We start from the raw sequence: 57671 nt of genomic DNA, 5'->3' as shown, positions 1-57671 counted from the left end.
GATTTCAGTAGTCGAAAAAAACAACCGTCTGATTATATTTTTTTACGTTCCGACAGTCGTATTTTTGACTTTGAAAAAAACACAAACAGTAACATTGTAAATCAATCTTCTTTTGCAGTAGCAATAGAAAAAAACGCCTTCAATAAAGAAGCATCTTTTTGGGACAGCTACCGAAAAGACAACTTTGATATTCGCAATCAAAGAACCTATAGCGAACTAGACAGTATTGCCATCAGAAAAAAAATTGCGCACAGAGTTCAATTTGGAAAAAAAGTAATCAATGGCTATCTACCAATTGGATTTTTCGACATGGATTTGCGAAAATTATTTAGCTACAACAATTACGAAGGATTCCGTTTAGGATTAGGTGGTGTTACTAATGAACGTCTTTCTAAATACTTCAGAATAGAAGGCTATTATGCTTATGGAACAAAAGACGGCATCTTTAAAGGCAGTATTGGTGCAGCCGCAAAAATAGACAGTGAATCCAATTCATGGTTTGGATTTTCATACACTGATGACGTAAGAGAAATAGCCAGCACTTCTTTTTCAATTGAGAAAAAGCCTTTTAAGATATACGACCCAAGACCTATCAACATCAGCACTTTTTACAATTATGTGAGTTGGAAAAGCTATTTTGAAACCAAAAAAATCCCAAAAACAGAAAGCATTTGGGAACTAAACCACAGTGAAATCCAACCCAAGTTTGATTACACATTCGACAATAACAATAAATTATACACTAACTACACTATGACTACGGCCATGGTTTCCTTGCAATGGAGTCCTTTTAGCGATTTTATGCAAACGCCAACCGGACCTGTAGAAATAGAAAAACGTTTCCCTAAATTCACTTTTCAATACACGCAATCCTTAGGAAGGATATGGAATAATGATTTTGATTTCAGCAAATTTGACTTCAAAACCGAATATGAAAAAAAATACCTCAACGGACAAAAAACTTCTTTGCTTTTTCAGGCGGGTTATGCCTTTGGCGACATTCCATTGACACATCTATACAATACTTCGCCAAACAACATTACTAAAGAAACCGTAATTCAAAGAATCACTTTTGGCGGCAAAAACAGTTTTGAAACCATGTTTTTCAATGAATTTTTCTCTAACAAATATGCGCTGTTTCAATTCAAACATGCTTTTAATCGCGTTACTTTATTAAAAAAAATTAAACCTTCGTTGGTTTTAGTTTCCCGCATGGCCTGGGGAAATTTAAACAATCCGGACCAACACTTAGGGCTTGATTTTAAAACATTAGACCGCGGTTTTTTCGAATCTGGGATTGAGTTGAATCAAATATTTAACGGCTTGGGATTAACAGCTTTTTACCGTTACGGACCAAATCAATTACCTAAGTTTGAAGACAACATCGCCATTAAGTTGAGCTATGTTTTGAATCTGGGATTTTAAATTAGATAACCGTAAATTCGCAAATGATTAAAAAACATAAATCATTTGCGAATTTACGGTTATATTCAACCTTTATAATCTTTCGGTTCCCCCTTTATTATTTAAGGCTTGATTATCAAAACCGAAGAAACATCCACAAGCCAATCGGCGTCTTCAGCGATAATATTCTTCCAACTTTCTAAACTGATAATCATCAAATCCTGACTTTGCAAAAACTCTTTTCTGATGGTTTTGTCAAGCATGATCATGATATGATTAGGAGCAATTTGCTCAATAGAACGAATTCGCTCTTGAATATCCGAATGGTTTTTTATCTCACCTTCAGCATCTAAAACAGATATTTGAGAACCGTTATTATTGATTAACTTTTTGGCATACTCAATTAAAAAAGCATCTTCTTTACTAAAAATCGGCATAAAGACCTGATTAATTTCTTCTAAATCCTTATCGATAAATATCCCAACAGGCATTTTACTCTTAACAATAATATGACGCGTTCGCTCATCAAAAGGGGAATTCTCAAACAAACCTTCTCTTCCGGTAAATTTATCTATCAATCGATCCGGATTTACAATTTGAGTGGTAAAACCAAGAATTCTTCCTAAGAATGTTTCGTCAAAAATGGAACGTCCCATTCCTACTAATAACAAATCATATTCTCCCTGATTAGCTGTTTCGATAATATCAGCATCAATATCATTGGTCACTTTAAAAACACTTAACACTTCCTGCTCCAGCACTTGAGATTCTTTCATAATTGGGGCCAACATTTTTCGCTCGTGATCTTTAACATCAAAAGAGTGAATTTCGCTACTCAAAGAACAATGCATCGCAGCAACAATCGAACTATCGGCTTGTTTTTTCACTAAACTATTAGCAATCTTTAGCATCTTTTTACCTTTCTCAGGACTGGAAAACGAGAATAAAATCTTGTATTTACTCTTGTTTCCAATTTCCAACGGAACCACTCTTGCCTTTTCTTTAAAAATAAAATTTATAAAATCCAAAGCTGGCCCTGTCATAAAAGTAGTTACCAATGCCATAATTACCATCATTGTAAAAATCTCAGTTGACAAAACTCCTAAATCGTAACCAATATTTAAAACCACCAATTCCATCAATCCGCGGGTGTTCATCAAAGCACCAATAGCCAGACTGTCTTTCCAACTTTGTCCCACAAATTTCGCTGCCAAAGCACTTCCGAAGAATTTACCAACAACGGCAACTGCGATAATCAATCCCGTAACCTTCCATAAATAAGAATCATTCAACAAACCAATTTGTGTACGCAAACCGGTAAAAACAAAAAATAATGGCAACAAAACAATGATAGAAACATCTTCTACTTTTTCGATAAAAATATTTCTAAACTTATTATTTTCAGGCATAATGGCTCCGGCTAAAAAGGCTCCAAACAAAGCATGAATACCTATCAACTCAGAAGCATAAGCAGAAAACAACAATGTCAAAAAGAAAATCGCCACCACAGGTTTATTCAAACTTTCACGGGTTGCATTCAAATCGCCCACACGTTTCAAAAACGGACGTACAATTTTAAGCATAATAATTACATACAAAACCGCCATCCCAATTACGTATAACGAACTGGCAAGCGAACCCGCTTTTACAATAGCGATTACTACTGCAAGAAGACACCAGGCCGTAATATCATCGGCAGCGGCACAAGTAATAGCAATAGTTCCTAGTTTTGTTTTTTGCATTTCTCGCTCCTGAACAATTCGGGCTAAAACCGGAAAAGCCGTAATACTCATTGCGATTCCCATGAACAAACCAAATGAAGAAAAAGCCACTCCCATAGGCGCAAAAGTGTGGTAAATAAAAAAGGCCAATGTTAAACCTAATGCAAACGGAATAACAATACTGGCATGACTGATTACAACCGCATCGTGAGCTTTGTTTTTAAGCACTTTCAGATCTAATTCCATCCCAATAACAAACATGAAAAATATCAACCCAATCTGACTCAAAAACTGTAAATTCCCTAAAGATGCCGAAGGAAATAAAGCCGCTGAAAACTCCGGAAAATACATTCCTACCAGTGAGGGTCCTAAAACAATTCCGGCAATCATTTCTCCAATTACTGATGGTTGTCCAATTTTTCTAAAAAGCCACCCAAACAAACGCGCTGCCAAAATGATAGTCACAATCTGCGCTAATAAAATAGCCAAGGGATGTTGCAAATTTTCAACCATTGAATGCAAAAAATCATTCCAATGATTACTCTCTACACGTTTATGTACAATTTGGCGACCAATTTCAAGCGAAGCTCCCTGAGAAATTACCCAATAAATTAAAGCGGTAAAACCACCAATAACAGAAACATAAAACAAAGAATTTTTAACACTAGTCATACGTTATTTTTTAAATTTATTGGCAAATATCAGAAGTGCTTTTTAAGCAAAAAAAGAATTTTAAAGCTAATTTTCAATCTATGTAACAAGAAGGAAAAACTTTGTAATAAGTTATCTTTTTCAAAATTCAGTTCAAATGATTACTATTAATCGGTATCGTAGACTTTTGTTTAAATGATTACTCATTTTTCTTTTTTGCTTGATCAAAAAAGAAACAAAAAAAATCAAGTCTTACGCTTCCTCGTCGGTCAAATTAGTTTTCGAATGCTAAAAGAAAAGAACTCGCTACGCTCAAACAGCTTTTCTTTTTACGCATTCTTCAAACATTTGACACTCGACTGCGAAAGCTAAGGACGTTTGAAACCTCATAAACAACAACCTTATCCAATAATTATATTTTTACCTTTTTCAAAAAGTCAGAACGATAAGTTTCACTCAGGCTAAGGCTGGTATTTTTGTTATTTTCATCCAAATGATGCAACACAATTTCGTTATGATTAAAAAACTTGATTGCTTTGACCGAAACAATTTCTTTCTTGTTGATACGACAAAAATCGGTTTCCGGTAATTTACTTAAAAGTGTATCAAACTTTACATTTTTTAAATGCAAAAAACGATTATCTGTTAACAAAACCGTTTTATCGCGGCTGTCGCCCAAAGCTGTTTTGATGTACACTATTTGATTAAAATACAACAAACTCTTTCCTTTATCGGTATTGAGCTGCATGAATTTTTTAGCATGAGCTGAATTCTCAAAACGTTCGGCAGCCTTAGCAATTGCCTTTTGCAATCGCTCAATTTTTACCGGTTTAGTAATGTAATCTACCGCATCAATAGTAAAAGCATCGGCAGCATAATCTTTATATGCCGTACAAAAAATGACCAGTTTATCGCTTAATAAACCAGCCAGATGCAAACCATCGGTTCCGGGCATTTCGATATCTGAGATTAATAAATCGAAATCGAGATTCGGAATTTCAGCGAGTAATTTTTCAGGATTATTAAATGTCTTTACGATTTCCAGTTCAGGAATTTGTTCGCAAAGCATTTTCAGATAGGTTAATCCCGGCAACTCATCATCCAGCAGTAAACATTTCAGTTTTGTATTCAAGCAAATTAATCTTTAAATGAGCAATATAAATGTCGTTTTCAATGAATTTTTCGAGTTTAAAATTATTCTTGTAAATAATTCGTAAGCGTTGTTCTAAAGTCGTATTTCCTATTCCACTACGCTCTTTTTTTAGCATTTTTTTATCCGAAATTTTATTAGAAACCGTCATCGAAAACGCATTGTCTTTAAACTCAAAAATAACCGATATAAAAGCATCAGGACTTTGCAAATCGGCGTGTTTAAAAGCATTTTCGATCAAATCAATAGAAATCAATGGCGCCAGCAAAGGTTCTTCGAATAATTTATCTTCCTTATCAATATTGGTCTTTATCTTTAATTCAAAAAGCGGACTGATTTTAATTTTATTGATTTCGATTAAATTCAGTGCAAAATCAATTTCTTCCTTAGCCGTGACAAACTTCTTTTTGCTTTCGTACAAAATATAATCGAGCAGATTGGCCAGTTTATCCAAAGCAAAATAAGTTTGATAGGCATGAGACTGAATCGAATTGAGGATATTTTTAAAAAGATGCGGATTTAATTTGGCTTCCAAAGTTTCCAGCTGCAAATCGTTGACTTTCCTTTCGAGCGCATAAAAACTTTTCTTCGCTTCATTTTTCTCTTTTCTGGCCAGCAATAATTGATATACCATAAAACCAATAATTACTACCAAAAGTAAAATGATAATTAAAAATATATAGCTAATGTTATTGCTTTGCTGCATGATACTAAGCCTGAAAATGTATTAATGACTCGAAACAAATTTTAACCCAATAATCGAAGCAATCAGTGTCACAATAAAAAACAATCTCCAAAAACTGGCTGGTTCTTTAAATACAAAAATCCCAACTAAAACAGTTCCTACCGCTCCAATTCCGGTCCAAACGGCATAAGCTGTCCCAATAGGTAATTCCTGAGTCGCTTTGTACAACAAAAACATACTTGCAATCAAACTCAATAAAAAACCAATCATCCAATAGGCTGATTCCATTCCGGTTGTCTCTTTGGCTTTGCCTAAACAAGATGCAAAAGCAACTTCAAACAAACCACCAATGATTAATAAAATCCAACTCATTTAATGCTATTTATTCTCTTATAATTAATACCGAAGAATTTCCTAGAGGCCAATTCACATCGGCATCAACAATGGATTTCCAACTTTCTAAACTAATCAATATTAAATCTTGTTGTTTAAAAAAAGCAGCATTCAATTCTTTATCTGAAATGATATTGATGTTATTAGGATACTTTTGTAACAAAACAGAAACGGCACTTTGCATCACAAAATTGTTTTTCAAAACGCCATTCATATCTAAAATATTGATACTTGAATTGTTGTTGAAAATCATTTTTTGCACATAATCAATCAAAATAGCATCGTCTGATTTTAATATAGGCACAAAAACCTGATTCAAAGTTTCGAAATCATTGTCTATTAAAATCCCCAGAGGTGTTTTGGTTTTAGCTACAATTTGTCTAGTACGTTCATCAAAAGGCGAATTTTCAAACAAACCTTCTTTTCCTTTGAACTTATCAATTAATCGGTCGGGATTAATAATTCGGGTGGTAAAACCAATAACTTTCCCTAACAAACTGCCTTCAAAAATAGACTTCCCTACTCCTACCAAAAGAAAATCGTAATCGCCATTATTAGCTACTTCGGCAATTTCAGTTTCGATATCATTGGTAACTCTAAAGACCGAAAGTAACTTCACTCCCAGATGATCTGATTCATCAAAAATAGGCTCAAAAGTTTCTCTTTCTATTTCTTCCATATTGAAAGAATGCAGTTCGTCACTTTGAGACAAATGCATTGCCGTAATTACCGTAGTCTTTTTTTGTTTTTTGGTTAAACTATTTGCCAATCGCAACAAAGCCTTTCCTTTTTCATTATTTCCAAAAGAAATCAGAATTCGATACTTATTTTCATCCACAACCTCAACCGATTCTGTTTCTCTTTTATTTTTAAAAATAAGATCTAGTAAATCTAAAGCCGGCCCAGTCATTAAAGTAGTAACCAAAGCCATGATAACCATCATCGTAAAAACTTCAGGAGTTAATACCTTAAGTTCTAAACCAATGTTCAGCACAATCAATTCCATTAAACCACGAGTATTCATTAAAGCGCCAATGGTCAAACTATCATGCCAGTTTTGGCCAACAAATCGCGCTGCCAAAGCACTTCCTAAAAACTTACCTACTACTGCTACAGCAATAATTCCCGCAGTTACTTTCCATAAATAGGCATCATTTATCAAGCCTACCTGCGTGTTCAAACCGGTAAAAACAAAAAACAGGGGCAATAATAATATCACCGAAACATCTTCTATTTTTTCGATAAAAATCATTCTGAATTTAGCAATATCCGGCATAATCGCTCCCATCATAAATCCACCAAAAAGAGCATGAATTCCAATAACCTCAGTAGCATAAGACGAAATAATTAGTAATAAAAAGAAGATAGCCATAACCGGTTTTCCAATATTCTCTTTTTCAGCATACAAATCACCAATGCGTTTTAGAAATGGTTTTACAATAAAAAGCATGGCCAAAACATACAGAAAAGCCAACGAAATGACGTAAAGTGAACCTACAAAATCCCCGGCTTTTACAATGGCAATTACCACTGCCAATAAACACCAGGCGGTAATATCATCGGCAGCAGCACAGGTAATTACGATGGCTCCTAATCGGGTTTTGTGAATTCCTCTTTCCTGTACGATTCGTGCCAAAACAGGAAAAGCCGTTATACTCATAGCAATTCCCATGAACAAACTGAAAGAAAGAAATTCAACCCCCTGAGGAGCAAACTGATTATAGACAAAATAAGAAAGTCCAATTCCCATTGCAAACGGGATAATGATACTGGCGTGACTAATTACAATGGCTTCACTAGCTTTGTTTTTCAAAACTTTTACATCCAGTTCCATCCCAATGACAAACATGAAAAGGATCAAACCTATCTGACTTAAAAATTTTAAATTCCCCAATGAGGCTGCCGGAAATAAAGCTGCCGAAAAATCAGGAAAATACATCCCTACTAATGAAGGTCCTAAAACAATTCCGGCGATGATTTCACCAATAACGGTAGGCTGACCAATTTTTTTAAAAAACCATCCAAAAACTCGAGCCGTTAAAATAATCATCACAATTTGTGCTAACAAGATAGCTAGAGGATCATTAAAATTATGCAACATCGAATGAACAAAATCAGTCCAGGAATCATTAGGTGAACTGACCACATTAGCTTTCTTTAATTGTAACAATTTTCCCTGACCAATAATCCAATAAATTAATACGGAGAAAAAACCTGTTACTCCAAAATAAAAAAATGTATTTCTGTATTTCTTTAAAACCATATAACAAAAATGTTAGTTCAAAAAACCCACACAAAGATGCTAAATTCTTTGCTAGTTTTTACATCTTCCAATTTTAACTTTTATGCAAATAAAATCAACACATTAAAAAAACTTAAAATTGATTTAAAATTTACAAATAAGCCTACCTCTTGGATAGGTTTTCACTAAATTTGCGGCCATTAAAAAGGAATTATGATCAAGTGGTTTAGTTTAGGATTCTGGGAATTAATTGCCCGTGTGGTCCTTCGAAATAAAATTTTAATGTTATCGATTATTGTTGCGATAACTGTTTTTCTAAGTATGCAATGGAAATATATCCATTTCACATTCACAGAAGCCAACATGTTACCAGAAGATAACATTGCTAACGTTGAATACAATGCGTTCTTAAACAAATTTGGCGAAGAAGGAAACCTAATTATCATAGGAGTAAAAGACAACAACTTTTTTACACCAAAAGCATTTAAAGCCTGGAACACTTTGATGAACAGCATCAAAGAAGACAAAGCAATTGATTTAGTTGTTTCAATAAATGACTTAAAAAAACTGCAAAAAAACGATTCTCTTCAAAAGTTTGAATTGATCCCTTTTGTTGAACAAAACAAAACAGCTAACAAAGCTTATCTTGAAAAAATCAAGAAAGAACTGTTTAATGACATGCCTTTTTATGAAGGTTTACTCTTTAACAAAAAATCGGGAAGTATTCGTTCGGCCATTTACATGGACAAGAAGATTGTAAATACCAAAGCCCGTAAAGATTATATTCTGGAAAAATTAGTTCCGGCAATTGAAAAGTTCGAAAAAGAAACCAACATCGATTTGCGTGTTTCGGGTATGCCATACATTCGAACTTTAAATGCCAAAACCATTACTGACGAAATCAGTCTTTTCATTGGCGCTTCATTATTAGTCACTTCATTATTGTTTTTCTTCTTTTTCAGAAGTTTCAGAGCTACTTTAATTTCGATGATTATTGTGATTATCGGTGTAATGTGGTCCTTTGGAGTTCTGGGATTAATGAACTACGAAATCACCGTTTTAACCGCTTTAGTACCATCATTAATTATTGTTATTGGGATTCCAAACTGTATTTTCCTGACTAACAAATACCATCAGGAATACAAAGTACACCGCAATAAAGTAAAAGCTTTGCAAAGGGTAACTACCAAAATTGGTATGGCAACCTTGATGACTAATGTGACTACAGCTATTGGATTTTTCACCTTTATTACTTCGAATAATAAATTGCTGATTGAATTTGGAAATGTAACCTCGATTAACATTTTGCTATTATTCCTTTTATGCATTATTGTTATTCCAATTTTCCACAGTTATATTCCTGCACCAAAAGACCGTCATATTGAACACCTAGACCGTGGATCAGTAAAAAATTTCATGGATTGGATTCTGCATAACGTAAAACACAACCGTTTTTCGATTTATGTAGTTGCGATTTCATTATTGGTTATCAGCATCATCGGAATTTACGAAATGCGTATTTCAGGAAGTTTGATTGAAGATATGCCTAAAAAAGAAGCATTCTTTCAGGATATTACTTTCTTCGAAAATGAATTTGACGGCGTTATGCCTTTGGAAATCATGATTGATACCAAACGTAAAAAAGGAGTAATGAAGCTCTCTACACTTCGAAGAATGGACGAATTAGAACAAGCTATTGATGAAATTCCGGAATTATCAAAACCAATTTCTATTGTCAATTTAGTCAAATATTCGAAGCAAGCCTATTACAACGGAAATCCCGAATATTACGATTTGCCTACTTCTCAGGAACAGGGATTCATTTTGTCTTACGCAAAAAATGCGACGAAAAATTCTAAAGAAAACCTGATGAAAAGTTATGTAGATTCGACTGGCCAATTTGCTCGAATTACCACTTTTATGCGTGATGATAATGGAGGAGCGATTCCTAAAATCGAAGCCGAAATTCGCAAAGAAGCGAATAAGATTTTCCCTCCGGACCGCTATAATGTGACCATTACCGGAAAAGCACTTGTTTTCCAAAAAGGAACGGGTTATTTATTAGACAATTTGCTATCATCACTGGTTTTTGCCTTTTTCTTAACAGCACTTTTAATCGGATTCATGTTCCGTTCGTTTAAGATGATTTTGGTTTCTATCATCCCCAATTTACTACCGTTGTTGTTAACTGCAGGATTAATGGGCTTTTTAGACATTCCGTTAAAACCCTCTACAATATTAGTATTCGGAATTGCGTTTGGACTTTCAGTTGACGACACCGTTCGCTTCCTGGCTCAATACCGAGAAGAGTTAAAGAAAAACAATTGGAAAATCCGTAAATCAGTTTATGCTACTTTTAACGATGCCGGATTGAGTATGTTTTATACTTCTATCGTATTGTTCTTTGGGTTTTCGGTATTTATGCTGTCGAGTTTTGGAGGAACCATCGCATTGGGAGGATTAATTTCGTTAACACTTTTATTCGGAATGTTATCTAACCTGATGTTACTACCTGCTTTGGTATTGACTTTAAACAAAACTTTGGCAAACGAACAAGAATTCATCGAACCAAAAATTGACATCATCGAACATAGCGATGAAGAAATTGATGCTTTGAAAAAAGAGAAAATTTTCTAAACTTTTCTAAAAAAGAAACAAAATGTTAATAGAACAACAAGTTACATTAGCCAATAAATACATCGATAAGACAATAGATTTTGGATTTGAATACGCTCCAAAACTAGCCGGCGGAATCATCGTTTTAGTAATTGGATTATGGTTTACTAAAATCGCTACGAAAGCCGTTGGTAAATCTTTAGAAAAATCTAAAATTGACCAATCACTGATTCCATTTTTAAAAAGTCTTACTAATATAGCTTTAAAAGCCTTAGTTTTCGTAACTGTCATGGGGATGATTGGTATCCAAATGACTTCTTTTGTAGCGATTTTGGGAGCTGCTGGTTTAGCTGTGGGTATGGCTTTATCGGGAACGTTACAAAATTTTGCCGGAGGCGTTATCATCTTAATTTTGAAGCCATTTAAAATAGGAGATACCATTGAAGCTCAGGGATTCGTAGGAACTGTAAAAGAGATTACCATTTTCTCCACCTTGCTTAATACTGCCGATAAAAAATTAGTAATTATACCTAACGGCCCCCTTTCAACAGGTGCATTAACCAATTTTTCTACTGAGCCCACTCGTAGAGTTGACTGGATTTTTGGAATTTCTCACGGTGATAATGTTGAAAATTTCAAAAAAGCCATTAATGACTTCATTGCTGAAGACAACCGAATCCTAAAAGAACCAGCTCCATTTATTGGATTAGCCTCTCTGGGGACTTCGGTTAATTTTACCGTAAGAGTATGGGTTAACGGAGCTGATTACTGGGGTGTTTTCTTTGACATGAATGAAAAAGTATATACCCGATTCCCTAATTACAACCTGAATATCCCTATCCCAACTACAGATAATCCCACTATTCCAAAAAAATAGAAAACTATTTCTAATCGATATAAAACTTCCTGCCTTTAAAAAGTGGGAAGTTTTTTGTTTTTAAAAAAGCTTTTTCTTACAAGTTGTTTTGAAAAATCAATATATTTGAAATAGCTTAAATTATAAACCAATTCTAAAATGACCAAAACTTTATCCTCTCTTCTCTTAGTAGTTTGCTTTATTTGTCACGCACAAAACACAACTAGTCAAGAAAAAACAAATAAAACGACCGAAAATGACTCTATATACATCTGTCCTTTTCCCAACAACTGTGGTTATTACAAAGGCGAATTTATATACGATGGAGTGACCAAAATAGCAAGCGGAAAAGGCAAAGCCAATTTTAAAGGCAATGTAGCCGAAGGAAACTGGAAAAACAATAGACTGGATGGAAACGGATCTTATGAAGTTAGAAATGGATTTAAATATAATGGCAATTTTAAAGAAGGCCATTTTTTCGGGAAAGGCGCAATAATTTATACTATAGGCAACAAATATATTGGCGAATGGAAAGACAGCAAATTCTTTGGACAAGGTGTTTTTTACACACCAGATGGCACTAGATATGTTGGCAAATGGAATTCTGGCATAGGTGATGACTTAGGATTTGTTATTTTTATTAAAAACGCAATGTATACTGGCACCAAATATAATGGTAAAGGAACCCGAATAAACCAAAATGGAGATGTTTATACAGGTGATTTTAAAGAGGGAAAACCAAATGGTCAAGGGACTAGAAAATACCCAAACGGAACCGTTTATACAGGCGATTTTAAAGAGGGAAAACCAAATGGTCAAGGGATAGAAACGTATAAAGATGGCCGGAAATACACTGGTCAATGGAAAGAAGGCAAATTAGATGGAAATGGTACACTTACAAATACTACAATAGGCTTTAGTTATAGCGGTGAATGGAAGAATGGAAAGCTTAACGGCAAAGGAACGTACATTGATCCAAAACAAAAATACATTGGGGAATTTAAAGATGACCAAATGTACGGACAAGGAACAATTTCATACGAAAACAAAGAAAAATATACCGGTGAATGGAAAGAAGGCTTTCGAGCAGGACTAGGAACCTACAACTGGCCTAATGGAGATACGTATACCGGTCATTTTGAAAAAAACAAACAACACGGTCAGGGAACGATGTTTTATGCCAATGGGGAAAAATTTACAGGCGAGTGGAAAGGCAGTAAAAAACACAACGGAATTCTTTATAAACAAGACGGAACGCAAAAATACAGTTATCGAGAGGGGAATTTAGTAGAATAACAACTACCACTTCATCAAAAAAACAGCATCTTTTTTTTAGAAACAAGAAAAGATTCCTAACAATAACAACAAATAGTTAATAGTTATCCTTCATACAATCATTTGTGGAAAAAAATCTTATTTTTACTAAAGACCATTGAGAAAATCAAATCAAATAATGACTTTCAAAACAAAGGTTTTTAAATTTAAAATACCACAAAGAATAAGATTATATGACTCATACCACTTCAGAAACAGAAAGATTGGCCGTTGCTAATAATTACAGAAATTGGAAAAAATGGGGTCCTTATCTTGCCGAAAGACAATGGGGAACTGTACGTGAAGATTACAGTGAACACGGTGAAGCTTGGGAATTTATTGACCATGACAAGGCGCGCAGTAATGCTTTTCGCTGGGGCGAGGAAGGCATTGGTGGATTTTGTGATTCCCGCGAAATATTGTGTCTGGCTCCGGCTTTTTGGAACGGCAAAGATCCTATCTTAAAAGAACGCCTATTTGGTTTAACCAATAATCAAGGAAATCACGGTGAAGATGTCAAAGAATTGTATTTTCATCAAGTTTCTACCCCTACTCACACTTATAATAAATACCTCTATAAATACCCGCAAAACGAATTTCCGTATAGCGACTTGGTCAATAACAACAGACGCAGCCGCGACGAAAACGAATTTGAAATTCTGGACAGCAACGCTTTTAAAGACAATGCCTATTTTGATTGTTATATCGAATACGCCAAAGCCGATATTGATGATATTTTGATGAAAGTAACTGTGGTAAACCGTGGAAATGAAAAAGCAAAAATCCATGTATTGCCACATTTTTGGTTTCGTAATTTCTGGAAACACAACAATCGCCATCCCCGACCAAATATGGAATCGGTAGCACATAATGCCATTCTTTCCAAAAGCAGCCGCATTGGTGATTTTTATTTTTACCATGAAAATGGCGAGCAGTTATTTTGTGAAAACGAAACCAATAACGAACGTATTTATGGATTTGCTAATGAATATGGATATGTCAAAGACGGTATCAACAACCACATTATCAACGGACAGCCTACCGTAAATCCTGAAAAAAAAGGCACAAAAACAGCTATTTGGCACCAATTAGAATTAAACCCGGGTGAAGAAAAAAGCATCCGTGTTCGTTTAACTAATAACTGGCTTGATAATCCCTGGCATGATTTTGACGCCATTTTTGACCAACGAAAAACAGAATGCGAAAATTTCTATAACGAGACCATCAACGAAAGAATACCTGAAGCCCATCGTGCCATTGCAAAAAGTGCATTTTCAGGTTTGTTGTGGACCAAGCAATTTTATTATTTCAACATCCACAAATGGCTCTTTGGCGGCAACGAAGAATCTCCGGCACACAGAACTAATCTGCGCAATTACAGCTGGCAACACCTTAATAATCGCCACGTAATTTCGATGCCCGACAAATGGGAATATCCTTGGTATGCCGCATGGGATTTGGCTTTTCACATGGCTTCTTTTGTCGAAATCGATCCTTTCTTTGCTAAACAACAACTACTTTTAGTATTGCAGGAAAGCTACATGCACCCTAACGGACAAATTCCAGCTTATGAATGGAATTTTAGCGATGTGAATCCTCCGGTGCATTCCTGGGCGGTGTGGACGGTTTACGAAAAAGATAAAAACCGAACTGGTGTAGCAGACACTGCTTTTCTGGAAAAAGCATTCTTAAAACTCACCATCAATTTTACTTGGTGGGTAAATCAAAAAGATACCAGCGGAACTGACTTGTTTGAAGGTGGATTTTTAGGACTGGACAACATTGGGGTTTTTGACCGCAATCATATGCCGGAAGGAATTAAGAAAATGCAACAGGCCGATGCAACAAGTTGGATGGCCATGTTTTCATTGAATATGTTGCGTATGTCGCTAGAACTGGCGAAAACCAACAAAATCTACGAAGAGGTTTCGGCTAAGTATTTCCGACACTTTTTAAATATTGCCTGGGCCATGCACCACATAGGTAAAAAAGACATTTCACTTTGGGACGACGAGGACAATTTTTATTATGATGTGGTTAAAATGTCTAACGGTAAATCAGAACGTTTAAGAGTACGCTCTTTAGTGGGTGTCATTCCTTTATTTGCAGTCGAAATCATGCATAAAGATTTATTCGATCAATTACAGGATTTTAGAAGAAGAGCGAATGAAATTATAAGAACCAGACCGGATCTTGCCTCCTTAATTTCTAATTTAGAAAAAGCCAATCAAGACGGAAACTTCTTGTTTTCTATCATGCGCGGTTTTAGATTAGAACATCTTTTAATTCGCTTATTAGACGAAAATGAGTTTTTATCTGAATTCGGAATTCGTTCGCTTTCTAAATTCCATAAAGACCATCCGTTTGTATTTAACGGTTCGCATCAAATTCAGTACGAACCAGGAGAAAGCCGTTCGAATATGTTTGGAGGAAACTCTAACTGGCGCGGCCCAATCTGGATGCCGTTGAATTATATGATTATTCAGTCGTTGCGTAAATATTATACTTTTTATGGGCCAACATACATCTACGAATTCCCAACGGGTTCCGGCAACAAACTAAACCTGAATGAAATTGCCAACGAACTAACGAAACGTTTAATCAAACTTTTTGAAAGAAATGGAGAAGGTAAATTCCAATACCATTCGGATGATTGCGAAATGCATTTTGCCAAAAATGAACATTTTAAAAACGAACACCTATTCTATGAATTTTTTGATGGCGATACCGGAAAAGGTCTTGGTGCTTCCCATCAAACCGGATGGACGGCACTAATTGCTAATTTGATTTTGGAATTAGAGAAGAATAGTTAAAATTTCATTTCCATAATACTTAAAATCCCGTCTCGTTTTTAGGAATGAGACAGGATTTTTTTGTTTTTTCACAGGACTATTTTTATATATTTGAAAAAAAACTTCGCATGTAAATCTAAATAAAAACGGACAGCAAAAGATTTATTTCGTTTACATATGAATTAGCGGCAACACAAAATGACGACGATACAAAAAATAATTACAATGGGAATAATAACCGGACTGCTTGGGCTGTTTGGATGTAACAGTAAAACCAATGCAGATAAAAAAAACTCTAAACCAACATTTGAAGAACAATTTGAAACCTTTAAACAACTTGGATTTACTTTAAATCAAGGTATAGACACATCTGATATCAATCGTTGGAAAAACAAACACAAAGAATTTGAAGACCAACCATATCATTTAATGTATCAAACTCTCGGTTCGACAATTGAAAGAGAACCTTGGACACCATTAACAAATAAATGTTGGGACTTTGACCTTGAAGCAATTGAAGACCATGGAGCATATGTTGACATTATGAAAAATATTTCAAGAATAACTAATGGAGAATTATTATTTGAGAATATTGAAGACTATGTTAACATCGAAGAAGGTAAAGCTTGGGTTTCTTTCACTTGCAAAGGCGACAGCTATAAATGGGAATTAAAAGTTGACAACGACTGGGCAGACGGTGGAATATTTGATAAAGTACAAACCTTGGCAGATAAATATAAAACAAAGGGGCGATTTACATTTTTCAATACTGGAGGACAAGACTTTGTGCTTGGCTATTACACTTCAGAAGAACTTGAAAAAATTAGACAAGCAACAGGACTTGAAATAGTATGGCTAAAAGCGAAAGGACAAATTCATTAACGAAACAGAGATGTGTAGCCGCTAACAAAAGTCAGCCGACAATTGGCGGTATTGTCTAGTCTTTTAGGTTCACCAACTGCTGCTTGACTACATCGAGTACCTAATTAAATTAAAAAGAAAAATCGTAGCGTTTGCAACTCAAATATTCAGTCTGTACTCATAAATAGGAGTTTATAAAAATACTTGATGAGATTCCTCCTTCTTCGGAATGACAAGTTTGTGGACAAACTGTTGGGGATAACTACAAAACGCTAATACTTGTATTTTCCTTCACTGAAATGGTAAGTTTGTGGATTAGTAATCATTGTGATATTTCGCATAACACGCATTTTGTCATTCCGACGTAGGAGGAATCTCCGCAAAGAAATTAACCTAAAACTAATTAGCCAATGCAATTTCAAGAAGGTTATCATACGTATTATATTTACATCATTACAAACAAAGCCAAAACAGTTTTATACACTGGTGTAACAAATCATCTAAAAATTAGATTACAACAGCATACCGAAAACATAGAATCGGATAATAAAACTTTTGCATCAAAATACCATGTTCATTATTTATTGTATTTCGAAAAATTCACTTGGATTCAGGAAGCTATTGCCAGAGAAAAAGAAATTAAAGGTTGGCGTAGAGAAAAGAAAATCAATTTAATAAAAACAATAAACCCAAATTTAGAATTTCTTAATTCCTTATTTGAATAGATTTTGATTGTGAAGATTCCTTCTTCGCCGGAAAGACAACTTTGGGGTTACCATACTTTAAAACATTTCTTTTTCAAATTAAATATTCCGTACCTACGGTACTCCAAAAAATTACCGTCAATTGTGGATGGATTAAAATCCATTTTTTGATGATAAACGATAATTCCACTATTCCCTAGCCCCGATAATAGTGAAAATCCTTTTATGCCGGGGTTCGGCACAAAAGATTGTAACGGATAGCGAGAAATACCTCCTAAAAAATAACTTCAAAAGATTTATATTTGCATGTAGAACGTGAGACTATTTTAAATCAACGCTACCCAAAATGAGACACACAAAAGTTAAAGACTTACTAAACAGTACCACAACCCTTGCTGAAGTGAATACAAAAGGCTGGGTGCGCACTTTTAGAAACAATCAATTTATTGCTTTGAATGATGGTTCGACCATCAACAACATACAATGTGTGGTTGATTTTGAAAATACTCCGGACGAAACGCTAAAAAAGATTACTACCGGAGCGGCAATTTCGGTAACCGGAAGTTTGGTAGAAAGCAAAGGAGCCGGTCAGAAATATGAAATCAAGGTTTCTGAATTAGAAATCCTTGGAGATTCTGATGCTGAGAAATTCCCAATGCAACCTAAAAAACATTCCTTAGAATTTTTACGTGAAAATGCACACCTTAGAGTAAGAACTAATGCTTTTGGAGCAATTATGAGAGTACGTTCAGTATTATCATTTGCAGTGCACAGCTATTTTCAACAAAAAGGATTTGTGTATGTCAACACACCTATTATCACAGGTGCCGATGCTGAAGGTGCCGGCGAAATGTTTCAGGTGACTTCGCTGCCGTTAGACAATTTGCCAAAAAACGAAGACGGAAACATTGATTACAAAAAAGATTTCTTTGGAAAACATACTAACTTAACGGTTTCAGGACAGCTGGAAGGAGAAACTTTTGCCATGGCTTTGGGACAGATTTATACTTTTGGACCAACGTTTAGAGCAGAAAACTCAAATACTTCGCGCCATTTGGCTGAATTCTGGATGATTGAACCTGAGGTGGCTTTCAATGATTTGAATGACAATATGGATTTGGCCGAAGATTTTATTCGCTATGTAATCAAATATGCTTTAGACCATTGCGCTGATGATTTGAAATTTCTAGAAAGCCGACTCCTAGAAGAAGAAAAATCAAAACCACAAGCCGAAAGAAGCGAAATGACTTTGCTTGAAAAATTGAATTTTGTTTTAGAAAACAATTTCAAACGCATTTCTTATACCGAAGCCATCGATATTTTGAGAAATTCGACTCCAAACAAAAAGAAAAAATTTCAATACAGCATTGACGAATGGGGCGCCGATTTACAAAGTGAACACGAGCGTTATCTGGTAGAAAAGCATTTCAAATGTCCCGTAATCCTGTTTGATTATCCGGCTAAAATAAAAGCGTTCTATATGCGTTTAAACGAAGACGGAAAAACCGTTCGCGCCATGGACATCCTTTTCCCTGGAATTGGTGAAATTGTAGGAGGCTCACAAAGAGAGGAACGCTTTGAAGTTTTAGTCGAAAAAATGAAAGCCTTAGGAATTAGTGAAGAAGAATTATGGTGGTACCTTGATACCCGAAGATTTGGTAGTGCGGTTCACTCCGGTTTCGGACTAGGGTTTGAAAGACTGGTATTATTTGTAACGGGGATGACTAATATTCGTGATGTAATTCCGTTCCCTAGAACACCAATGAATGCTGAATTCTAGGAAGAAGTTATACGTTATTTGTTAAAAGTTAAGCGGGAAAATTTCGCTATTAAAAATAAAAAAAGTTAGATGTTAGAAGTTATGAATGAAGCAAGTCTAAACTCATAACCCATAACTCATAACCCATAACCAGAAATATGCTTAAGCAATTTTTAAATTTAAAATTATCCCAAAAATTATCTCCACAGCAAATCCAGCTGATGAAGTTAATTCAATTGCCTACGCAGGCTTTTGAACAACGTCTTTTAGAAGAAATGAATGAAAATCCGGCGCTGGAATCCGGAAAAGAAGAAGAGGAATACGAAAAAGACGAGTTTGAAAACGATGATTATGATGATTACGATGACTCCGAAAGTATTGATGCCGATGATATTAATATTGACGAATATCTAAGCGACGACGACACTCCGGATTATAAAACACAAGCGAATAATTACAGCGACGACGATGAATCGCGCGAATCGCCATTGGCAGCTCCAATTAGTTTTCATCAGGATTTAATCAATCAATTGAATACTTTTATCTTAGACGATCACGAAAGAGAAATTGCTGAATTCCTAGTGGGCAGCATTGACGATATGGGCTATATACGCCGAAGTATTCCTGACATGGTAGATGATATGGCGTTTACTCAGGGAATTTATACCGATGAATACATGGTAGAACGTATGCTACATGTTATTCATGAATTAGAACCTTCTGGTGTGGGCGCACGTGATTTACAAGAATGTTTGTTATTGCAACTAAAACATAAAACCCCTACAGAATCGGTTGATTTAGCCGCTGATATTATCGAAAACCAATTTGATGCTTTTACCAAAAAACATTACGACAAACTGATTCAGAAATACAGTATTTCGAATGAACAGCTTAAAAAAGCGATTTACGAAATAGAAAAACTAAATCCTAAACCAGGTGGAGGTTTTACCGGAAATAATAAAATTACCGAAAATGTAGTTCCTGATTTTGCCATCCGAATTATAGACAACGAACTGGAACTTACCTTAAATGGGAGAAATGCTCCTTCGTTGCATGTTTCTAAGGATTATCAGGAAATGTTGCAAACCTATAAAGATTCTCGTGATAAATCAGGCGCTCAAAAAGAAGCAGTGCAATTCATCAAACAAAAATTGGATTCGGCCAAATGGTTTATTGATGCTATTAGACAACGTCAGGAAACACTGTTTATAACCATGAATGCTATCATGCATTATCAGGAAGAATATTTCTTAGATGGCGATGAAACCAAATTAAAACCCATGATTCTGAAAGACATTGCAGATATTGTTGGGCTTGATATTTCAACGGTTTCCCGTGTGGCCAACAGTAAATATGTAGAAACGCCTTATGGCACTAAACTGATAAAGGAATTTTTCTCGGAAGCGATGAAAAACGATCAGGGAGAAGATGTTTCGACTTTGGAAATCAAAAAAATATTGCAAAATGTTATTGAGGAAGAAGACAAGAAAAAACCGCTTCCGGATGATCAACTTGCCGAAATTCTCAAAGAAAAAGGTTATCCTATTGCCCGAAGAACCATAGCTAAATACCGTGAGCAATTGGATATTCCTGTGGCGAGGATGAGAAAGAAAATCTAACAAAATTATAGCAAAGAAAAAGGACGATTCAAATTTGAATCAGCCTTTTTCTTTATACAAAAAAATGCTTTTTATTCTTGTTTACCATCAATGATGGCTCCGGTTCCGGCACCTACACCAGCACCCGCCAAACCACCAATAATAGCTCCTTCACCTTTCTTCTTGCTGATAATAGCTCCAGTAGCCGCACCTACACCCGCACCAATTACAGCACCTTTAGCAGTATTACTCCATTTCTTTTTTGCAGGAGCTGGCGCCTGATTATTTACAACAACCACTTCTTTCTCTTTAGCAGCTTGTTGTTTTTCCATTTCTATTTTCATAGAATCGATAGCTTTTTGCTTCACCATTTCCATTTTCATAGAATCTATGCTAGCTTGTTTCATTGAATCAATACTCGCCTTACTTTCATCCATTACTCCCGCTTTATCTGCTTTCTTGCAGGAAATAATCATTAAAGAAACTAACAATACATAAAAATATTTCATGACTTTATAATTTAATAAGTTACTACTATACAAAGATACTAACAAGACTCACTACCATTAATTATATCATTTTCTTAATTTCTTATAAAATTTTAGTTTCAACAAAATTTATTCCTGCTGATTTTTTTGCATTGCATCAAAATAAGCCGCACGGCTCAAAGGTTCGTATTCTTCTGTTTCGCCTAATAAAACCAATTTATCATTTGCCGCTTTTCTAAAACTATAATGCGCCAGATTTCCGGTTCTCGTACAAACAGCATGTACTTTGGTCACATATTCGGCGGTAGCCATTAATGCCGGCATTGGGCCAAAAGGATTTCCTTTAAAATCCATATCTAATCCTGCCACAATAACACGAATACCCTGATTAGCTAAATCATTACAAACTGTTACAATTTCGTCATCAAAAAACTGTGCTTCATCAATCCCAACTACGTCACAGCCCTGAGCCAAAATTGCAATATTAGCCGCAGCAGGAACCGGTGTAGAACGAATTTCGTTAGCATCATGTGAAACCACCATATCCTGATGGTATCGGGTATCTACTTCAGGTTTAAAAATTTCTACTTTTTGTTTGGCAAATTGTGCTCTTTTTAATCTACGTATCAATTCTTCTGTTTTGCCCGAAAACATGGAACCGCAAATTACTTCAATCCAACCAAATTGCTCTTTATGATTTACTGTATTTTCGAGAAACATTTTGTATTTTTCTAACTTAAAAAATGAATAGTTTTTATTACTTTGTGTACACAAAATCGGCTTAAGATTTCATACTTTTACACTTTCTCAAAAGTAGAAAATTTTTAGCAATTCAAAGATTCATAACTGCTTTATTAAAAAGCAATCGTACAAATCTTTACTTGTTTTGTAAACTAAATGACATTCGCCAAAATACATACTATAATTTAACTATTATGAAAAAAAGATTAGAAGCCGATTTAATTAGCATTGCGCACCGAATTTTACAACTAAAAGATAAATCCGACATCAATCAATTGTATTTGGAAACCCAAAAACTATATGAAAAACTAGCTGTTTTAAGATTCATAGAAGAGAACTATGCTGATGTAAAACCTACAATTGGAAGTTATAGTGAAATTGAAAAAGATATCGAAAACATCTACAATAAAGAAGAAGCCTCTTTGCCAATTGAAACCCAAACAACTCAAGATACAACTGTAATCGAAGAAACTCCGGAAGAAATTCAGGAACCAATTGCAACTGAAACTCCTGAAGCTCCAATCGAAACAGAAAGTCCTGACGATGAAATTCCTTCGGAAGAAATAATTGCTCTCGAAGAAGCTGAATTAGAATCAGAAAATAACGATATTGAATTTGAGGAACAAGAACCTGAAATAGAAGCCGAAGAAGAAATTCAAGAAGAAATCGAAGAAAAAGCTACCGAGGAAGTGGTAGAAATCCCTGCTTTCAAAGCTGCTTTTGAACTTACTCAGGAACCAGAAGAAACTAAGAAACCTGAACCATTACAAATTTCATTTGAGGAATTATTAGGTTTAGATTATAGCGAACCTGATTTTGTTAAAGTAGATGAAATTCCGGTTGCTTCAACAAAGGAAATTGTTTTTGAAGCACCAAAAACCGAAGAAACTCCAATTGAAAAAGCAGTTGAAACTGCCGAAAAAACAGCTCCAAAAGCAACTACTTTAAATGATAAATTTTCGAAAGGAATCGAAATTGACTTAAACGACCGAATTGCTTTTGTAAAACATCTTTTTGGTAACAGCAATGAAGATTACAATCGTGTGATGAGCCAGTTAATCACATTTGATAATTTTTACGAAACCAAAAGTTTCATTGACGATATGGTAAAACCGGATTACAATAACTGGCAAGGAAAGGAAGAATACGAAGATCGTTTTATGGAAATAATTGAAAAAAAATTCCTTTAAAAACAGTCTAGAACATCTAGTTTATGCCAAAATTATATATCGTTCCAACGCCCATAGGTAATCTCGAAGACATGACATTCAGAGCCATTAGGATTCTGAAAGAAGTCGATTTGATTCTTGCCGAAGATACCCGTACCAGCGGAAAACTCTTGAAGCATTTTGAGATTAGCACGCACATGCACAGTCATCACATGCACAATGAGCACAAAACAATTGAAAATCTGATTTCGAGGCTAAAAGCGGGTGAAAACATTGCATTGATTTCAGATGCCGGAACACCAGCCATATCTGATCCCGGTTTTTTACTAACCCGTGCTTGTGTTGAAAACGGAATTGCTGTGGAATGTCTTCCTGGCGCAACAGCTTTTGTTCCAGCATTAGTCAACAGCGGTTTGCCTAACGATAAATTTGTTTTTGAAGGTTTTTTACCTGAAAAAAAAGGACGTCAAACCCGTTATTTAGAATTAGCCGAAGAAACCAGAACAATGATTTTATACGTTTCTCCGCATAAATTAGTTAAAACACTGGCTGAATTTGTGACTTATTTTGGTGAAGACCGCCAGATATGTGTTTCCCGAGAACTCTCTAAACTTCACGAAGAAAATCGAAGAGGAACCGTCAAAGAAGTTTTGGCACATTTTGAAAAAACAGCTCCACGTGGTGAAATTGTAGTGGTAGTTGCCGGAAAACCAATTGTAAAAGAAGCCAAGAAAAATAAATTTCAAAAAGACGAAGAATAGAAACAAAGCCACAGATTTAAAGGATTAACACAGATAAAATTTTTTTCAATTTCTGACAATAAATAAAATTTCAAAAACTAAAATTAAGTCACCTATTACAAAGATTAACAAAGTACAAAATCCTTAAAATCTTTCTAATCTGTGGCAAAAACATTAAATACAACCCATGAATATCCAAACTTTCTTAGAAAAACTAAAACAAACACCAGAATCAATAACATTTCCCGAAACTATTGAAGTAATCGAAGCCAACTACGATTTTACCCCAACAGCTTTCCAAAACGGGAATACACATAACGCTGCCGGAACCAATTCAGGTTCTTGTAAATTATTTGCTTTTGCACAATTACAAAACTTATCTCAGGATGAAACATTGGCTTGTTTTGGTGCTTTTTACCGCGACGAAGTTTTAGGCGACCCTGAAGGAACCAACCACCAAAATATCAGAAATTTTATGGTTCACGGCTGGAACGGGATACAGTTTGAAGGAACAGCTTTAGAATTAAAATAAAAATATATTAGATTTCAGAATGTAGCTTTTAAATTGCTACATTTTAAAATCTATCCCGATAGCTATCGGAACCAAAATCTAAAATCAAATGCGTTGGACTCTTAAACCCAAACCGTCAGAAGACAAAATCAAACATTTAGCACAAGCCTTAAATGTTGACAATTTTGTGGCACAGTTATTAGTACAACGCGGAATTGAAACTTTTGAAGAGGCTAAACATTTTTTTCGCCCTTCTCTAGAGCATTTACATGATCCATATTTGATGAAAGATATGGATAAAGCTGTTGCCCGCATTGAAAAAGCCATCGAAAATCAGGAGCGTATCCTTGTTTTTGGCGATTATGATGTAGATGGAACGACGGCTGTTTCCTTAGTTTCTTCATATCTAAAAAGTTTTTATCCTGATATAGCCACCTATATTCCGGATCGTTATGACGAAGGTTATGGTGTTTCCTATAAAGGAATTGACTTTGCCGATGATAACGAATTTACATTAATTATTGCGCTGGATTGCGGTATTAAATCGATTGATCATGTGGCCTACGCCAAAGAACGAAATATCGATTTCATCATCTGCGACCACCACCGTCCGGGAGATACTTTACCTGAAGCCGTTGCGGTTCTTGACCCTAAAAGAAACGATTGTTCTTATCCTTATGATGAATTATGCGGTTGCGGAGTAGGTTTCAAATTAATCCAGGCCTTAGGTACTAATCGAGGAGAAAGCATTGAAGATTTAGTTCCGTATCTCGATTTAGTAGCTACTGCGATCGCAGCTGATATTGTACCTATTACTGGAGAAAACCGAGTATTGGCTTATTTTGGTTTACAAGTCATCAACAACAATCCAAGACCGGGAATCAAAGCATTGGTTCACCAAATCAAAAAACAAAAATTAGACATTACTGATGTTGTTTTTATCATAGCTCCCAGAATCAATGCCGCAGGACGTATTAAACATGGAAATCATGCAGTAAAATTACTTAGCGAATTTGATTTTGAACAGGCACAACAATTTGCTTCAGAAATCGAGCAATACAATGCTGACCGAAAAGATTTAGACAAACAAATTACCAAAGAGGCATTTCAACAAATCGAAAAAAATCAGGAGCAAGAGCGTTTTACAACCGTAGTTTATCAAGAAGACTGGCACAAAGGTGTCATAGGAATTGTGGCTTCCCGATTAATCGAAACCTACTATCGTCCTACTTTGGTTTTCACCAAAAGCGGAGATAAATATGCCGCTTCGGCCCGTTCAGTAAAAGGATTTGATGTTTATAATGCCTTAGAAGCCTGCTCGGAACATTTGGAACAATTTGGCGGACATATGTATGCAGCTGGAATGACGTTGAAAGCTGAAAATTATGACGCTTTCAAAGAAGCTTTCGAGGCACAGGTTCAAAAAACCATCCACCCCGAACAACTTATTCCTGAAATTGAGATTGATGCCGAAATTAATTTTTCGGATATCACACCTAAACTTTGCAGAATCTTAAAACAGTTCGAACCCTTTGGTCCTATGAATATGACACCTGTTTTTTTAAGCAAAAATGTTATTGACACTGGCTATGCTAAAAGATTAGGTCAGGGAGAAGAACATTTGAAACTGTTTGTAAAACAGCCCCATAGTCCTGAAATAGCTGGTGTAGCTGCGATAGGTTTTGGCTTAGGCAATAAAATAAACTTAACCACCGATCAAAAACCATTTCAGATTGCTTACTGCATTGATGAAAACGAATGGAATGGTACTGTTTCTATACAATTACGACTTAAAAGTATTCAGTAATGACTTCAAAAAAAACAGATAAAAAAGATCCTTACGCAGCCTTGCGATACAAAGAATTCAACACCTTTTTATTTCTTCGCTTTGCCATGGTTTTTGCCTGGTCCATGCAATTTATAGTCATCGAATGGGAAGTTTACAGCATTACTAAAGATGCGCTATCATTAGGAATTATTGGTTTAATGGAAGTGATTCCGGCCGTATCACTAGCCTTATTTGCCGGACATATTGTAGATCAAAAAGAGAAAAAAGCTTTGTTGATGAAATGTATTTTTGGATTCTCAGTGATTAGTTTTGGACTATTCCTTTTGACATGGCCAGCAGTAGTGGAGGGATTTTCAAAACAAATCATTTTATACAGCATTTATTTTCTAGTATTTTTAGGGGGATTAGTGAGAGCATTCCTTGGACCAACTATCTTTTCACTGATGTCATTAATAGTTCCTAAAAAAGTTTATCCTAATGCAGCCACCTGGAGCAGTACTGTATGGCAAATTGGTTCAGTAGTAGGTCCAGCTGTTGCAGGATTTTCCATCACACTGATGGGAGTGCATTGGTCTTTGTGCTTGGTTTTTGCCTGTTCCGTAATGGCACTGTTAGCTTTATCACAAATTAGCAAAAAACCAATTCTCAATACTAAAATTGGAGAACCGGTAATGCAAAGCTTAGGAGAAGGAATCAAATTTGTATTTAACAATAAAACCGTTTTAGGAGCAATAACACTGGATATGGTTGCGGTGCTTTTTGGTGGTGCTGTGGCTTTATTACCTGTTTTTGCACAAGATATCTTAAAAGTAGGACCGGAAGGTTTTGGTTTTCTAAGAGCCGCTCCAGCTGTTGGTGCTTTCCTGACTATGCTGATTACAGCCTATGTTCCTTTAAGTAAAAATGCAGGAATAAAATTGCTTGGAGCTATTTTTGGATTTGGAGTTTGCATCATCATTTTCGGTTTATCTACATTTTTCTGGGTTTCACTTTTAGCACTATTTTTCAGTGGAGTTTTCGACGGTATTTCGGTGGTAATTCGTCAAACTATCTTACACATTAAAACACCCGACAACATGCGAGGAAGAGTTTCGGCTGTAAACTCAATGTTTGTAGGTTCTTCAAATGAATTAGGTGCATTCGAAAGTGGATTAACAGCCCGATTGATGGGAACTGTTACTGCAGTAGTTTTTGGCGGAAGCATGACACTATTAGTTGTGATAACAACTGGACTTATCTCACCAACTTTTAGAAAACTTGATTTGACAAAAGACATTGAAGAACACGAGAAAGACGAAAATAATTAAAATAAATTTTAACCCTATAGTAAACCAACCGATTTACTCTTGAGTACTTTCGAATCATTATAAAAAATATGAGCTTTAAAACATCAATTAATCAAGTAAGAAGAAACATCACCCATAGTCTAACGAAAAATATTGGCGCTACTAAATTAAATAGTAATGTCAAAGCAGATTTTAAAAATGTATTAATCAATCGTCCCAATCATAGACTTGGAAATTTACTTCTTATCACTCCATTAGTTCAGGAAATCAACAATACTTTTCCGAATTGCAAAATTGATATTTTTATAAAAGGAGGTTTAGGACCTATCGTATTTAAAAACTACCCATCTGTAGAAAATTTCATTGTTTTACCTCGAAAACCATTTAATGAATTAATCAATTATATTAAAGTTTGGTTTAAAATAAAACAAAAGAAATACGACTTAGTAATTAATATCGACAAGGGTTCCTCATCAGGACGTTTGTCTACACAATTTGCTAATGCTGATTTTAAATTCTTTGGAGAGTTAAATGAGGAAATTGTTCAAAATCATTCCGACTACAAACACATGGCAAAATATCCTATTTATGAGTTTCGTCATTATTTGAATCAACTTGGATTTCAAAATCTGCAAAAAGAAATTCCAACAATTAATATCAAACTAAGCGATCAGGAACTTCAGGATGCTAAAGAAATATTAGACCAAATTGTTCCAAATAACAAAAAAACCATTTCCATTTTTACTTTTGCAACTGGCGCAAAATGCTACAGCCCTAAATGGTGGAATCCGGTTTATGAAAAATTAACTACTACTTTCCCTGATTATAATATCGTGGAAGTTTTACCTGTAGAAAATGTTTCTCAAATAAACTTTAAAGCACCATCTTTTTACAGTAAAGACGTTCGTGAAATAGCGGCATTTATAGCTAATACTGAAGTTTTCATTGGTGCCGACAGTGGAATTATGCACCTGGCTTGTGCTTCACAAACTCCGGTTTTAGGATTATTTTCGGTAACAATACCTGAAAAATACGAACCTTATGGTAACAATAGTATCGCTATTGACACTAACAAAACCGACCTTGACTCGATGATAGCAATGGTCAAAAATCAGCTAAGAGGATAGTTTTTTAACGCAATTTTCTAATTTAATTATTTAGAATTATTATAAATAATGATTATATTTGTTTCAAACATCAAAATGTTATGGAACAAATACATCAAATCTACCTCAATAGTATAGGAATTGCTTTTTATTGGGAAAAAAAAGAAGGAATCATTCCGGAGAGAGTTCAACTTATCATTAAGGAAATCGGATTGTTTTTTAACCTCAATGAATTGAAAGATTTTAATTTTCTAATTATTGAAAGTATAAACAAAAACAGCTGTTGTGAAGATTGCACGTTAAAAAATTGGAATTGCAAATTTCTTTTAAAAACACCGTTATATCCACTTGATTTATCTGTTTCAATAAGTGAATTAAAACAAATACAGGATTTAATAAACGGAACAATTTTTAAAATCGAAATGGAAAAATACCTTTGGGGAGAGGGGCAAAATTAATTTTCGAAAGTTTTAATTTCAAAATTTTCACCGTCAAAAACACCATAAGTAAAATAAGAAATCCAATCTCCTAAATTTACATAATCAGAATTTGGTCCCACAGGATGAATCATAGGCAAATGGCGGTGGCCAAAAACCAAATAATTATAATGTTTAGTTTCTAATTTTCGTTTGGCATACAAAATTAGCCATTCGTTGTCTTCGCCTAAAAATTTCACATCAGATTCTCCTGAAATCAGTTTATTTTTAACCGAAAGATATTGTGCTAAGCGAACTCCTACATCAGGATGCAACCATCTAAAAAGCCATTTGGAAAAAGGATTCGTAAACACTTTTTTCATGCGTTTATAACCCAAATCACCGGGACCTTTTCCATCGCCATGACCAATTAAAAAAGTTTTTCCGTTAAAGGTAAACTCTTGATTATCGTGATAAACGGGAATATTTAATTCTTTCTCAAAATAATCCTCCATCCACAAATCGTGATTTCCAACAAAGAAATAAATTGGAATTCCGCTGTCGCGAATTTCAGCCAATTTGCCTAAAACACGAACAAAACCCTTAGGTATAACAGTTTTATATTCAAACCAGAAATCAAATAAATCCCCTAAAAGAAAAATTGCTTCTGCATCTTTTTTAACCTCATCAAGCCAGGCGACGAATTTTTGTTCGCGAGGAAAACTCAATTCGGCTGTAGGAGCACCAAAATGTTGGTCGGATGCAAAATAGATTTTTTTCATCAAGGTGTTGTCGTTTGGTTTTTGGAACTTAAAACTTGGAGTTTTTACAAATTATCACTAGCAAACCATTCTGCAAAAGAGGAATCTGTTTCTTGTAATTTTAATGAAAAAAGGTCTATTCCTTGTGGCAATCTGCTTTTAATTCTTTGTGCAAAATCAATAACCATATTCTCAGAAGTAGGTTGATAATCAACCAGAATTACGTGATGACCGCGATTTTGCAATTCTTTTGCCAACTCAATATGCGGTGTAGTTTCGTTGAAAACCGTAGCGTGATCAAACTGATCAACAACCTCTTCTTTGACGATTTTTTTTAAATCACCAAAATCGATAACCATCCCAAATTTGACATCATTACGATTCGTAATAGGAGAACCAATAACGGTTACAGACAATTTATAACTATGACCATGTACATTTTTACATTTTCCGTCATAGCCGTAAAGCGCATGACCGGTTTCGAAACTAAATTGTTTTGTAATTCTGATTTTACTCATCGTAGTTTTATTTTGACCGCAAATTTACAAATTAATAACTGTTTAAATAATAAATTCCAAATAAAGAAAAATTCCAAATCCCAATAATTTTGAATTTCATCTTGGAATTTGGAATTTAAAATATTGAAGTTTAATTTTTTATTTCTTAAACTGTTCCAAGGCTTTTCTGGTAAAATCAGACAACACTAATTGACCCGATATTGCAGCACGCTCTAACAATAAAGTATCCCAATGACCAGTACCTTCCCAGATAACTTTTTTCATCTCATTCAAAGCCTGCGGATTATAGGAGGCTAATTTAGTGGAGAAATCAACAATAGCGTTATCCAACAATACAGCATTTTCGAAAACCTCAGCATACAAACCTTTTTGTTTTGCCCATGAAGCCGACTTCCATTCTTGCGGATTTAAGGTCATTTCAATCATTGCCGTTTTACCAATTTTTCTAGAAACTGCAGGTTCAATTACAAATGGCCCTATTCCGATGGCTAATTCCGATAATTTAACAGCGGCATTTTCGGTTGCAAAAACATAATCACAGGCAGCTGCAATTCCCACTCCTCCTCCTACTGCTTTACCGTGAATACGTCCTATAACCAACTTAGAACAAGAACGCATGGCATTAATTAAATGAGCAAAACCGGAAAAAAAAGCCAATCCTTCTTCCTCATTTGAAACTGCTAACAACTCATCAAAAGATGCTCCTGCACAAAAAGCGGCAGTTCCATGACTCTTTAAAACGATTAGATTAACCTCATCATTAAAACTTAATTGACTAATTTCATTAGTTAATAAATCCAATAAAGAACGGGGGAAAGAGTTACTTGCCGGATGCCCAAATTCGACCGTAGCAATTTTATTTTTGATAAATATATTTACTGAACCTTTAGCGTCTTGCATATTCATTTTAGCGTAGATTATCAGGTAAAGTTAAAAATATTCGTTTGAATCAATACTTTTTTCAAAAGTTGTTTTTTGAATACTATAAAATATTATATTTGCCCCAGCTACGGGGGATTAGCTCATTTGGCTAGAGCGCTACGCTGGCAGCGTAGAGGCGACCGGTTCGAATCCGGTATTCTCCACAAAAAAAGCCTGTAAATAAATTTTACAGGCTTTTTCTTTTTTATACATTCGTTGTATTATTTCGCAACACAATCAACAGTTGAAAATTTATACTTTACATTTTCAAAATCTATTGGTTCACCTTTAACAAAATAAGTGGCTCCCATCGAAGTTTCCATTTTACCATTACCTAAAACCAATAAACTATCTTTTTTCAAAAATGCCATTGGATTTTTATAGGTCACTTTTTCATTTCCTTCATCAATAAAAGTGTAACTAACTAACAAGGTATCACCATGATATTCTCCATAAATTTCTCCTATTTTTTTAGGATTAGCAAACATTTTCATCACCAAATCCCCTGATACTTTTCCGCTTTTTAGTGTATTCACTTTTAAATCGATAGTATCATTCTCATACATAGCTTTGTAGCAGGTCGAACTTACTACTATTTCTTCTTTTTCTTTAGCAGCCTTAGCGTTTTTTTCGCTTTGATCGTTTTTACAACTTTCTAAACAAATACAGGCCAACAATAAACAAAACAAGCCGGAAATTCTCATAATATGATTTTTTGATTAATAACTTTTGTATAGCTAATTTACAGATAAACTTGGCTTATTATTCCATTTTCAAGAGTTAATTTTCAAAAATTGATTTAGGCCTTCATTTTCACTCTAATTCCATTACTAAAACGGATTGACCTTCCACTACAATATTATTCTCTAGATTCATCTGTTTCCCGGAGAAAACATCTTTTCCTGTTTTAAAATCTTTTATATTATCCTGAAAACGTATTGGATTTATTTCACTCGAAATCAAGTTATTATTAACCACAACCATCACCGTTTTACTATCGGTAAATCTAAAATACACATAGACATTATTTTCGGGCACATAATGTGTCATTTTTCCAAAATGTACTGCTTCACTAGTCTTACGCCATTGAAATAATTTGGAAGTAAAATCAAAAAACTGCTGTTGTTGCGCAGTTCTTCCGGCTTTAGTAAATGCATTGTTTACATCTCCATCCCATCCTCCTGGAAAATCCTGTCGGATATTGCCGTCACCATCCTTTTTATTTCCAGCCATACCAATTTCAGAACCATAATACAATTGAGGAATCCCCCTTACTGTAGCCAAAATAGACATTGCCATTTGGTATTTTTTAAAATCATTCTCATACAATTCGTTAAAACGGTTAGTATCATGATTTTCAAAAAAGGTCAACAAATTATTAGTGTTTGGATACAAAAAATCATTTGTGAAATTATTGTAAATTCTAAAAAGCCCCTTGTCCCAATCAGATTGATTTTCATTGAATGCCACAGTTAAAGCATCCATAAGTGTAAAATCCATTACGCTGGGTAAATTGGAATTATAGTTTTGAATGGCGCCTATTTTGCTGTCTTTTTGCCAATAGGCCATTTGCGCCTGATCTTGCATCCACACTTCGCCCACAATATTAAAATTTGGATATTCATCGGTGATGGCTTTGGTCCATTTGGCAATTCCTTCCTTATCATTATAGGAATACGTATCTACGCGAAATCCATCCAAATTGGCATATTCAATCCACCAAATCGCATTTTGAATTAAATAATTCAATACTAATGGATTCGATTGATTCAAATCGGGCATCGATTTTACAAACCAGCCGTCCGCACACAATTTTGCATCCTTTTTGGAAGCATTGGGATCAAATTGGGTGGTCATTCGATAATTCGTTTGCGCATAACCCGGAAACTGATGAATCCAGTCATAAGTGGGCAAATCCTTCATCATCCAATGTTCCATGCCCCAATGATTGGTTACATAATCCATGATGAGTTTCATCTTTCTTTTGTGCAATTCTGATGATAATTTCAGATATTCCTCGTTTGTCCCATATCTTGGATCAATACGATACACATCTGATTGTGCATAACCATGATAAGAACCCTGAGAATCGTTATCTTCACATAGTGGTGTAGCCCAGAGCGCCGTTGCTCCCAACTCCTGAATGTAATCCAAATTTCGAATAACCCCTTCGATATCGCCACCATGTCTGCTAGACGGATTATCCCTGTTAGCCTTTTCAAGCATCGCTTTATGATTGTCATTTTTTGAATTCCCATTCGCAAAACGATCTGGCATGAGCAAATAAATCAGGTCTGAAGAATCGTAACTTTGACGTGAAGCCGAGTTTTCTCTTCGCTGTTTTAACGCATATTTCTTGGTAAAAGTGACTTTTTTATTTTTAGAAAAAGAAAATAGCATTTCCTGTGGAGCAACATCTTTTGTATCAATAGTTACAAAAATATAATTGGGATTCTCCGTTTTTTGGACGGATTTAATTGAAATTCCATTGGAAACCGAAACTTCATTTTCAGCTATATTTTCTCCATAAAATAAAATCTGAAGTTCGGGATTGTTCATCCCTGCATACCAAAATGGTGGTTCTACTCTTTGAATTTGGCTCCAACTATTTATCGAAATAAAAACTAATAACCAAAAGCTCCAATTTGATAACTTATTTATTTTTTTCATCGATTCTCTCATTTAATTGGTTTTAAAATTCCAAATTTGACCTATGGTTTCTCCTCCTTTGTTATCCTTAACCACCACTTTCCAATAATAATTAGTCGCTGGCTGTAATGCATTAACTGTGACCGAAGGAGTTGTCAAATTTGCACCAACCTTTGTCGTTGGAGAGGCAGCAGTCCCACAATACACATCATATACCAGCACATCATTGACATCAACATCGGAAGCAGACCATTTAAGTGTTGCAGTTGAAGCATTAAGAATCGAATTCATTTCTGGTTGCACTATTTCTGGCAAAAAGGGAGCATGATTACTTACTGCATCGCCCTCTGTATAAAAACTATATGTATTGGAATAATTACTGGAAACATTTTTACTATCGGTTGCTTTCACTCTCCAATAATAAGCTGTCCCTTTATTCAAAGTAAAGCTTTTATTAAGCGCTGTACCTTCAGCTGTTTGCACAATTTGGGTAAACTGATTATCAGTTGCAACTTGAATTTGGTAGGTTATCGGATTATTTTCGGCATCGGTTGCAGCATTCCACTCAAAACTTACCGCATTATTAATACACAGTTGATTGTTTGTGGGCGCGGTCAATGTTGGAATGCTTGGCGCTGTATTCGTCGAAGTTGTATCTGATGATGAATCACCTCCACCGCAGGAAAACAACATAGAGACTGTCGCTACTAAATAGATATATTTTTTCATGTCTATTGTTTTATTATGGTAATTGTAGATGAGGCTTCAGCATTAACTTTAGCTATATAAACTGACGCCGCTAGTTTTCCTAGATACAAGACTACTTTTTGATTCACAACGGGATAATTTTCGCTAGAAATCAATTGGCCATTCATAGCATACAGACTGATATTGATTTCATTTTTTGAAGTTGGAGCAAAAAGTGTCAATTCATCCTGAACCGGATTTGGATATGCAATTACATTAGCCGAAACCGTTTGGGAAAATGTTCCTTCGCATGGTACGGAGGTTTTCACTTCTAGCACATCTCCTCCCAGAACCGCAACAGAAAAGGAATTTGAATTGGTCTCGAATTGAGTAATTCCATTTACAATCACCTGATAAGGCGCAGTCCCTTCAGTAATTTCAACCGCTATTTTATTTGCTGAAACTGTTGATTTACCAGTTAAAGTTCCTCCAGGATTTATAATAATAGTAAAACATTGTTCGAAAGTTTTACCGGGAATACTAATACAAACAGCATAAGTTCCCGGAGCTAAATCAGCAACCGTAAGGCTATTATTGACAAAATTATAATTGACATTATTAATGGTGGCTACATAGTTGTATGATTGCAATGCCGTGATATTGAATTGTCCATTTTTCTTATTGGCGCAGGTTTCTGATTTGGATTCAATGGTAAAATTATCCGCAGGCAATGCAAAAGGAACTGTGGCTGCAAAAGCAGGCTTATTCCCGTAAATTCTATAATGACCGGCCGGAATACTAATAGGATCATTCACATTGGTGACATTCCACACAGAATTATCCATCAAATTATACCATTCGCCCGTATAAGGAAATCCGGTAGCAACATTTTGAGCAGTTACATCAAAATTAGCCAGAACCACAACATCTTTTAGACTATTTGCTGGCAATGAAGCATCGGTAATTTTTATGTTTTTTGTTAACGAACTGCTATTTGGCATTGTAACTGTACCGGAAAAAACTGCCTCTTCGGTTTTAAGTTTAATCATTCGAGCCCAATCGGAATAGATCTTATAACGATTGTCATTGGTCACCCAATTATTAACCCATTGCGGTTGCTGTTTGGTAGCCAATTTACAATCACCAGCTGTTGCATCCGATGAAGTATTTACGGTTCCATCTGTACAACTAAAAATAGAATTTTCATAACCCAATTCACCAAAATGCCAAATCATCTTAGGCCCCGGAACCAATAATGAAACTGCCCCAATTGCTGACATTCTGGATAAAGCTGTGTTCAAAGTTTTCACATTATGAGTCGCATTAGCTGAATTTCCGTATTGCAGGTTTTTATACATCAATCGTTCTTCGTCATGACTTTCGGCAAAACCCATCAATCGGTTTTTAGTGAAGCCTCTGCTGCTGCTGTTTATTCTGGCAATGTTAGCGGTATAGCCCATCGAAAGTTCATTGTATTCATTGGTCATTTTTCCCCATAACATAATGCCTTTACTTGGCGACTCAGCTATTCGATAATTTGCCCATTGTTGTTCTTCAGCATCCGTTCCTAAATGTTCAAAAATGGTATAATGTGTTGGATCCAGACTCCAGGAATAATCGGCATAGGACTTTAAAACATCCACCCGATCCTGTTGATAAGCATTAGTACAACTTTCATCGGCAGCCGTACAATTTTGAGTAAAGCCTTTGGTCAAATCCCAACGAAAACCATCAATATGATATTCCTGAATCCAATGCTTAATCACTCTTTTTACATAATTCTGAGTTCGGATTTGCTGATGGTTAAAATCTTCCCCTACGTTATAACTGTGTTTGGCCACAGTATTAAAATACGGATTCTCGCTTGTTGGCGAACCAAAACCATCACCATCCGGATCGTTCATCCACATGCGCACCATAGGATTTCTGCCAAAGGCATGGTTCAATGCCACATCCAAAATCACAGCAATTCCATTTTGGTGACACAAATCGATTAGCTCTTTTAACTTATCTGAAGTTCCATAAAACTTATCCAAAGCCATATGAAAAGATGTATTGTACCCCCAACTTTCATTACCTTCAAACTCCATCACCGGCATCAATTCGATCGCATTAATTTTCAATTTTTTGAAATAATCCATTCGATTTATCAAATCCTGAAAATTGCGATGGGCGTCAAAATCACGCACTAAAACCTCATATACTACTAATTTTTCTTTTTCTGGTTTAGTAAAATTAGTCAGCTGCCAATTATAGGCAGCTTGTCCCGTTTTTAATACAGTTACCTCATAGTTTTGTCCCGAAGGATAGGCTGGTAAATTAGGATAAGTGGTTGCAGAAATCCCTAAATCATCAAAAGGTGAAAGTATCAGGGTCGAATAGGGATCAGCTGTTTTAACCATAGTAGGCGAATTTGCCAATGGTGTTTGATCTACCACCCAATATTGATAGGTATAATTGGCTCCAGTAGTTAAACCCGTTACTTCCAACCAAAACTTACCACTGCTCGGGTCTTTTTTCATGGCATAAGCCGAAGTTGGCTGCCAGTTATTAAAGCTTCCGGCCACATAAACAAAATCCTTTCCGGGAGCATCCAAAACCAAAGTTGCTTTTGTAGCATCGGATAAATTATAATTAATTCCGTCTTCCAAACCAGCAGCCATAGCCTCCGAAATGGTATTTGGATTGATTACAACCGAAAATTTCTTGGTTAAAACCGTTGCTCCTTGCGTAACTTGTAATTCATAATTTTGGTTTGTTGTTATGGCGGAATGTGTAAAGGAAAAAGCAGCCGTACTCGCATTGGAATTAATCGTAGTCCCGTTGGCTTTCAAAACATAGGCGGCATTGCCACCTGAATTTGTCGCTGAAATGGTAAAATTAGCAGCTGAAGCAATAATTGTGGTACTATTTTCCTGAGGAGCAGTCAAAGTCAACTGATAACCGCCCACCTCAACCAAAATGTCTTGTGACTTTTTGTCTCCGTTTCCATTTTTAGCTTTAATCAACAAACCTATTTTCCCTAATCCCGTTGTATTATAATAGTTAGATGGAGTTATGGTTTTGGTATAGGTATCTGTTGCAGCATTATAGGTAAATTTACTTGCTTCGGAAGAGGCTTCCCATGTCCCATTGTTTGGAGTTCCTTTGGAAGTAGAATCATCAAGAGCAAATCCCCAGGCCCACATATACAAAGAATTGTCGGTTATTCCCCAGGTCGATTCATTAATACTATTTCCGATAATGGTAATAGTAATTGCTGTTGTTTCTTCAAAAATAGCCGGACTTACAGTATAGCTAACTGTTTGTTGTTGGGCAAAAGCTATGATTGAAAAAAAACAACTAAGTAGTAGTATTTTTTTTCTCATGATAAATTGATTAGGAAAAAAAAGGCTATCAGAAGATAGCCTTTTACATTATTTTAAATCCATTATTGCTGATTAGGAATCATCAGATAACTTCCGTCTAAATCATTAAAGAATACTTTGTATTTTGATTTGGCCACAGGAATATTTCCTCCACTTGTACCATTTGCAGGGAATCCACTAAATGCAGTGTCTCCTCCCCAATTTACATCCCAGCCGTTATTGGCTCTGAACTTAGTTTCCCCATCAAACAAACTAACTGTCAGCGTCCAATAATGAGGATTAAAAGAAGATGGAGTCATATCGGTATCTTCGTCCCATCCTGCTCCTGTACCCGTTCTTGATGAACCAATTAAACCTACAGTTGGATAAACAGTAGCAGCTGAAGCATCATAAGCCACTAATGTATAAGTCAGCGTTTGTACATTCATGGTGAAAGTATAATAACCCGCCGTAGCAATATTTATACTTGCCGGGTCACCATCAGAATCTGTTGCTCTATACACTAAACTACCTCCTGAACCTCCGTACATTGGAGCCCAACTTCCTAATTTGGAAATCACTTTAAAATAACCGGCATTAAAATACCCCGTAAACTTGTATAAATTTGAATTCGACCCACTTCTAAAAAGTGGTTGATTTCCTTTATTGGTATCCCAACCTGCAGCAGTAGCATCACCTACCAAATACCAATCAGTATGTGGATAAGGCACCAATCCTGAATAGGCTGTTATAGTTACAGTCAAAGTATTTTGAGAAACCATAGTTTCTGTTCCCATTACATTATACTTTACTTTAATATCATATTGCGAAGCAGTACCAGGAACCGCCCCTAAAGCAATCCCAGCCTGATTTAAAGTTTTCACTGAAACAGAGGCTTCAGTAACATCACTGGTGGTGGCTAAAATTTGTGGTTCAGAAAAATCCCCTCCTTTAACATCCATCATCAAAGTGTAATTTACCACTACATCATGTGAATATTCTGCCGGAGACCAAACAAACTTGTCAACCTCTGTAGTTGCATTTGCCTCAGCAAGCACAAAAGTTTTTCCTGTAGTAGGAGCTGTTATATTAGGAACTGTAAGGCCTTCCAATATTGGACGATTATCAACTGCATCAGCGTTACATGATACAAACAAGACACTTAGTAATGCAATTACTATTTTAAATATATTTTTCATCTTTTGTCGTGATTAGTTTGAATACCCTGGATTTTGTTTCAAAGTTGGATTTGCCTGAATGGTTTTAGCAGGAATTGGCATTAAATCTCTGAAAGAAGCTGTAGCAACACCATCTTTTACGCCACCTTTCCATTGCCATATTTTATCACCACCAGTAAATTTGCCAAAACGAATTAAGTCAGTTCGTCTGTGACATTCCCAAAATAATTCTCGAGCGCGTTCATCCAAAATGAAATCCAAATCCACCTCTTCAGATGTAACAGTAGATGCCTGAGCTCTGTTTCTTAACTGATTAATATAGCCAACTGCAGTAGTCATATTAGTACCTGAAGCCCCTCTAACTGCACATTCGGCATACATTAACATTGCATCAGATAAACGGAACATTGGGAAATCAGTATCCGGAATATCATTACGTTGCGCTGCTGATCCATCTGAATTTACATTGGTAAACTTGGTTACTGCATAACCATCGGTAAATGTTCCAATATTATTAATATCTAAAGTTTGACCATCAGTATAGAAAGTACCTCTTTTATCAGCAGTTGCAGTTGCATCCGGGAATAAGTTTACAAATTCTTTTCTTGTTCTGATTCCATACCAACCCCCATTCATACCATATTGGGAAGCATCCATACTTCCTCCAATAGAAGCATGTAAAATAAAACTCATACCACCTCCGGTAGCTCTGATAGCATTTCCATCGCTTACAACAGGAAATATGAATTCCGACTGTGCACCGTTACGATCATTATTGGCACTAAACAAATAACGGTAAGGCACATTAGCGAAAGTATAGGCCGAATTATTGATGATATCAGCACACAAAGCAGCTGCCTCATTATATTTTTCAGTTCCAGTATAAACTTTGGCATTCAGATAAATTTTTGCCAATAAAAACTTAGCAGCGGTTTTATCAATTCGTCCGTATTCATTGGTTTTAGAAGCCATTAAACTGGCATCCAAATCTTTCAATTCACTTTCTACATAAGCAAAAACTTCGGCTCTGGTTTTTTGTTCCGGATAAAAGAAGCCTACAGGGTCATTTTCAGTAGTAATAGGCACATTACCAAAAATATCCATCAGATTAGCATAAGAAAACGCTCTTAAAAAACGGGCTTCTGCTCTAAAATAAGCGATATCTGTTTTCAAACTGGAATCTACTCCGCGAGCAGTCAGTTTTTCATCAGTAGTTTGTCTTAAAAATTCATTGGCCAAACTAATTTCATAGAAAGCTCTGGAAAAAGTTCCGTATAAAAATTCGTTATTTGGAGACCAGGTTTGCGTATTTAAAGTTGGTAAAGTACCATCTGCCCAGGCAATAACCGCTTCGTCTGTGGTGAACTCCTGATTTACAAAAAGCAGACGTAAATAGCTACTAAAATCCCCTCCAATTCCTGCAATATCTGCCTTGCTATCTCCATCATTACCACCTACATACAAACCTGCGTATAATTTAGCTAAAACCTGTTTGTAAGAATCCTGATCTTGAAAAAAAGCTTCAGAAAGGAACTCATCATCATCTTTCGGGGTAACATCTAAATCGCTTGTACACGATACTAATGTCATATTCATTCCTAAAATACACAGGAATAAAATGGTTATATATTTGAATGAAATTTTCATTTTATTTAATTTTTTTGATTTTTAATTCGCTCTTAGAAACTTGCATTGACACCAAACAAATACGTTCTGGCACGAGGATAAATATTACCATCAATTCCGTTGAATTTTTCAGGATCTAAGCCATCGTATTTGGTTATAGTAAATACATTCTGAACCCCTGCTGAAAATCTTAGATTCACTACTTTCAACACTGCTTTATCCATGGTATAACCAAGCGTAACGTTATCCAATTTGATAAAAGAAGCATCTTTCACAAAATAATTAGACAAATAACGTTGTGTACCGTTGTCTTCAAAATCAAAACCTGTATTCAAATAATCTGAACTGATATTAGCTAAATCAGTGTCTCTTCGCAATCCCGCTTTTAAATACCCTTTGTCTGAGCTTACATTATCAAAAATGTAATTTCCTGTGCTCGCTCTCCAGTTCATTACAAAATCAAATTTTTTGTAGTTTACACTTGAAAACAATCCAAAAGTATAATCAGGTGCCGCCTTATGGAATCTGTAACGGTCGCTTGCGTCAATAATTCCATCATCGTTTCGGTCTACATAAGCCCCTGGAATAGGTTTTTTATTAGCATCGTATAATTGTTCATAAACTAAGAAGGAATTAGGAGCAAATCCTACCGAATTAATTTGAATTTGATTTCCGCTACCTCCCTTAATATCACCTACAGCATATCCAGTGAAACCTTCCACGGTTTGACCCAAATTGGAAATTTTTTGATCAATGTATGTAGTATTGAAGGCCAAATTCCAGGTTAAATTGTCATTTTTAACAATGTCTGACTGAATACTGAATTCAAGTCCTTTTGTTCGTACACTACCAATATTAAAAAATCCCTGGTTTCTTAAATTAGCGCCATCAGGCACCAATACATCCGCTAATAAATCACTTGATTTTTTATCAAAGTAGTTAATCGATCCTGAAATTCTGTTATCCAGGAATCCATAATCCAAACCTATATTCTTTTCAGACAATTCCTCCCATTTGATATTTTGATTGTATCCTTCAGGTCGTGCTGTTGAATAAACCGTATTTCCGAAAATGTATTGGGTATTAATAGATCCTAAAGTAACTCTGGTCAAATAGTCATAAGAAGCTGAAATATCCTGTTGCCCCGTTGTTCCGTATCCTAAACGCAATTTTAAAGTTGAAATCGTTTTATTATCTTTTAAGAAAGCCTCTTCAGCAAGATTCCAGGCAAAAGCTCCACCGGCAAAATTACCCCAACGATTTGCCTTAGAAAAACGGGAAGTTCCGTCTCTTCTATAGTTTACTGTTAGTAAATAACGACTGTCATAACCTAAATTCAAACGACCAAAATAAGACTGCAAATTAATATCCGGATCTGTAGTCACATCCTCATTTGGATTAGGTTGCGTGGTTTCGCCTGATTCATATTTCACTTTTTGGAATAATTGATAGTTGTAACCTGCTGTTGCATCTACTTTCCATTTCCCAAAATCTTTAGTATAATTAAAATAACTGTTCAGGTTTTTATTTTGAAGGGCATCAGTATAAGTAGAATAATTCCCTAAATTCACCCAGTTACCGTTAGAAAAAGAATTAGGCTGATATCCTAAAGCACTTTCCGTACTAACTCTTGTATATCCATCACTGTCAAAACGGTCTATTCCTGCCTCAGTGATAAAGTGTAAATCTTCAAAGAAATGGAATTTATAATCCAATCGGATATTTCCCCATTTTCTGGTAGAAGTAGCTCTTCTTTCATCCTGATTCAATCGGGCAACAGGGTTTCTGGCAGGTAATAAAGGTAAATTCCCATTAGGTTCTAACCATTCAAAATAACCACCGTAACGCGAACCTGCAGCATATACAGACTGAGTTGGATCAAATCCAATAGCACTTCCAATTACTGCATCTTCATCCTGAAATCTGTTTTTAGCAAAAGATAAATTTGCACTAATATCAATTTTTAAATGATTGTCAAATAACACTGGATTCAAAGACAAGGAAGTAGTTGTTCTCTCGAAACTGGTATTTTTAAGAATCCCCGGATTGTTCACATTTCCTACCGATAAGCGAATTGGTAATTTATTAAACAAAGAACCGCTAATTGAAATATTATTGTTAGTTGTTAAAGCGGTATGAAAAATTTCGTCCTGCCAATTGGTATTCGCAGTACCTAACAAAGCTTTTTGAGCAGCTGATCCTTTTTCATTAACTACTGTTCTAAATTGGTCTGCACTTAGTACATCTACCGTATTAGCTACGGTATTCACCCCTACTTGAGAACTAAAATTTACTTTTACACCACCTTTACTTCCTTTTTTAGTAGTAATTACAATTACCCCATTGGCGGCACGTGAACCATAAATAGCTGCTGCCGAGGCATCTTTAAGAATTGTAAAAGATTCAATATCATTAGGGTCAATTGTAGACAAAATACTTGTTGAACCTGAAGGTACAGTATTACTCAAAGGTAATCCATCTAAAATAATCAATGGATCATTAGATGCATTTAAGGAAGAACCTCCACGAATACGAATATCGGCTTTAGCTCCCGGAGCTCCTCCTCCTGTAACATTTACTCCGGAAATACGTCCGCTGATTAAACTCTCAGGAGTTACGTTTTGTCCTTTGTTGAATTCTTTAGCAGAGATTTGAGAAACTGAACCCGTAGCATCTTTTTTCTTTACGGTTCCATATCCTACTTGTACCACCACTTCTTTCAACTCATTAGAATCTTCCGAAAGTACTATGCGAAGTTTTTGTTCTCCGGCAACTACTTCTTTAGCAGTATATCCAATAAACGAAACTTGAACCGTTGTTGATTTGCCAGATAGAGGTAAGGCAAATTCTCCATTAACATCAGTAATAGTTCCAATATTTGTTCCTTTAATCAGGACGCTTGCTCCAATTAGAGGTTCTCCCTTTTGATCTACGACAAGGCCGCTAATTTTTTTTGCTGTAGTTTGTGCAACTACACTTGGCATAATAAACAGTATGTTACATAAAAGTAAAATGTAAAACATACTTTTTTTCATTTGTACCATAATTTGGTTTTTTTGGTTGTTAATAAATGTTAGTTTTTTTTTAGAAATCCGTTCGATATTATTTACATCCTAATACTTCTCCGATTTCGATATTGTAAAATTATATCGTTTCCGAACGGACTATTTTTTCAGCTGTTAAAATGTAGTTAATTCAGCCCTTTAAAAACACGTAAAACACTATAAAACAATGGTTTGCCGGTTTTTTAATTAATAAAAAAAGTAGCGATATTGTAGTAAAAAAATTGAATTTATTCCTTTTTTTAAAAATTTAGAGACCTTTGTCCTAATTTTAATATTACTGAAAATAAAGAATGTTTTTTTATTGATTCACTAATTAAAGTTACAAATAAATACGCATTGTTTATTTTTTAAGAAGCACTAAAAAACTACTATTTGTTTTTTGGACGTGTTTTTAGAACAACTGTCCAAAAGTATCTTTTTAAACAGCTGTGTTTTCTAAAACATTACTTAATACGAAATGAATTGGTTATTTAATTTCAATCACACTGATGGCATAACCACCTCCCGGCGCAGAAAACTGACTCAACTTGGTTTTGTTAGTCACATTCATTTTACGAATACTAAAAGCCTGCGGATTGGTTTTATAATGTGCATTTTTAGCATCGGAATAAATAGTGGCTTCGTACTTTTTCCCTTTTTCAAGGAAATCAAAATTGATGGAAGATACACGAGACGTTTCGCCATTTACATTTCCAATAAACCAATTGTTTGTTCCCTTGGCTTTTCGGGCTACAGTAATATATTGTCCCGGTTCGGCTTCTAAATATTTACTATCACTCCAGTCAACCGCAACATCTTTGATGAATTGAAATGCATCAGGAAAACGATTATAATTCTCAGGTAAATCGGCAGCCATTTGTAACGGACTGTACATTGTTACATATAAAGCCAATTGATTTGCCAATGTGCTATTTAAATGCGAAGTATTCTCCGGATTGATTTTACTGATATCCATTTCAAAAATTCCTGGCGTATAATCCATTGGTCCTCCAATTAATCGGGTAAATGGCAAAATGGTTACGTGATTTGGTTTAGATCCTCCAAAGGCCTGATACTCTGTTCCTCTAGCTGATTCATTTCCAATTAAATTAGGATAGGTTCTACATATACCGGTTGGACGAATAGCCTCATGCGCATTGACCATGATTTTATAATCGGCCGCTTTTTCTATTGCGTATTGATAATGATTTACAATCCATTGATTGTAATGGTTTTCGCCTCTTGGCAAAATTGGTCCTACATAACCACTTTTTACTGCGTCATAACCATTATCTTTCATAAACTGATAAGCTTTGTCCATATGACGCTCATAATTGCGTGTAGAACCGGAAGTTTCATGATGCATAATCATTTTGATTCCTTTAGATTTCGCATATTCATGAATTCCTTTTACATCAAAATCCGGATACGGAGTTACAAAATCAAAAACATAATCTTTAGAATGTCCAAACCAGTCTTCCCAACCTTCATTCCAACCTTCAACTAATACAGCATCAAAGCCATTTGCAGCAGCAAAATCAATGTGTTTTTTCACATTAGCTGTATTAGCACCGTGTTTTCCGTTAGGTTTCGCTTTTGCAAAATCGGTTACGCCTAATTGCACTGTTGGATATTCATCAGTATAAGCCCAAGTACTTTTTCCGGTAATCATTTCCCACCAAACGCCAATATATTTCACAGGTTTTATCCATGAAGTGTCCTCAATTTTACAAGGATCGTTTAGATTCAAAGTCATTTTGGAAGCCAAAATTTCTCTGGCATCATCACTCACCATAATTGTTCTCCATGGCGACTGGCAAGGTGCCTGCATATAGCCCTTATCTCCTTTAGCATCCGGAGTTAACCAAGATTCAAAAACCATGTTTTTATCATCCAAATTGAGATGCATACAGGAATAATTGATCAAAGCTGCCTCATGCAGGTTGATAAACAATCCATCAGCGGATTTCATCATCAAAGCCGTTTGAACTCCCGTAGGCGAAAAAGATTGTTGGGAAACATTTTCGGTGGTTGCTTTTTGAGTCAAACCTCTAATTTCAGAAAGTTTAGAAGTGGTATAATCATATTCCTGAGTATCATAATCCCCGGGAATCCAAAATGCCGTATGATCGCCATTCATAGCAAACTGGCTTCGCTCTTCTTTAATTACGAAATAAGTAAGGTTCTTTTGCAAAGGAAATTCATAGCGAAATCCTAAACCTTCGTCAAATAAACGAAAACGAATTACCATTTGCCTGTCGGTTCCTTTTTGGTTTAGTGTAACTGCCAATTCGTTATAATGGTTACGAATACTGGCTACTTCTCCCCAAACCGGTTTCCAGATTTCATCAAAAGTAGTCGTCTTTGTGTCTGCAATCACAAAATCATTCAATAAAGATTTCGTGTCGTCTTTCAGTTCTAATCCCAATTTGCTTGGCTTAATGACTATTTTGTCTTTGTATTTTAAACTGTAGCCGGGAGTTCCATCATTTTGCAAAGAAAACTCCATTTGCAATTGCTGGTTGGGCGATTTTAGCAGCTGTGCTAACAAGGCATTCGATGTCAAACAGAGCCCGATTAATAAAAAGAAATGTTTCATTTGGTTGCTTTAATAAAATTAATAATTTGCTTTAACTTCTTTGGTTAACCAAATTTAAAACGATTTCGACGCACCTATTTTTACTAAAATAATTTGGTAGCTAAAAATCATAACTTACAATGTTAATTTATTGATTTACAATTATTTACTATATACTTTACATCAAAAAAAGTAGTAGTTTAGTAGTATAAAAAAAGCCTTTTGACCCAAAAAAAAGAGTCAAAAGGCAGCTATCTTGAAAGTACAATTTTCTATTTATCTGTTCCTATTCGCATTACATTGGCTTCAAACTCATCTCTTGGGCCTAATGCTTTATTCCTTAGTTTGGTTCTGTAATTATAGATAGTTGATAAGGAATATCGTAGAAATTCGGCAATTTTAACGCTATCGGATATTCCTAAACGAATTAGGGCAAAAATTCGCAATTCGGTATTCATTAATTCTCCTTGCTTTAATTTTATGTCTTCAGTATCGGTTAGTAAACCACCAAATTCTTCTATAAAATTAGGAAAAAGCAACAAGAAAGTCTTGTCAAAATTATGATAGAATTCTTTTAATTCTATTTCGATAAATTCTTTGGATTTTACAGCTTTCACCAATTCGGCAGTTTTGCCACTGGAAACAATAACATTCAATTTTCGCCTATACTCATCTAACTTACCAATGTAAACCGAACATTGATCCATGTATCTTCCAATGTAAATTTCTTTTACCAAATTGGCTTCTTGGAGCGTAGTATTTGTTTCATTCAATTTTTCATTAAAGCTGTTCAACTCTTTATTCAATTCGACAAATTGACTGTTAGCCAAACTGATTTCTTTTTTTGCTTTGGATAATTTTTTCATTTGTTTAAACAACAAAATCAAAGCTACCAGTAAAAAAAGTGATAGGATACTGGCACTTACCAAAAAGACAATCAATTGATGCCTGTTAGTTTCATTTTGTTTTTGATAGGCATCATTAATGATAGGCATCATTCTCGAAATTTCATAGGTTCTTAAACGTGCATTACAAAAAAGAGCATCTTCCAGTGAACGTTTGATGTATTTGTAAGCGCGGTCGATATCACCTTCTTTGTACATGATAAAAGCTAAAGAACGTAGGGAAATATATTCCTTTTTCTCCAGCTGTAAATCGGAAATAGCCGATTTAATTAACCATTTTTTCTCCTGATCAAAATCATTTTTCCGTTTGTAAGTTTCAGAAATTATATATGCAACTACCGCCTTATCAGGATCATTATTATTCATTTTCGGAAAATAACCCTGTAACATTCGTAAAGTTTCGTCATATTGCCCTTTTTCAAAAAGCTTATTAGATTGGGTTATAACATAGGATTTGGATTCTTTAGGATCGTATTTAAAAACAGAATCACGAAATTGCTTTGTTAACTCTACATAACTATTCTTCTCTTGATTAGAAGCCGCATATTCGGACATATATAAATAAACCGAACTATGCACTCCGTAATAAAAACTTTTAATTTCCGGGGTGGGATTAATATCTACTTTATTCAAAATATCCGTAGCTTCCTTATACATTCCCAAAGTTCCCATAATGGACGCCAAATTTAATTTTGCCGTATTAATTTTGTTTAAATCCTTTAAAGTATTGGCCACTTTCAAACTTCGTCGGGCATAATTTAGAGCCGAATCCGATTGATAAGCACGATATTCATTATACAATTTTTGATATATTTCGTATTTCTGGGTTTTTGAAGAAGTTAATTTAAGTAAGCTACTGAGTTTATTTATTTCGGCTTCTTTCTTATTATGATAAAATTCGCTTTTATTCAGAGTAGTGTCTAATTCATCTAATAATGAATTCATTTCGTCTTGAGAATACAATAATACAGGAAAACAAATAATTAGGAATAAAGTCCAAATTTTATTCATTGTTGTGGTTTTTTGGTTAGGTTAAGGTAGTACTAATTTATTAAATTTTCAGCAATAAAAACTTTTTAAAGCACTTTAAAAATACTTTTCAGCAAAAAAAATCATAAAGAAATCCAAGAAGTCAAAAAAAAAACAATCTCTTGTTATTTCCCAAAATAGTTTTCAATTTTTATCTAAAAATATACGAAAGGCGAATGGAACCATAAAAGTAACCAATGGTTCGATAAAATTTCAATTCCTTTCCACGGTAAACAAAAGCATAGGAAAGATTCCAATTGTTCTTTCGATATCGAAATCCGGCTTCTCCATTAAAACGAAGCGGAATCAAATCAAAAGTTACCGGACTTTTATCATTAAACATGCTCCCTTGAATCGTAGCATCATAAATTTGATAATTAATTGATGGAGCCATGTAAAAATACAACTCTCTCGCCTCCTTATTTGCACCGGCACTTATTGAAGCACCGTGAAAATTTGACTCCGAAAGTGGCATTAGTTTTTTTATTCCAATTCTTGCAACAAATCCTGTAGTTAATGAAGTGAAAATAGTTCCCAATTTGGCTTCGGTTTGCCACTGAAAATCTATTCTTTCTTTATTAAACGAATTTAGAAAAGGACGAGAAAACATAAAATAAGTTTGTATTGCCAAAGCATTTTGAATTTGGTAATCCCATTGTTCAAAAGCCTTGTAATGAAATAAAATATGTGTTTCTGATTGAACTTTATCAGCAAAAGAATTAGGACCAATATATCCTAATTGCAAATACTTTTTAAATACTGATTGGTTTTTGTAAAAATTAGTATTCCCAAATTCGCCAAAAAGATAACCTGCAAAGGGTCTATCAAACACATCCTCCTCATCCACATAAATTGTGCGAGGACTATACATATACTGTCCGATATGTATTTCGTTAATTTTTTTTAAAACGTTAGGCTTTGTTTTTTTTGACAAATAGCGGTAAAAAATTTCCAGACCATTTGTATAATATTGGTCATTTTTAGAAGATGTATATATGTCATTTTCAGTAATAATGCCTAATTCTTTACTGGAATTCTGACTCAATAAATGAACCGAAAACAACAGTGTAAAACAGATAAAAAATACTGATTTTAAACTCATCTAATAGTCAATTTTACCCACTGTTCTCATTACACGCATTATCTTATCTTTTCTTCTATTGATATAAGAAGATGAGCTTGTTGCCGTATATTTTCTGGGATTTGGCAAAATGGCTGCAATTCCTGCGGCCTGTTTTTTGGTTAAGTTAGCCGCATCTTTTCGGTACCAATGTTCAGCTGCTGCCTGAGCTCCATAAACACCATTACCCATTTCTATACTATTGAGATACACTTCCATGATGCGTTCTTTTCCCCAAATCAATTCAATCAAAACAGTAAAATAAGCTTCAAGTCCTTTACGTAAATAACTTCTGCCTTGCCATAGAAAAACATTTTTGGCTGTTTGTTGTGAAATCGTACTGCCTCCTTTTATTCTCCTGCCTCTTTCATTGTTTTTGTATGCTTTTTGCATCGCTCTGAAATCAAAACCATTGTGTTTTAAAAACAAACCATCTTCACTGGCAATAACTGCTTTTTGTAAATTAACCGAAATATTTTCCAATGGTTCCCAATCGTGACTGAAATAAACCGGCTTACCGGCAACTTTATTTTCTATTGCTCTAATGAGCATTAAAGGTGTAAATGGCACTGGAACAAATTTAAAAAAGACCACCAAAAACAGTGAAAGACCCACAAACCACAAAATCATTTTAAAGAAAAACACTCTCAATGTTGCCATAAAATTTCGGGAAGCTTTTTTTGTTTTTGTTTTAGAATTTATTTTTGTTGCCATTATTCAAAACCGGATTTTTTAATTTCCTTAAACTTACATAATTCTTTTAGAAATAAAAATCTACCCTTAAAAAATGCCGATTCTTACTGGGAGTAAAATTACTTTTTTTCAGGATTCGTACAATATCTTAACCCATATTTCTAATTTGTTTAAAAATAACTTAAAGATTCCTAAGTCTCAAATAAACAATTTTTAATTGGTTAATTTTATACTTCAAAAAAACAACAGCCTTAATAATGACAAAAAACAGAATGACTGCCGAATTGCTATGGCAATTAGGGCGAATAACCGCATTAGGATTGTCTAAAGACAAACAAAACATTGTTTACAAAGTCAGTACACCTTCGATAAAAGAAAACAAACAAAATACGAAACATTATTTTATCCCGATTAATGGCGGAAATCCAACGGAAATTGAAAATACCGATAGCGTTTTAGACAATAAGAATCTATCGCCTGATGGAAAATTTATCCTTTCGCATCAGGAAGTTAAACTTCAAAAAATTTTAGGTAAAGATTTTTATCCGCAACTCGATAAATCCGAAGTATAAATTTATGATTCTTTGAATTATCGCCATTGGGACACTTGGAACGAAGGAAATTTTAATCACGTTTTTTACAGTGAAAACAAAGTAGATGCTCCAAAAAAAGACATTATGCTTGATGAACTTTTTGATTGTCCTACAAAACCTTTTGGCGGTGACGAAGACTATATTTGGTCTCCGGACAGCAAAAGTATTTTATATGTATCTAAAAAGAAATCAGGAACTGAATATGCGATTTCTACCAACAGTAATATTTACCAATACGAATTAGAAACTGCCAAAACCATTAATCTTACTACTGAAAACAAAGGTTATGATACTGCTCCTCAATTTTCCAAATCAGGAATTCTAGCCTGGTTACAAATGCAGCGAGATGGCTATGAAGCGGATAAAAATGACATCATCATTCTGAATAATGGAATAAAAACAAATCTTACCGCTCATTGGGACGGAACGGTAGATAGTTTTCTTTGGAGCGAAGAAAAGCAGAAAATTTATTTTATTGCTCCTATTGATGGCACCAAACAATTATTTGAAGTTAATATCTTCGAAAACACCAAAAAAATACCTGATATTCAACAAATTACCGATGGATATTTTGACATCACGAAACTAATTGGTTTTGATAACAATAAAATTTTTGTAACCCGAGAAGACACAAATCATGCTGCAGAAATTTTCTCTTTTGATTTGATTGAAAAAAATTGGCAACAAATTACAAATATCAATACTGAAATTTATGATAATCTCGCTCTAAGCAAAACGGAAAAAAGATATGTTACCACTACCGACGGCAAGAAAATGTTGGTTTGGGTAATTTTTCCACCAGATTTCGACCCAACAAAAAAATATCCAACACTTTTATATTGTCAGGGCGGACCGCAAAGTGCTCTAAGTCAGTTCTATTCTTTTAGATGGAATTTTCAATTAATGGCTGCCAATGACTATATTATCGTAGCCCCTAACCGCCGTGGAATGCCGGGTCATGGTGTAGAATGGAACGAACAAATAAGCAAAGACTGGGGCGGTCAGGTCATGAACGATTACCTTTCGGCAATTGATAATATCACTGAGGAAAACTATGTAGACGAGAATCGTTTAGGCTGTATTGGCGCTAGTTACGGAGGTTATTCTGTATTTTATTTAGCAGGAATCCACAATAATCGCTTTAAAACATTCATTGCTCATGATGGAGTTTTTAATACCCAAAGTATGTACGGCACTACTGAGGAAATATTTTTTAGCAATTGGGATTTTGGAGGCGCTTATTGGGAAAAAGAAAATACAATTGCCCAAAAAACCTATTCGCAATTTAATCCTATTACTAATATCAACAACTGGAACAAACCTATTTTAATCATTCAGGGCGGAAAAGATTACCGAGTACCCATTGGTCAGGCTCAGGAAGCTTTCCAGGCAGCACAATTAAAAGGCATAAAAAGTCGCTTTCTCTATTTTCCCGAAGAAAACCACTGGGTTCTTAACCCTCAAAACGCACAAATTTGGCAAAAAGAATTTTACAAATGGCTGATAGAGACACTATAAAAGTTAAAATAAAATTAACATTAAATGCTGTTTTTGTTATTTTCTGTTATTTTGCTGCAAACTAAACAATATTGATAATCATGTACAAAACACCATTTAAAAAACTTTTCATCGCCTCAGCTTTAATGTTAGGTATGAATAATATTTCTGCACAGGATATTTTAGTGAATTCACTAAAAGTAAATGCAAGCGATAATAGTAAAGAGAGTTTCAAATTTACTGATATTATTAACCTAGCAAATACTTCGGTAAAAAACCAAGGTTCATCTGGAACTTGCTGGAGTTATTCTACTAATTCCTATTTGGAATCTGAAATGATTCGTTTAGGCAAACAACCGGTAGAATTATCTCAAATTTTTTCAGCACGAAATGCTTACGTTGAAAAAGGAAAAAACTATGTACGCATGCACGGCTCTTTAAACTTAGGTGATGGTGGTGAACCACATGATGTAATCAATATGTATGCTAAATATGGTGCCATGCCACGCGAAGCTTATACTGGATTGAATTATGGTACTTCAAAAAATAAATTTGCTGAAATGGCTGCTCTTTCTAAAGCAGTTTTAGAAGCAGTTGTTAAAAACCCAAACGACGAGCTTACACCGAATTGGGAGAAAGCACATGCTGCAGTAATTGATTCGTATTTAGGAGCTGTACCTGAAACTTTTACTTTTAAAGGGAAAAACTATACTCCAAAATCATTTGCTAAAGAAGTTGTAGGTATTAATCCGGAAGAATATGTAGAATTATCTTCATTTACAGATGCTCCGTACTACACTAAAACAATGTTAATGGTTCCAGACAACTGGTCTTTTGATCAGGTTTATAATGTAAAAATGGATGACATGACAAACATTATTGACAATGCTCTTAAAAAAGGTTATACTGTTGCCTGGTGCGCTGATGTAAGTGAAAAAAGTTTTAGTTGGAAAAACGGAGTAGCATATATTCCTGCAAAAAAATATGAGGAAATGAATTCTCAGGAAATCAACAGCATGTTTGTAGGACCAAAACCTGAAATGGAAATCACTCCTGAATTACGTCAAAAAGCTTTTGACAACTATCAAACTACTGATGATCATGCCATGCATATTGTGGGACTTTCTAAAGATCAAACTGGTAAAGAATATTATATCGTTAAAAATTCATGGGGAGCAACTAATGATTATAAAGGTTATCTGTACGTAACTAAAAACTATGTGAAATACAAAACCACAGCTTTTATGGTAAACAAGGGCGCAATCCCAACAGATATTGCAAAAAAAATAGGAGTTTAATACTACTCAACAACAAATTAAAACCCAAAAAAGGGCAGTTACATCAATATGGAAACTGCCCTTTTTTATTTTTAAACATCAATATCGTTTTGCTAAAAATAGGTTAATTAAAAAAATATACTCTTCAAAAAAAACTATTTTTATAATCTTGAATTTCAATTCAAACATGCACTTATTTCAATTCAAGATTCTTTTCAACTAATAATTAAAAAGAATATTATTTCATATAAAATCATCAACAGCTAAAGTAGCTGTAAAAAAAATGGGGTACAAAAACAGCAATATTCCTTTAAAAGTATTTATTAGCTACATTATTCTTGTCTCACTTGTGGCAAGTGTTGGCTGGATTTTATATACTGAAAACAAAGATTATTCTAAAATAGAAAACACTATTGCTTTTGAAAAAAATAAAGTTTTAAAAGTAAGTAATCTGTTTTCAAATATTTACAAAACAGAAAGTTTAGCACGCAAAACTATTCTTTCGAATTCAGAATCAGATTTTAAAGATTACATCCGAGAAACTGACTCTTTACAATCGAAAATTAAAACATTAAAAGAAACTATTTCTAACAAAAATCAAAATAAACTATTAGATAGTGTTGCCATTCTTTTGCACGAAAAAACGCAAAATATTGAGCAACTCAAAAAAATTAAAAACAAAACTTCAGATGAAAGCTCGGTTAACAATGCTATAGAAGAATTAACACAGCTTGAATTTTCTTTGCAAAAATTACAGCTAAGTGATTTTACCAGAACACCGGAAAAACTGGGAAGTTATCAAAAAAAAGTATTACTAAATTATATTGATTATCTCAATCAAAACATTCCGGATGACAATAGTAATACGCTCACAAAAAAAGAAACCGACTCGATTTTATCGGCTTCAAAAAGATTATTAAGCAAAGTAAAATCAGAAACCCAAAAGAAGAAAGAATCACTTAGTATTGAGGAAAACAAGTTATTAACGAATGAACTCTTAATTTCCGGTCAATTACGTAAAGTACTGCGAATAGTTGAACAGGAAATTCTTTCTTCTTCAATAAAAAACAATGCCGAAAAAGAAAAAATACTAAAAAAAATCAATCAGATTGTTACTTATGCCGCCATTGCTGGCTTATTACTCACCATCTTTTTTTCGATACTAATTGCCGGAGATTTTTCTAAGACACAACTGTATAAAAAACAACTTGAAATTGCCAATTTTAAAACTAAAAACTTACTCAAAAACCGAGAACAATTAATTTCTACCGTAAGCCATGATCTGAAAACGCCATTAACGACAATCATAGGTTACGCCGAATTATTAGAACATACTGATCTCAATAACAAACAATCCTATTATTCCAAAAACATTAAAAATTCATCCGAATACATCTCGAGATTAGTTCAGGATTTATTAGACTTTTCGCAAATAGAAGCCGGTAAAATCAACTTTGAAAAAAAACCTTTTTTACTCGGCCAGACAATTAAAGAAGTATGTGATCAAATTCAATCTGCATTTGAGAAAAAAAAGATTGAAATACAAATTCAAACCGATTCTAAACTCAACAATGCCATCATCGGCGATGCTTTTCGATTAAAACAAGTATTAACAAACATTATAGGGAATGCCTATAAATTTACTCCCGAAGGCTATATCAAAATAAATTCTAAAATCGATTCCAATCTAAATAAAATCTTCATAAGTATTGAAGATTCCGGAATTGGGATTGAAAAGTCGAGCCAAAATTTAATTTTTGAAGAATTTACCCAAGCCAATGAATCTATTGAAAAAAATTACGGCGGAACTGGATTAGGATTGGCCATTTCAAAAAAAATAATCTCACTTTTAGGTGGCGAATTGTACTTAAAGAACAGTTCTCCAAAGGGAAGTTGTTTCGAAATCAGCCTACCATTAATTTTTGCTGGACAAACGGAAATCAAAGACGAATTATCACCAATATCTACCCCAACTACCAAAGTTTTTGACAAAACAATTGTAATTATCGATGACGATCCTGATTTATTACAACTTACCACCGAAGTTTTAAAACAACATTATAAAGTAATTAGGTTTCCTAATGCAATTCAGGCTCTAGAAAATATTTTTACAGAAAAATTTGACTTGCTAATTACTGACATTCAGATGCCTGTTAAAGACGGATTTGAATTGGTTCATGACTTACAAAAAAACAAGAACTTCAAAAATCAACCTATTATCGCCGTAAGCGGAAGAAGTGATTTAAATGAAAAAATATATCTGGAAGCAGGATTCACAACCATTCTTCACAAACCATTTTCTCCTAAAATTTTATTAGAAACCATAGAAGCTGTTTTTAATAATACAACACTTCCTATCCAAAACAAAGAGGAACATTTTACGAATGAAAAAGAATCTTCTTATTCGTTAGACTCGCTAAAATTATTTTTAAAAGACGATAACGAGGCCTTAAATAATATTATAACTTCATTTATAAACTCTACAAACTCCAATTTGTTTTTACTTGAAAACACAATCGAAACTTTAGATCAGAACAAAATAAAAGAAATAGCGCATAAAATGGCTCCCATGTTCAAACAAATTCAGGCCCATGAAATTGGAACTATTTTAAACCAATTGGAGACAAAAAATTATGAGCAAAGTGAATTAAACAACTTATTTTCAAGTTTAAAAACAAAAATAAAAACACTGCTACTTTTACTGGAAAAAGAAGTTTAATCCAGATTATACAATTTGAGTTTATTGTACAAAGTTTTTCGGGTAATTTTAAGCAATTTTGCTGCTTCTGATTTGTTATTTTTAGTCTTTACCAATGCACTTTCGATAGCTTCTTTTTCATTTTCTGACAATGAAAAGGTACTTTTTTCTGTTTCCACATTCTGAAAAAGTTCTGCTGGTAAAACCGAAGTTTCAATAAAATCGCCCGGAGTCAACAAAGTGGCACGCTTGACACAATTTTGCAACTCCCTCAAATTGCCCGGCCAGGAATAATTTTGAAAAACGGCAACTACTTCTTTAGAAAAACCAATAACATCTTTATTTAACTGCTGATTGGCTTTGTCTAAAAAGAATTCGGCAAATAAAATTAAATCTTCTTCTCTTTCTTTTAGCGAAGGCGAATGAATCGAAAATTCGTTAATACGATGGTATAAATCTTCTCTAAAATCACCATTTTTAACCGCTTCCCGTAAATCTTCATTGGTAGCCGTAACAACTCTGATATCTACTTCTATTTCTTTATTACTACCTACCGGTTTTATTTTACGTTCCTGCAAAGCACGCAACAACTGAATTTGATTATCATAAGATAAGTTCCCAATTTCATCTAGAAAAAGTGTTCCGCCATTAGCCGCTTCAAAATAGCCTGTTTTATCAGAAATAGCACCTGTAAAAGAGCCTTTTAAATGTCCGAAAAACTCACTTGCAGCTAATTCTTTTGGAATCGCACCACAATCTACCGCTATAAAATTCTTTTGATTACGCTGACTTTGTTGATGAATACTTTGCGCTATTAATTCTTTACCTGTTCCGCTTTCGCCAATAATTAAAACCGACATATCAGTAGGACTCACCAGTTTTATATGCTCAGCTAGTCTTTTAGAAGCTGCTGAAATTCCTTGAACATAACCAACAGTTTTATCAGCTTTGGGAGCTTTAGTTTTATCTTTTTCAGAATTCTTCACTTTAGTTTCATCTTCAGAAACCAAAGCATTTGCGATTACTGCTAAAACCTCATCAGGATTAAAGGGTTTCGAAATATAATCGGCCGCACCGTTTTTAATTGCTTTAACAGCCGTACTCACTTCAGAATATCCCGTCATTAAGATAACCGGAATTTCATTAAATTGGGATTTACATTCGGCTAAAAGTTCAATTCCATCTGCATCAGGTAATCTTAAATCGATCAAAATTAAATGGAAAGTTTCTTTATTCATTGCCGAACGGGCCTCTTCAGCTGAAAAAGCTGTCACTACGGCATAGGAGTTTTTGATTAGAAATTTTTCTAATAATTTACAAAACGAAATATCATCTTCAACAACTAAAATCTTCAACATCGGAAAGCCACTTTTTAGGCTAAATTAAAGCTTATTAAATAGTATTTTCATAAAATTATGCAAAAAAAAGACTGCCGTAATTAGACTGCACCCAAAAGTTTAGACGAATTTATAATTAAATTTGATAATAATGAGCTCGATATTGTATCGGGCTCATTCCTTTTAGATTAAGTTTTATTCTCTCATTATTATAGTAATCT

At 34.7% G+C, this 57671-nt stretch carries 41 protein-coding genes, 1 tRNA gene and 1 pseudogene (1 of these 43 running past the window's edge); 20 read left to right on the top strand and 23 right to left on the bottom strand.

The annotated features are described in order from the left end of the window. Positions 1 to 1425: the 3' portion of a DUF5686 family protein gene (locus AAEO59_RS11135; protein ID WP_341700817.1), read on the top strand. Its footprint begins 1074 nt before the window's first position; the window shows 1425 of its 2499 coding nt (coding positions 1075-2499); the start codon falls outside the window, past its left edge; the stop codon is at positions 1423 to 1425. Positions 1426 to 1526: 101 nt separating this feature from the next. On the opposite strand, the gene AAEO59_RS11130 is transcribed toward AAEO59_RS11135, so the two are convergent. The 5 genes from AAEO59_RS11130 to AAEO59_RS11110 form a co-directional block, all read right to left on the bottom strand. After that, complete coding sequence (locus AAEO59_RS11130; protein ID WP_341700816.1) at positions 1527 to 3797, bottom strand: cation:proton antiporter; 2271 nt, start codon at positions 3795 to 3797, stop codon at positions 1527 to 1529. A 391-nt stretch (positions 3798 to 4188) separates the two neighbouring features. Further along, positions 4189 to 4908 carry a LytR/AlgR family response regulator transcription factor gene (locus AAEO59_RS11125; RefSeq protein WP_341700815.1) on the bottom strand — a complete coding sequence of 240 codons (720 nt, stop codon included), beginning with the start codon at positions 4906 to 4908 and terminating at the stop codon, positions 4189 to 4191. Further along, positions 4874 to 5632, bottom strand: coding sequence for a sensor histidine kinase (locus AAEO59_RS11120; protein WP_341700814.1), 759 nt, complete (start codon positions 5630 to 5632; stop codon positions 4874 to 4876). Before AAEO59_RS11120 ends, AAEO59_RS11125 begins: the two co-directional genes overlap by 35 nt. Before the next feature lie 21 nt (positions 5633 to 5653). Then, positions 5654 to 5983 (bottom strand): DMT family transporter, encoded by a 330-nt coding sequence (locus AAEO59_RS11115; RefSeq protein WP_341700813.1) that lies wholly within the window; start codon positions 5981 to 5983, stop codon positions 5654 to 5656. Positions 5984 to 5993: 10 nt separating this feature from the next. After that, positions 5994 to 8267 carry a cation:proton antiporter domain-containing protein gene (locus AAEO59_RS11110; RefSeq protein WP_341700812.1) on the bottom strand — a complete coding sequence of 758 codons (2274 nt, stop codon included), beginning with the start codon at positions 8265 to 8267 and terminating at the stop codon, positions 5994 to 5996. Positions 8268 to 8459: 192 nt separating this feature from the next. Between AAEO59_RS11110 and AAEO59_RS11105 the strand changes: the two genes are divergently transcribed. The 8 genes from AAEO59_RS11105 (at position 8460) to rpoN (ending at position 20767) form a co-directional block, all read left to right on the top strand. Next, entirely contained in the window at positions 8460 to 10883 is a 2424-nt protein-coding gene (locus tag AAEO59_RS11105; RefSeq protein WP_341700811.1) for an efflux RND transporter permease subunit, read from the top strand. A 22-nt stretch (positions 10884 to 10905) separates the two neighbouring features. After that, positions 10906 to 11739 carry a mechanosensitive ion channel family protein gene (locus AAEO59_RS11100; protein ID WP_341700810.1) on the top strand — a complete coding sequence of 278 codons (834 nt, stop codon included), beginning with the start codon at positions 10906 to 10908 and terminating at the stop codon, positions 11737 to 11739. A 138-nt stretch (positions 11740 to 11877) separates the two neighbouring features. Further along, positions 11878 to 13014, top strand: coding sequence for an MORN repeat-containing protein (locus tag AAEO59_RS11095; RefSeq protein ID WP_341700809.1), 1137 nt, complete (start codon positions 11878 to 11880; stop codon positions 13012 to 13014). A gap of 212 nt (positions 13015 to 13226) precedes the next feature. Beyond that, positions 13227 to 15845 (top strand): MGH1-like glycoside hydrolase domain-containing protein, encoded by a 2619-nt coding sequence (locus AAEO59_RS11090; RefSeq protein ID WP_341700808.1) that lies wholly within the window; start codon positions 13227 to 13229, stop codon positions 15843 to 15845. A 204-nt stretch (positions 15846 to 16049) separates the two neighbouring features. Further along, positions 16050 to 16706, top strand: a complete 657-nt coding sequence (locus AAEO59_RS11085; RefSeq protein WP_341700807.1) for a hypothetical protein — start codon at positions 16050 to 16052, stop codon at positions 16704 to 16706. 389 nt (positions 16707 to 17095) lie between these two features. Then, positions 17096 to 17410 carry a GIY-YIG nuclease family protein gene (locus AAEO59_RS11080; protein ID WP_341700806.1) on the top strand — a complete coding sequence of 105 codons (315 nt, stop codon included), beginning with the start codon at positions 17096 to 17098 and terminating at the stop codon, positions 17408 to 17410. Positions 17411 to 17735: 325 nt separating this feature from the next. Beyond that, positions 17736 to 19169 carry an asparagine--tRNA ligase gene (asnS, locus tag AAEO59_RS11075; RefSeq protein ID WP_341700805.1) on the top strand — a complete coding sequence of 478 codons (1434 nt, stop codon included), beginning with the start codon at positions 17736 to 17738 and terminating at the stop codon, positions 19167 to 19169. A gap of 137 nt (positions 19170 to 19306) precedes the next feature. Then, a complete protein-coding gene (gene rpoN, locus AAEO59_RS11070; protein WP_341700804.1) occupies positions 19307 to 20767 on the top strand; it encodes an RNA polymerase factor sigma-54 in 1461 nt (486 codons plus the stop codon). 71 nt (positions 20768 to 20838) lie between these two features. Here rpoN and AAEO59_RS11065 read toward each other — a convergent pair whose 3' ends face one another. Together AAEO59_RS11065 and AAEO59_RS11060 are read right to left on the bottom strand one after the other, a co-directional pair. Further along, complete coding sequence (locus AAEO59_RS11065) at positions 20839 to 21255, bottom strand: YMGG-like glycine zipper-containing protein (RefSeq protein ID WP_341700803.1); 417 nt, start codon at positions 21253 to 21255, stop codon at positions 20839 to 20841. A gap of 108 nt (positions 21256 to 21363) precedes the next feature. Continuing rightward, entirely contained in the window at positions 21364 to 21954 is a 591-nt protein-coding gene (locus AAEO59_RS11060) for a thymidine kinase (protein ID WP_341700802.1), read from the bottom strand. A 215-nt stretch (positions 21955 to 22169) separates the two neighbouring features. On the opposite strand from AAEO59_RS11060, the gene AAEO59_RS11055 reads away from it, so the two are divergent. The 7 genes from AAEO59_RS11055 (at position 22170) to AAEO59_RS11025 (ending at position 29034) form a co-directional block, all read left to right on the top strand. After that, positions 22170 to 23165 (top strand): hypothetical protein, encoded by a 996-nt coding sequence (locus tag AAEO59_RS11055; RefSeq protein WP_341700801.1) that lies wholly within the window; start codon positions 22170 to 22172, stop codon positions 23163 to 23165. A 23-nt stretch (positions 23166 to 23188) separates the two neighbouring features. Beyond that, positions 23189 to 23905 carry a 16S rRNA (cytidine(1402)-2'-O)-methyltransferase gene (gene rsmI, locus AAEO59_RS11050; RefSeq protein WP_341700800.1) on the top strand — a complete coding sequence of 239 codons (717 nt, stop codon included), beginning with the start codon at positions 23189 to 23191 and terminating at the stop codon, positions 23903 to 23905. 166 nt (positions 23906 to 24071) lie between these two features. Then, complete coding sequence (locus AAEO59_RS11045) at positions 24072 to 24416, top strand: HopJ type III effector protein (protein ID WP_341700799.1); 345 nt, start codon at positions 24072 to 24074, stop codon at positions 24414 to 24416. Positions 24417 to 24504: 88 nt separating this feature from the next. After that, complete coding sequence (gene recJ, locus AAEO59_RS11040) at positions 24505 to 26202, top strand: single-stranded-DNA-specific exonuclease RecJ (RefSeq protein WP_341700798.1); 1698 nt, start codon at positions 24505 to 24507, stop codon at positions 26200 to 26202. Next, positions 26202 to 27491 carry an MFS transporter gene (locus AAEO59_RS11035; protein ID WP_341700797.1) on the top strand — a complete coding sequence of 430 codons (1290 nt, stop codon included), beginning with the start codon at positions 26202 to 26204 and terminating at the stop codon, positions 27489 to 27491. The genes recJ and AAEO59_RS11035 overlap by 1 nt, the downstream gene beginning before the upstream one ends. A 68-nt stretch (positions 27492 to 27559) precedes the next feature. Continuing rightward, positions 27560 to 28597: a glycosyltransferase family 9 protein gene (locus AAEO59_RS11030; protein WP_341700796.1), complete on the top strand. Its 1038-nt coding sequence runs from the start codon at positions 27560 to 27562 to the stop codon at positions 28595 to 28597. Positions 28598 to 28677: 80 nt separating this feature from the next. After that, positions 28678 to 29034 carry a hypothetical protein gene (locus tag AAEO59_RS11025; RefSeq protein ID WP_341700795.1) on the top strand — a complete coding sequence of 119 codons (357 nt, stop codon included), beginning with the start codon at positions 28678 to 28680 and terminating at the stop codon, positions 29032 to 29034. On the opposite strand, the gene AAEO59_RS11020 is transcribed toward AAEO59_RS11025, so the two are convergent. The 3 genes from AAEO59_RS11020 to AAEO59_RS11010 form a co-directional block, all read right to left on the bottom strand. Beyond that, entirely contained in the window at positions 29031 to 29774 is a 744-nt protein-coding gene (locus AAEO59_RS11020; RefSeq protein ID WP_341700794.1) for a UDP-2,3-diacylglucosamine diphosphatase, read from the bottom strand. The two genes, AAEO59_RS11025 and AAEO59_RS11020, sit on opposite strands and share 4 nt — an antisense overlap. A 44-nt stretch (positions 29775 to 29818) precedes the next feature. Beyond that, positions 29819 to 30271: a 6-pyruvoyl trahydropterin synthase family protein gene (locus AAEO59_RS11015; protein ID WP_341700793.1), complete on the bottom strand. Its 453-nt coding sequence runs from the start codon at positions 30269 to 30271 to the stop codon at positions 29819 to 29821. A gap of 138 nt (positions 30272 to 30409) precedes the next feature. Further along, complete coding sequence (locus AAEO59_RS11010; protein WP_341700792.1) at positions 30410 to 31177, bottom strand: enoyl-CoA hydratase/isomerase family protein; 768 nt, start codon at positions 31175 to 31177, stop codon at positions 30410 to 30412. 105 nt (positions 31178 to 31282) lie between these two features. On the opposite strand from AAEO59_RS11010, the gene AAEO59_RS11005 reads away from it, so the two are divergent. Then, positions 31283 to 31356, top strand: a tRNA-Ala gene (locus AAEO59_RS11005). Positions 31357 to 31413: 57 nt separating this feature from the next. Here AAEO59_RS11005 and AAEO59_RS11000 read toward each other — a convergent pair. From AAEO59_RS11000 to mtgA, 11 genes are all read right to left on the bottom strand, one after another. Next, a complete protein-coding gene (locus AAEO59_RS11000; protein ID WP_341700791.1) occupies positions 31414 to 31896 on the bottom strand; it encodes a hypothetical protein in 483 nt (160 codons plus the stop codon). Between the two features lie 109 nt (positions 31897 to 32005). After that, positions 32006 to 33862 (bottom strand): glycoside hydrolase family 13 protein, encoded by a 1857-nt coding sequence (locus tag AAEO59_RS10995; protein ID WP_341700790.1) that lies wholly within the window; start codon positions 33860 to 33862, stop codon positions 32006 to 32008. Between the two features lie 12 nt (positions 33863 to 33874). After that, a complete protein-coding gene (locus AAEO59_RS10990) occupies positions 33875 to 34570 on the bottom strand; it encodes a glycoside hydrolase family 78 protein (protein ID WP_341700789.1) in 696 nt (231 codons plus the stop codon). Positions 34571 to 34572: 2 nt separating this feature from the next. Continuing rightward, entirely contained in the window at positions 34573 to 37896 is a 3324-nt protein-coding gene (locus AAEO59_RS10985) for an alpha-amylase family glycosyl hydrolase (protein WP_341700788.1), read from the bottom strand. A gap of 62 nt (positions 37897 to 37958) precedes the next feature. Continuing rightward, positions 37959 to 39074, bottom strand: a complete 1116-nt coding sequence (locus tag AAEO59_RS10980) for a SusE domain-containing protein (protein ID WP_341700787.1) — start codon at positions 39072 to 39074, stop codon at positions 37959 to 37961. A 12-nt stretch (positions 39075 to 39086) separates the two neighbouring features. Beyond that, entirely contained in the window at positions 39087 to 40700 is a 1614-nt protein-coding gene (locus AAEO59_RS10975) for a RagB/SusD family nutrient uptake outer membrane protein (RefSeq protein WP_341700786.1), read from the bottom strand. A gap of 32 nt (positions 40701 to 40732) precedes the next feature. Beyond that, positions 40733 to 43714: a SusC/RagA family TonB-linked outer membrane protein gene (locus AAEO59_RS10970; protein ID WP_341700785.1), complete on the bottom strand. Its 2982-nt coding sequence runs from the start codon at positions 43712 to 43714 to the stop codon at positions 40733 to 40735. Positions 43715 to 44210: 496 nt separating this feature from the next. Beyond that, positions 44211 to 46322 carry a glycoside hydrolase family 97 protein gene (locus AAEO59_RS10965; protein WP_341700784.1) on the bottom strand — a complete coding sequence of 704 codons (2112 nt, stop codon included), beginning with the start codon at positions 46320 to 46322 and terminating at the stop codon, positions 44211 to 44213. Between the two features lie 251 nt (positions 46323 to 46573). Continuing rightward, positions 46574 to 48217 (bottom strand): DUF6377 domain-containing protein, encoded by a 1644-nt coding sequence (locus AAEO59_RS10960; RefSeq protein ID WP_341700783.1) that lies wholly within the window; start codon positions 48215 to 48217, stop codon positions 46574 to 46576. A 169-nt stretch (positions 48218 to 48386) separates the two neighbouring features. Then, a complete protein-coding gene (locus tag AAEO59_RS10955; RefSeq protein WP_341700782.1) occupies positions 48387 to 49337 on the bottom strand; it encodes a lipid A deacylase LpxR family protein in 951 nt (316 codons plus the stop codon). Further along, positions 49338 to 50069: a monofunctional biosynthetic peptidoglycan transglycosylase gene (mtgA, locus tag AAEO59_RS10950; protein WP_341700781.1), complete on the bottom strand. Its 732-nt coding sequence runs from the start codon at positions 50067 to 50069 to the stop codon at positions 49338 to 49340. Between the two features lie 236 nt (positions 50070 to 50305). Between mtgA and AAEO59_RS10945 the strand changes: the two are divergent. From AAEO59_RS10945 to AAEO59_RS10935, 3 genes and pseudogenes are all read left to right on the top strand, one after another. Further along, positions 50306 to 52159: pseudogene (locus tag AAEO59_RS10945) on the top strand (S9 family peptidase). 80 nt (positions 52160 to 52239) lie between these two features. Continuing rightward, positions 52240 to 53436, top strand: a complete 1197-nt coding sequence (locus tag AAEO59_RS10940) for a C1 family peptidase (protein WP_407934931.1) — start codon at positions 52240 to 52242, stop codon at positions 53434 to 53436. A 262-nt stretch (positions 53437 to 53698) separates the two neighbouring features. After that, entirely contained in the window at positions 53699 to 56134 is a 2436-nt protein-coding gene (locus tag AAEO59_RS10935; protein WP_341700780.1) for an ATP-binding response regulator, read from the top strand. On the opposite strand, the gene AAEO59_RS10930 is transcribed toward AAEO59_RS10935, so the two are convergent. Further along, positions 56131 to 57471 (bottom strand): sigma-54-dependent transcriptional regulator, encoded by a 1341-nt coding sequence (locus tag AAEO59_RS10930; protein ID WP_341700779.1) that lies wholly within the window; start codon positions 57469 to 57471, stop codon positions 56131 to 56133. The genes AAEO59_RS10935 and AAEO59_RS10930 overlap by 4 nt on opposite strands. 115 nt (positions 57472 to 57586) lie before the next feature. Next, on the bottom strand, positions 57587 to 57671 hold an 85-nt coding region (locus AAEO59_RS16370; RefSeq protein ID WP_407934932.1), incomplete at its 5' end, for an IS3 family transposase.

The sequence above is a fragment of the Flavobacterium flavipallidum genome (genome assembly GCF_038289905.1).
Taxonomy (GTDB): domain Bacteria; phylum Bacteroidota; class Bacteroidia; order Flavobacteriales; family Flavobacteriaceae; genus Flavobacterium; species Flavobacterium flavipallidum.
Note: the sequence above shows the minus strand (reverse complement) of the source record. Positions and strands in the feature narration are given on the sequence as shown.

Bases quoted from the DNA above. Each gene is read 5' to 3' on its own strand.
- AAEO59_RS11130 (WP_341700816.1), bottom strand. From the start codon at position 3,797: ATGACTAGTGTTAAAAATTCTTTGTTTTATGTTTCTGTTATTGGTGGT.
- AAEO59_RS11120 (WP_341700814.1), bottom strand. From the start codon at position 5,632: ATGCAGCAAAGCAATAACATTAGCTATATATTTTTAATTATCATTTTA.
- AAEO59_RS11115 (WP_341700813.1), bottom strand. From the start codon at position 5,983: ATGAGTTGGATTTTATTAATCATTGGTGGTTTGTTTGAAGTTGCTTTT.
- AAEO59_RS11110 (WP_341700812.1), bottom strand. From the start codon at position 8,267: ATGGTTTTAAAGAAATACAGAAATACATTTTTTTATTTTGGAGTAACA.
- AAEO59_RS11105 (WP_341700811.1), top strand. From the start codon at position 8,460: ATGATCAAGTGGTTTAGTTTAGGATTCTGGGAATTAATTGCCCGTGTG.
- AAEO59_RS11100 (WP_341700810.1), top strand. From the start codon at position 10,906: ATGTTAATAGAACAACAAGTTACATTAGCCAATAAATACATCGATAAG.
- AAEO59_RS11095 (WP_341700809.1), top strand. From the start codon at position 11,878: ATGACCAAAACTTTATCCTCTCTTCTCTTAGTAGTTTGCTTTATTTGT.
- AAEO59_RS11090 (WP_341700808.1), top strand. From the start codon at position 13,227: ATGACTCATACCACTTCAGAAACAGAAAGATTGGCCGTTGCTAATAAT.
- AAEO59_RS11085 (WP_341700807.1), top strand. From the start codon at position 16,050: ATGGGAATAATAACCGGACTGCTTGGGCTGTTTGGATGTAACAGTAAA.
- AAEO59_RS11080 (WP_341700806.1), top strand. From the start codon at position 17,096: ATGCAATTTCAAGAAGGTTATCATACGTATTATATTTACATCATTACA.
- asnS (WP_341700805.1), top strand. From the start codon at position 17,736: ATGAGACACACAAAAGTTAAAGACTTACTAAACAGTACCACAACCCTT.
- rpoN (WP_341700804.1), top strand. From the start codon at position 19,307: ATGCTTAAGCAATTTTTAAATTTAAAATTATCCCAAAAATTATCTCCA.
- AAEO59_RS11065 (WP_341700803.1), bottom strand. From the start codon at position 21,255: ATGAAATATTTTTATGTATTGTTAGTTTCTTTAATGATTATTTCCTGC.
- AAEO59_RS11060 (WP_341700802.1), bottom strand. From the start codon at position 21,954: ATGTTTCTCGAAAATACAGTAAATCATAAAGAGCAATTTGGTTGGATT.
- AAEO59_RS11055 (WP_341700801.1), top strand. From the start codon at position 22,170: ATGAAAAAAAGATTAGAAGCCGATTTAATTAGCATTGCGCACCGAATT.
- rsmI (WP_341700800.1), top strand. From the start codon at position 23,189: ATGCCAAAATTATATATCGTTCCAACGCCCATAGGTAATCTCGAAGAC.
- AAEO59_RS11045 (WP_341700799.1), top strand. From the start codon at position 24,072: ATGAATATCCAAACTTTCTTAGAAAAACTAAAACAAACACCAGAATCA.
- recJ (WP_341700798.1), top strand. From the start codon at position 24,505: ATGCGTTGGACTCTTAAACCCAAACCGTCAGAAGACAAAATCAAACAT.
- AAEO59_RS11035 (WP_341700797.1), top strand. From the start codon at position 26,202: ATGACTTCAAAAAAAACAGATAAAAAAGATCCTTACGCAGCCTTGCGA.
- AAEO59_RS11030 (WP_341700796.1), top strand. From the start codon at position 27,560: ATGAGCTTTAAAACATCAATTAATCAAGTAAGAAGAAACATCACCCAT.
- AAEO59_RS11025 (WP_341700795.1), top strand. From the start codon at position 28,678: ATGGAACAAATACATCAAATCTACCTCAATAGTATAGGAATTGCTTTT.
- AAEO59_RS11020 (WP_341700794.1), bottom strand. From the start codon at position 29,774: ATGAAAAAAATCTATTTTGCATCCGACCAACATTTTGGTGCTCCTACA.
- AAEO59_RS11015 (WP_341700793.1), bottom strand. From the start codon at position 30,271: ATGAGTAAAATCAGAATTACAAAACAATTTAGTTTCGAAACCGGTCAT.
- AAEO59_RS11010 (WP_341700792.1), bottom strand. From the start codon at position 31,177: ATGAATATGCAAGACGCTAAAGGTTCAGTAAATATATTTATCAAAAAT.
- AAEO59_RS11000 (WP_341700791.1), bottom strand. From the start codon at position 31,896: ATGAGAATTTCCGGCTTGTTTTGTTTATTGTTGGCCTGTATTTGTTTA.
- AAEO59_RS10995 (WP_341700790.1), bottom strand. From the start codon at position 33,862: ATGAAAAAAATAAATAAGTTATCAAATTGGAGCTTTTGGTTATTAGTT.
- AAEO59_RS10990 (WP_341700789.1), bottom strand. From the start codon at position 34,570: ATGAAAAAATATATCTATTTAGTAGCGACAGTCTCTATGTTGTTTTCC.
- AAEO59_RS10985 (WP_341700788.1), bottom strand. From the start codon at position 37,896: ATGAGAAAAAAAATACTACTACTTAGTTGTTTTTTTTCAATCATAGCT.
- AAEO59_RS10980 (WP_341700787.1), bottom strand. From the start codon at position 39,074: ATGAAAAATATATTTAAAATAGTAATTGCATTACTAAGTGTCTTGTTT.
- AAEO59_RS10975 (WP_341700786.1), bottom strand. From the start codon at position 40,700: ATGAAAATTTCATTCAAATATATAACCATTTTATTCCTGTGTATTTTA.
- AAEO59_RS10970 (WP_341700785.1), bottom strand. From the start codon at position 43,714: ATGAAAAAAAGTATGTTTTACATTTTACTTTTATGTAACATACTGTTT.
- AAEO59_RS10965 (WP_341700784.1), bottom strand. From the start codon at position 46,322: ATGAAACATTTCTTTTTATTAATCGGGCTCTGTTTGACATCGAATGCC.
- AAEO59_RS10960 (WP_341700783.1), bottom strand. From the start codon at position 48,217: ATGAATAAAATTTGGACTTTATTCCTAATTATTTGTTTTCCTGTATTA.
- AAEO59_RS10955 (WP_341700782.1), bottom strand. From the start codon at position 49,337: ATGAGTTTAAAATCAGTATTTTTTATCTGTTTTACACTGTTGTTTTCG.
- mtgA (WP_341700781.1), bottom strand. From the start codon at position 50,069: ATGGCAACAAAAATAAATTCTAAAACAAAAACAAAAAAAGCTTCCCGA.
- AAEO59_RS10940 (WP_407934931.1), top strand. From the start codon at position 52,240: ATGTACAAAACACCATTTAAAAAACTTTTCATCGCCTCAGCTTTAATG.
- AAEO59_RS10935 (WP_341700780.1), top strand. From the start codon at position 53,699: ATGGGGTACAAAAACAGCAATATTCCTTTAAAAGTATTTATTAGCTAC.
- AAEO59_RS10930 (WP_341700779.1), bottom strand. From the start codon at position 57,471: ATGTTGAAGATTTTAGTTGTTGAAGATGATATTTCGTTTTGTAAATTA.